Genomic DNA, 57671 nt, shown 5'->3' with positions numbered 1-57671 from the left:
ACCCCCGGCGCGATCGAGCGGGTCCAGCACGAGTTTGGCCTCGACAAGCCGCTGCCGGTGCAGTACGGCATCTACCTCTGGAACGTGCTCCACGGCGACTTCGGCGAGTCGCTCGACAGCCACCGCAAGGTCGTCGCGGAGTACCGCCCCCGCTTTCCCGCGACCGTCGAACTGACCCTCGGCGCCCTGACCGTGGCGCTGTGCGTGGGGATTCCGATCGGGGTGCTGTCCGCGGCCAAGCCCAACTCGATCTTCGACCGGCTCGGCATGGTGGTCGCCCTCGGCGGCGTCTCCATCCCGGTGTTCTGGCTGGCGCTCATGCTGATTTATGTCTTCAGCATCTACGTCCACGTGCTGCCGACCTCGGGACAGCTGGACGTCAACACGTCGCTGCAGTCGATCACGGGCATCGCCGTCCTCGACGGGCTGTTGACCGCCAACTGGGCGGCGTCGGGGGACGCGCTCAAGCACCTCATTCTGCCGAGCGTCACGGTCGGCTCGATTCCAACGGCGATCATCGCCCGGATGACCCGGGCGTCGATGCTCGACGCGCTGCACCAGGACTACATTCGCACCGCCCGCGCGAAGGGCCTCACCGGCGGCGCCGTCGTGCTCATGCACGGCCTGCGCAACGCGCTGCTGCCGGTGGTAACCGTGGTCGGGCTGCAGTTCGGCTCGTTTCTGACCGGCGCCGTGCTCACGGAAACACTCTTCTCGTGGCCCGGGGTCGGACGGTTCATGTACGACTCGATCCTGTTCCGCGACTACCCGGTGATCCTGGCCGGCATCCTGTTCTTCTCGCTCTTCTTCGTGCTGGTCAACCTGACGGTCGACGTGTTCTATGCGTTTCTCGACCCCCGTATCCGTTACGTCTAAACCGTCGTCCGCGGCCGAGGGCGCGTCGCCGGCCGATATCGCGGCCCGGCGCGCCGCGTCCCGCGGGACCGCCGGCAGAGGTCGCTCGGCCCTGCGGATGGCGATGCGCCGGTTCTGGCGCAACGGCAACGCGCGAATCGGTCTCGGCATGATCATCTTCTTTGCGCTCATCGCGATCTTCGCGTCACAGATCGCCCCGCAGGGGCCCGACGACGAAGATCTGCTGGCGCGCTTGAAGCCGCCGTCGGCCCAACATTGGATCGGCACCGATCAATTGGGACGGGACGTCTTCAGCCGAGTCATCCTCGGCGCGCGGATCTCGATGACGGTGGGGTTCGTGGCCGTCGCGGGGGCCCTGTCGATCGGCGCGCTGCTCGGCGTCACGGCGGGCTACGTGGGCGGCCGGACCGAGAGCGCGATCATGCGGGTGATGGACGTGATGCTGGCGTTTCCGTCGATCATCCTGGCGATCGGCATCGTGGCCCTGCGGGGACCCGGTCTGAACAACACGATCCTCGCCGTCAGCGTCGTCAACATCCCGTCGTTTGCGCGGGTGGCGCGGGCGTCGACGCTGTCGATCAAAGAACTCGAATACGTCACCGCGTCGCGCGCCAGCGGCGCCCGACAGTGGCGGGTGCTGCTGCGGGCGATCCTGCCGAACGCGGCCGCGCCGCTCGTCGTGCAGGCCACCCTGGGCGTCGGGTCGGCCATCCTCGAAGCCGCCGGGCTCGGCTTCCTGGGCCTCGGCGCGCAGCCGCCGTCGCCGGAATGGGGCGCGCAGCTCGCGGACAGCTACCGCTACCTGCTGACCGACTTCTGGGCGGCCCTCGCGCCGGGCGCCGCGATCGCGCTCGTCGTGCTCTCGTTCAACCTGGCGGGCGACGGCCTCCACGACGCGCTGGATCCGCGGCTGTCGGGGCGCGGATAGCCTCGAGCACGGCATCCGCGGCGGCCTCGCCCGACCGGATGCAGTCCGGGATCCCGATCCCCCGGTAGGCCGACCCGGCGAGCGCCAGGCCGGGCAAACCGGCGAGCCGCCGCTCGATCTCCGCGACCCGCGCCAGATGCCCCACGACATACTGCGGCATCGTGTCGCGATGCCGCAGCACCCGCACGAATTGCGGCGTCCCGGCTTCACCGAGCAGCGCCGTCATCTCGCCGCGAACGATCCGCACCAGACGATCGTCATCCAGCCCCACCATCTCGGGCGCCAGGGCCCCGCCGAGGAATACGCGGATGAGGACCGCACCGTCCGGCGCCCGGCCGGGAAACTTCGTGCTCGAAAACGACGCCGCCAGGATGGGCCGGCGCTCCGCCGGCGGCACCACGAAACCCACGCCGTCGGGCGGGTGCGGGATCTGGCCGCGCCGGTACGCGAGCGTGACGCTCGCCGAGGACGCATAGGGGATCCCGCCGAGTTGCGCGGCGAGCGCGCCGTCGAGCCCGGCGATCAGGCGCGACGCGGCCGGCGCGTTCACCGCGACGACGACGGCGTCGGCCTCGAGCGCCGGTCCGGTCTCGAGCGCGACCGCGTAACGGGACCCGTCCGGCGGCCGCGTCACGGTCCGGACGGCGGTGCGCAGCCGCAGCGCCCCCGCGGGGAGGCGTGCCGCCACGGCGTCCGGCAGCGTCTGCATGCCCGCCGACAGCGTGGCGAAGATGCCGAGGCGCCGCCCGGACCGGGTGCCGGGCGGGATCCCGGCGGGTGCGCCCGTTGTGCGCCCCACCCCGCTCCGCGCGGCCGCCTGCGCCAGGACCAAGCCGCGGATCACGCTCCCGTAGCGGCGCTCCACCTCGGCCAGGCGCGGCATCGTGGCCTCGAGGCTGAGCGCGGCCGCGTCACCTGTGTAGATTGTGCCGATCATCGGCTGCGCGACGCGCTCGAACGCCTCGCGGCCGAACCGGCGGGTGACGAACGATCCGACCGTCTCATCGGCGGGCGACCGCCCGCGCGGCAGCACGAGGTCCATCGCCATGCGCGCCTTACCCGGCCACGAGAACAGCGGCGAACGGAGCCACGGCCAAAGGCGCGTCGGCGCGACAAGCCGGAAGCCGTCCGGAATCGGAACGAGGCGGCCGCCGTGGACCACATAGGCCCGGGCCGCGCGGGGCGCCACCCCGATCAGGTCGTCCCCGAGGCCGACGCGCTCACACAGGCGCAGCGCTTCCGGCTTCTCCGTGAGGAACGAGTCCGGACCGAGTTCGACCAGGTAGCCGCCCTCGCGATCCGTCGCGATCACGCCGCCGGCGCGGGCACCCGCTTCGCAGACGACGAGATCGGCCGCCGGGACCGCTTCCGCGATCCGCAGCGCCGCGGCCAGCCCGGCGATGCCCGCGCCGACGACGACGACGCGGCGTGGGCGCCGCGCCGGCTCGGTGCCGCCGGCGCCCGGGATCTCTCCGAGTTTCTCCGCGTCCATCACCCGGCCCGGCTCGCGATAAGGTCGGCCAGCATCCCGATAAACTCCGGATGGTCCATCACGGTGGCCGCGCGATGGTAGCCGACGCCGAGGACGGCCGCGGTTGCACGGGCCTCGGTGTCCAGGTCGTACAGCACCTCGATGTGGTCCGTGACGAACCCGATCGGCACGAGCACCGCCGCCGCGTGCCGGCGCGCCGCAAGACCGCGCAGCGCCTCGTTCACGTCGGGTTCGAGCCAGGGCTCGCGAGGATCCCCGCTCCGGCTCTGGTAGGCGACCTGCCATTTCGCGCGCCCGAGCCGCGCCGCGACGAGACCGGCGGACGCCGTCACCTGCCCCGGATAGTCGCTGCGCGCGCCCATCGCCGCCGGGATGCTGTGCGCGGTGAAGACGAGCGCCGCCGTCTCACGCTCCGGGTCCGGCATCGCGCGCAGCACGGCGTCCGTCCGCTCGGCCTGCGCGCCGATGAAGCCTGGGTGCGTGTGCCACGGTCCGACATAATCGATCGCCGGCGCGCCTCGGCCCACCCGCGCGCGTGCCTCGGCCACGTTCTCATGATACTGCTCCCAGCTCGAGTAGCTCCGGTGCGGAGCCATGACGACCCCCACGGCCCGGCGGACGCCCGCGTCCCGCATCACGCCGAGCGTCTCATGCAGATACGGCGACCAGTTGCGCATGCCGATGAAAACCGGCAGAGGCCGGCCGCGCGCGGCGAGCACGCGTTCGAGCGCGGCGGCCTGCCGCCGCGTCAACTCGTTCAAGGGCGAGCGCCCGCCGAAGACGTCGTAGTGATGCGCGACCTCGTCGAGGCGCCCCGGCGGCACGCGGCGGCCCCGCAGAATGCCTTCGAGGAACGGCCTGACGTCCTCGGGCCGCTCCGGCGCCCCATAGGCGATCAGTAGCACCGCGTCGCAGCGGCCGGCGCCCGGCGCCGCGCGGCTCATCGCCGGCTGATTTCGTGGACCATGTCCACCATCGCGCGGACGCCTGCGTCCGCGACCTTGTGGCCCATCTTCGTCCGGTGCGAGGCTCCCCGATGCACTATCCGCGGCTCATCTCGTGGACCATGTCTACCATCGCGCGGACGTGCTGCCACGGCGTCTCGGGCAGCACCCCGTGGCCGAGATTGAACACGTGGCCGGGCCGGCCGGCGGCGCCTTCAAGCACGCCGGCGACGCCCCGTCTGATCTCGTCGGGTGTGCTCAGGAGCACCGCGGGATCGAGGTTGCCCTGCACGCCGACTTCGGAGCCGAGCCGCGCCCACGCGTCCGCAAGATCGACGCGCCAGTCGAGGCCGATGACCTGCCCGCCGGCGTCGCGCATCGCCTCCAGCAGCCCCGCGGTCCCGGTTCCGAAGTGGATCGCCGGGACATCCGCCGGCAGCGCCTCGAAGACGAGGCGCGAGTGCGGCAGGACGTAGCGGCGGTACGCGTCCGGCGCGAGGCACCCGACCCAGCTGTCGAACAGCTGCACCGCTTCCGCCCCGGCGGCGATCTGCCCGCGGAGATACCGCGCGGTCAGCGCGCTGAGCCGTTTCATCAACGCGGTCCACGTCTCAAAATCGCCGTACATGAGGCGCTTCGTCGCCAAGAAGTCCCGCGACGGGCCGCCCTCGATTAAATACGAAGCGACGGTGAATGGCGCGCCCGCGAACCCGATGAGCGGGACGCGGCCCGCGAGGGCCCGGCGCACGAGGCGCACGGTTTCGAACACGAACGGTATGGCGTCCTCCGGGTCGACGTCCGGCAGACGCGCCACGTCGTCCCGGGTGCGGAGCGGACGCGCGATGACCGGCCCTTCGCCCTTGGCATATTCGAGCCCCAGGCCGAGCGGCTCCACCACCAGCAGGATGTCGGCAAACAGAATCGCCGCGTCGACGCCGAGGCGCTCCACCGGTTGTACGGTAACCTCGGCGGCGGCCGCCGGCGCCTTCGCGAGTTCGAGCAGGCTCATCCGCTCGCGAATTCGCCGGTATTCGGGAAGGATGCGGCCGGCCTGCCGCATGACCCAGACGGGAGTGTACGGCACCGGCAGACGATGGCAGGCGCGCAGGAACGCGCCGGTCGGTGTAACGGGCACCAGACTATGCTACGGCGCCGCCGGTCCCTCGTCCAGCAGGCCCTTCAGCGTGGCAAACGCGTCGTTCACCACCGGGTAACCGGCGTACAACGCCACCTGCTTCAGCATCGCGATCAGCTCAGCCGGCAGGATCCCGATGTTGAGCGCGCCGCGCAGGTGGCTCTCCAACCCGCGGGGGCGGCCGAGCGCGGCAAGGATCGCGCAGGTAATGAGACTTCGCGTACGGAGATCCAGCGCCGGATCACCGTAGACGGCGCCGTACGCCTGCTCGACAATGGTGTCGGCGTACTTCGGGTCCAACGCGCGGAAGACGGCGATTCCGCCCTCCCGATCCGGCCACAAGGTCTTGCGAATCTTCATGCCCCGCTCGAACAGCGCGTGATCCTCCATTGCTCCCTCCTAGTAGCGCCGCCCGGCGCCCTCGCCGCCGAACAGCCGGCAGTGCGCCGGATCGAACTGGAGTCAGTTCGCGAGTGCGCGCGACCGCTCCTCGAACGTGCCGCGACAACGGCACGGGCTCCAGGACCGCCGCCGCGGAACGCGAAGGGCTCATCCGCACGCCACCGTCGCGGGGAGGTCGCATGAACGTCCGGGTGAACGGCGTCGATCTGTTCTACGAAACCGCCGGATCCGGACCGCCGTGCGTGCTGGTGCACGGAGGCCCCGGCGTCGGACATCCCGGCCGCCTCGTCCAATACGCGCCGCTCGGCGATCTCGTGCAGCTCATCGCCTACGACCACCGCGGTCACGGCCGGTCGGCAAAGGCGCCCGAGGCGACGTACACGCAGGAGCAGCTCGCGCGCGACCTCGACGGGTTGTGTCGCGCCCTCGCGATTGCGCACCCGATTCTGCTCGGCGCGTCGGCGGGCGGCTTCGTCTCGCTCATCTACGCGACGCAGCGACCGGCGGTGCCGCGGGCGCTGATTCTGGTCGGCACCTCCGCGAGCAACGCGTTCATGCCCCGGGCCACGGCGAACATGGAGCGCCTCGGCACGCCGGCGATGCGCGAAGCCTACAGGCGCCTTTGGGACGGCTCCATCGAGGATCCGGCGGAGTTTCAGCGCGCGTTCGAGGCGATTCAACCGATCTACTATCACGACCCGCGGCGCGCGCCGGCGTCCCTGGCCGGCGCCGATTTCGACCCGGTGACCCGCCGGGCCCTGATCCGGGACTACGAACGCTACGACGTGCGGGACAGTCTCGGCCGCATCCAGGCGCCTGCCTGGGTCGGCGTCGGCCGGCACGACTGGATCTGTCCCGTGCCGGAATCCGAGGAGATCGCGCGCCGGATCCCGGGCGCGGAGCTGCACATCTTCGAGCAGAGCGGCCACTCGCCGCAGGCGGAAGAAACGGCCGCGTTCATGGACAGCGTCCGCGCCTTCCTGCGCGGGCGGGTGCTGCGCGATCCATAAGTCCACCGCGACCGACGCGGCAAGGAGGAGACGATGGTCCGGAGACGAGTGGCGGACGAGTACCGCTACGAACATCTGACCTGGCCGGAGATCAACGACGCGGTGGCGATGAACAAAGTGATCGTTCTGCCGGTCGGGTCGACCGAACAACACGGCCACCACCTGCCCCTGGACGTCGACGCGAAGCTGAGCAGCGCGGTCGTCTACGAGGCCGCGCGCCGGTCGCCCCACGAGATGCTGGTGCTGCCGCCGGTCGCCTACGGCTACTGCCATCACGTCATGGACTTCCCGGGCACGATCAACATCGAGCCGAGCACCTTCGTGAAGTTTCTCCTCGACATCACCCGATCCGTGGCTTATCACGGGTTCAAGCGCATCGTGGTCGTCAACGGCCACGGCTCCAACCACCCGCTCGTGGAGGAGGTGGGCCGCCAGACGATCCTCCAGACGGATGCGCTGTGCCTCACGCTGTCCTGGTGGCAGCTGGTCGCGGAGCGCTGGAACCGCGAGTGGCGCGAGTCGGTGCTGCCGGGCGGCTGCGCACACGCCTGCGAGCTCGAGACGTCGATGTATCAGCACGTCGATCCGGACGGCGTGCGGGCGGAGCAGATCAAGACCGAGATGGCGGCGTTCATGTCGCTGCCGGGCGCGGGGCGCTGGCACGCGGTGGACCTCACGACCTCGTCGCCCGCGGCGATCGTAGAGTGGACCTCGACCTACACCGTCAGCGGCGTGATCGGCGAGGCGGCGCGGGCCACGGCGGAAAAGGGCCGGCACGTCTTCGAGCACGCGGTCGCGCAGATGGTCGACATGGTGCGGTGGTTCCGGACGCGACCCAGGCCCGAGCGGCAAGACCGCCACGCGGTGCCGCCCACGTTCGCGCTACCCTTCGGATGGTAAGCCCGGCGGGGCGACTCGCTTGCACACCGTGGTTTCCGACCTCGGCCGCGGCGGCGATTACCCCTCGAAATCGGCCGACGTCAACGCCTGCAGCTGAGCCTCGACCCGCAGCGCCAGCTCGCGCCCATCGCCTGCTTCGCGCAGCAGCCCGTCGATCGCGGCCCCGAGTGCCCGCAGCAGTTCGACCGGCTCGAGCGAGCGGACCAGCGCCTCCTCGAACGGGTTCGCGGCCTCCGCGGGCAGGTCATCGTATCCCCTGCCCTGCGCCGTCTCGAGCCCGAGGCGGCGGCACGCGAGGGTCAGCCCGATTTCGCGCATCTCGCCGATCCAGTGCTGTGCCTGCCACAACCGCCCGCGCGCGATGCAGAATCGGGCGCGGACGGCGTGGTGGACGCCGAGCCCGAGGAGGTGGCGGACGGGGAGCGGTTCGGTCCGCGGGTGCTCCACCGCGGTCCCGAAGAGCAGTTTGAATTTGGGTCCGCGCGACCCGAACTGCGCCGCCGGCGCGAACGACAGATCGACCTGCAGGGCGCCCGGGAATAGGAACACCCGGTAGGTCGCCGCGCCGGCCTGGAGATCGAAGAGGTGTACCGCGCCCCACTCGCGCTCCAGCCCCGCCGTCCAGTCGACCAGCACCTCGGCGACGGACACGCCGTCGGCGACGCCGAACCCGAGGTCGAGATCCGACCAGCGGTCACCGGGCCCGAACGCCGCGGAACCGATCATCGCGCCGGCCACGATCCGGCGGTCGGCGCGCGCGAGCGCGAGGATCCGGTCGCGCACCCGGTCACGTTCGTCGACCGTGAACATCTCAGAACCGCTTCGCCGGCGGCTAGGTCCTTGCGATTCCCAACGGCTGCGCCGGCCGCACCTGGTGGGGCATCCGCGGCTTGATTGGCCGGGCCCGCAGTTCCCGGATGATCTCGACAAGCTCCGCGGCGCCCGCGGCCAGCGCCTTTTCCCCCTTTTCCGCGGTCGCCTCCGTCGGGTCGCCCTTGATGCCGTTGGTCGAGTCGGCGCTCCAGTACTCCGTCATCCACAGGGGATTCTTAAAAGCCGGGTCCGGCTTGCGGCCCATGAGATCGCCCCAGAAATGCGGCGACTGCTGATAGGTGTTGTCCGCGGCGGCGCGGTCCATTCGGACCCGGGAACCGTCGACGGCCAGATAGACGGACGTCTCGGCTTCGCAGGCGTGTGACGTGGTCCGGGACGCACGCAGCGGATTGAAGGCGGCCCGCACGTCCTGCAGGTCCCACCACGAGGTATACGCGCAGTGCACGTCCGGCCGCTCCACCACCGTAATGCGCGCGGCCATCTCGACGAGCGGCCGGTTGCTGCCGTGGCCGTTTACCATCAGCATCTTCGTGAAGCCGTGGTGCGCGAGGCTGCGCGTGATGTCGGCGAGGTACTCGACGAACGTGTTCCAGCGGATCGTCAGCGTACCCGGAAAATCCATGTGATGCGGGCTGTATCCTACGCGGACACAGGGCAGCAGCGCGATCTCGTCCGGCGCGAGACGCGCGGCCCGCTCGCAGAACGCCGATGCGATGACGACATCGGTGTCGACGGGCAGGTGCGGCCCGTGGTCCTCGATGGTTCCAACCGGAATCAGCGCGACGCGGCCGGCGCGCACGGCGCCGTTGACCTCCTCCCAGGTCATGTGCTCGAACAGGTACGGCTGTCTTGGCATTCGACTCCCTCCTTGCGTGGTATCCGGCCCGTCAGAGCGTGCGGATGCGGGGATCGAGGACGTCCCGAAGCCCGTCGCCGAGAAGATTGAAGCCGAGGACGGTCACCGCGATCGCCAGGCCCGGCAGGACGGCCACCCAGGGGTCGATCAGCATGTACTGCCGGGCGTCGCTGAGCATGAGTCCCCACGACGGCGTCGGCGGCTGCGTGCCGAGGCCCAGAAAACTGAGCGCCGCCTCGGTGAGGATGGCGGTCGACAGCGAGACGGTCGTCTGCACGAGCAGCGGCGCGGAGACGTTCGGCACGATGTGGCGGAGCATGATTGCCGGCGTCGAGGCGCCGATCGCCCGGGCGGCTTCGACGTAGGGAAGGCGGACGACGGCAAGCGTCGGGCCGCGCGCAATGCGCGCGAACGTCGGCGCATAGACAATCCCGATGGCGAGCATCACGTTCGTGAGGCTGGGACCGAGCACGGCGGTGATGGCAATCGCCAGCACCAGGGCCGGCAGCGCGAACAGAATGTCCATCACGCGCATCGTGACGTTGTCGATCCAGCCGCCGTAAAATCCCGCGAGAACGCCGGCCGTTCCGCCGAGGGCCAGGGCCACCGCCACCGACAGCACGCCGACGTACAGCGATACGCGGGCGCCGAAGATGATCCGGCTGAGCTCGTCCCGTCCAAGCTGGTCCGTCCCGCCGGAAAAGCCGCCGCCGGGCCGCAGCAGCGGCGTCGCGATCTGTGCGGCGGGATCGTGAGCGGCGAGCAGCGGAGCCGCGAGCGCGACCAAGACGACGCAGGCCACGAGCAGGCCGCCGATGACCGCGGGCGGCGTGCGCCCGATCCGGCGAGACAGCCGGTCCCTGGCGCGAACGCTCGCCCGTTCGACCGGCAGAGCCGCGGCGCCCAGTTGGCTCACCGCGTTCGGCGACCGATCATTCGTAGCGAATTCTAGGATCCAGGGACGTGTAGGTCAGATCCACGGCGAGGTTGACGAGCACAAACGTCGCGGCGAAGAACATCACGGTGCCCTGCACCACCGGATAGTCGCGCTGGTAGACGCCGTTGAGCAGCGTCCAGCCGAGGCCGGGAAGCCCGAAGATCTGCTCGGTGATCACCACGCCTCCGAGCAGGTAGCCCATTTGCAGGCCCAGCACCGTGATGATCGGGATCAGCGCGTTGCGCAGCGCGTGCCGTAGCAACACGCCCCACGCCGGCACGCCTTTGGCCTGCGCCACCGTGACGTACTCCTGCCCCAACACCTCGAGCATGGAGGATCGCGTCATGCGGACCACCACCGCGGCGAGGCCCAGGGCGAGCGACAACACGGGCAGGAACATCTGCTGGAGATTGACCCACGGCTCGGCCCACGGCGGGACGTAGATCAGGGCCGGAAGCCAGTGGAAAAGGTACGAGGCGGTGATGATCAGCAGGATCGCGATCCAGAAGTTCGGCACGGAGAGCCCCAGGAGGCCGACGATCTGCACCGCCGTCTTCATCCGCACGCTGCGGGAGACGCTGGCCAGGATGCCCAGGGGAATCCCGACGAGCGCCACGCCGACGACCGAGAGCATCGCGAGCTCGACCGTGATCGGCAGCCGGGAGACCAGGAGCGGCGCAACCGGCTGCCCGGACCGGTATGACCAACCCAGGTCCCCGCGCACCATACTGCCGAGCCAGAACAGGTACTGGACCGGCAGCGGCCGATCTAAGCCGAACTGGTGCATCACCGCCGCCTGCTGCGCGGGGCTGAGCTGGCCCTCGGTACCCGCGAGGATATCGACGATCGTCCCCGGCAACAGGCGCACCAGCAGGAAGATCACGACGGACACGCCGAGCAGGGCGGCGACCGTCCAGAGCCCGCGCCGGATGAGATACCGCATGGAACCGGGTCTGCCCGGGGCGCGCCGGACCCGTCAGCCGGCGATCCAGGCCTTCTTCAGGAAGATCCGCCGCCCCGTGAACGACTGACGATACCCGGCGACCTTCGTGGACAGGGCTTCGAGGCTGTACTTGGCGTACCACCACCAGTTCGGCGATTCCTCGAGCAGCATCCGCTGGATTTCGACGTACAGGCTGCGGCGCTGGTCGTGGTTGGCGATCGCGCGCGCTTCGGCCAAGAGCGGCTCGATCTTCGGGTTGAAGTACCCGCCGTCGTTGGCGGCGCCCTTGGAGGCGAAGTACGGATAGAGATAGCCGTCGGGGCCCGGCCGGAACGTGTTGGCGGAGGCGAAGATCTGGCCGCCCTCCTTGCCCACGGTTTTGATCTCCTGGGCGTGCGACGCGACGAAGGCTCCCCATTCCATCTGCACGACGTTGACGTTGATGTTCAACCGCCGCAGCGCCTGCTGCACCACGAGGGTGCTGGCCACGAACTCCGGGTACTGCGGCGAGCATTTGATCTCCACCGCAAAGCCGCCGTTGGGATAACCGGCCTCCGCCAGCAGCTTCTTCGCGCCGTCGATGTCGGCCTTGCGGAACGGCAGCGTGGACGGATCGAGCGACCAGTCGCCGTACCCGGTCGGAACCGGACCGGACGGCACGCCGGCGCCGTACAGCGCCTTCTGGATGATCTCGTTCGTATCCACCGCCATCCGCATCGCGCGGCGCACGCGGGCGTCCCGCAGCGGCCCTTGGCTGACGTTGATGTAGTGCAGTGCCACCCAGGCGTTCGGCGCCTTCATCACCGTGATGCCGGGCGCGTGCTCGAGTTGTGCCACGCCCTGCGCGGTAAGCGCCGCGTACTCGACCTGGCCGGCCCGCAGGGCCGCGAGCCGCGCGTTCTCTTCCGTCAGAATCTTGAACGTCATGCTCTTAAGGTACGGATAGGGCTTGTCCCAATAGTCGTCGTTGCGGACGTAGGTCAGGTGATCCTGGGGCACGTACTCGACGAGCTTGAACGGGCCGGTGCCTATCGCCTTGATCTTGAGGTTCTCCCGCTCGGCGAGGCCCTTCGGCATGATGCCGGACGCGCGGAGCATCGCAAAGGCGCCCAGCAGGTCGGGATAGGGCGCGCTCAAGTCCGTGCGCACCGTCATCGGGTCGACGACCGTGACTTGGCTGATCGACGCGAGCGCGTCCCGCCACGGCGAGGCCGTCTTGGGATCGAGCACCCGGTCGATGCTGTACTTGACATCGTCCGCCGTCATCGGCTGCCCGTTGTGGAACTTGACGTTGGGTCGAAGATGGAAGACGTACGTCTTGCCGCCGTTCTGGATCTCCCACTTCTCCGCGAGGCAGGGGACGACGTTGGTCTTCTCGTCGTACATCGTGAGGCTCTCGTACACGTGCTCGTAACCCTGCAGCGCCGAGAAATTCGAATTGGTGTCGGGATCGAGGCTGACGGGATCCACTTCCTGGGCCGCGACGAGGGTCCCGCCGGGCTTCGGCGTCGCCGCGGCGGCGAACGCCTCCGGCAAATTGCCACGCACGAGATCGTATCCGGCCAGGCCTCCCCCGAGCGCAAGCCCGCCGGCCAGGATCTGGCGCCGGGTCATCCGTCCGTCAGACGTCGAGCGTGCCATACACCCACCCCCCTGGATCGATAACGCGCGTCAATCCCTGAGACTACGGCCCGCCGATGGCAGAGGTTCGTTCCATAGCATCGGGCGGTCTCCCTGTACCTCGCCGCCCGCGGCGGCCTACGAGTAGCGGAGGCGCGGGTCGAGAAAGTCCCGCAGCCCGTCGCCGAGCAGGTTCAGGCTCAGCACGCTGAGGACGATCGCCGCTCCCGGAAAGATGCTGATCCACCACGCCTGCCGGAGGTACACCTGGCCCTCGCTGATGATCCCGCCCCACGTCGGAATCTGCGGGGGGATCCCGACGCCGAGGAAACTCAGCGCCGCCTCGCCGAGCATCGCGTAGGCCGTGATGAAGGTCGCCTGGACGATCACCGGCGACGCCGTGTTGACGAGGATGTGCCGCAGCAGGATGCGCCAGAGCGACGCCCCGACCGCGCGGGCGGCCTCAACGTACTCCTGGGAGGCGACGACCAGCACCGACGCGCGGACGATTCGCGCGATGCGCGGCGTATAGACGAAGCCGAGCGCGATCACGACGTTCCGGGCGCTCGGGCCGAGCGACGCCATCAGCGCGATCGCGAGCAGGATGTCCGGAAACGCCATGAGCCCGTCCATGATCCGCATCAAGACGCGGTCCGCCCGGCGGTTGGTGCCGGCGACGAGGCCCGCCGCGATTCCGGCCGTCGTCGCGAGCAGCGTGACGAGCGCGCCCACGGCCAGCGACAGCCGCGCTCCGTAGAGCGTCCGGCTGAGGATATCCCGGCCGAACTCGTCCGTCCCAAACGGGTGCGCATGGCCCGGCGCCGCGAGGCGGGCCGGCACGTCGAGGGCGATTGGATCGTACGGCGCCAGCTGCGGCGCGAGCAGCGCCGCGCCGAATACGGTCAGCAGCAGGACCAATCCGACCGCCACGATGCGGCGGCGGCGCACCATTCGCGCGAGCAGCGTCGCGGCGCCTCGGCGCCCGCCCGCGCGCCGCGACGCCGGCACTCCGCCCGCCGCCGGAGGCGCGATTTGCCCCGCCGCCCTCAATACCGGACTCTCGGGTCGACCACGAAGTACATCATGTCAACCGCCAGGTTGACGAGCACGTAGATCGTCGCGACCAGCAGCACCACGCCCTGAATGACGGGGTAGTCGCGCCGCAGCACCGACGAGACCACGAGCTGCCCGATCCCCGGAAGGCTGAACACCGTCTCCGTGACGACCGCGCCGCCCATCAGCGCGGCGAAGGTCAGGCCGACCACGGTGAGGATCGGGACAAGCGCATTGCGCATCGCGTGGCGGAAGATCACCCGAGGTCGCGGCAGCCCCTTCGCGCTCGCGGTGCGGATGTAGTCGTTCCCGAGCACGTCGAGCAGACTGCTGCGCGTGAACCGAATAATCAGCGACGAATTCGGAAGGCCGAGCGCGAGCGCCGGCAACAACAGGTAGTGCAGGCTGAGCCCCAGGCCGGCGCCGGGCGGCCGGTACCCGGACGACGGCAGCCAGCCCAGGTCGACCGCGAAGAGCACGATGAGCGACAGCCCGAGCCAAAAGCTCGGCACGGCCGCCCCCAGCATCGCGAGCGCGAGGCTGGCCTGGTCGAGCCACGAGTTGCGGAAGACCGCGGACACGACGCCGACCGGGATGCCGATCGCGAGCGCGACGCCGAGCCCGAGCAGCGAAAGCATGGCGGTCGGACCCGCGTGCTCGGCGATGTCGGCCGTCACCGGGAGGTGCAGGAAGAACGACAGGCCGAGGTCGCCCCGCACCGCCCGGCCGATCCACAGCGCGAACTGCAGCGGCAGCGGCCGGTCGAGGCCGAGATCGTGCCGCAGCGCGGCCACCTGCTCATCGGTCGCGTCCTGCCCGAGCAGGATCCGCGCCGGATCCCCGGGCGTGACGTGAATCAGCATGAACACTACGACCGCGACGACCAGCAGCACCGGCAGCAGTGCCGCCAGCCGTCCGGTCAGGTACGACAGCACGCGCTACGCGGCCGGACCGTCCTGCGCGGACGGGTTCACTTCACCGCGGCGACGTTCCACGGGACGATCCAGTACGAGGCCCGGAACGTCTCGAGCGCCCGGCTGCGCAGCAAGAGGCCGTAGAACTCGCCGGGCCGGACGATCGGCGCCTCCTTGTACATGAGCGCCTGGAGCTTGGCCCACGTCTTCACGCGGGCCGCCGGATCGGCCTCGCTCGTGAACTCGCCGAGCAGCGCGTTCTTTGTCGAAGTATCGTACCACCCCGGGTACGCGGAGCTGAACACTGTGATCAGCGCCGGGTCGGGGACGAACCCGTGCGAGGTCGTAAACATGTCGTAGTCCGCGGGCTTGTTGCGGTGGTCGAGGACGCCGGCCCACTCCAGCACCTGCATGTCGACGTTGAACCCGGCGTGCTGCAGCTGCGATGTCGCCACCACCGTACTCTTGAACATGTAGTCGTACTGCTGGGTGGTGAGCCAGCGCACCGGCTGGCCGGCGTACCCGGCTTCTTTCATCAGGTCCTTGGCCCGCGCGACGTTGTGCACGTTGTACCATTCCGAGCCCGCGGTCGTGTACCACGGCGTGCCCTTCGGGTAGATGCTCGGGTACAGTGAATACAGATCCGGATTGCCGAAAGTCGCGGACATGATCGGCTGCATGTCGAGCGCGACCAGGACGGCCTCGCGGAGCTTTTCGTTCGCCATGATGCCCTGTTTCTTGTTGAAGAAGAACGTGAGAAACGACCCGGGACGGATGATCTCCGGGACGACGCGCTGGTCGTTCTTCAGGCTCGCGTAGGCGTCCTGGTTGATGCCGTCCGCGACGTCGTAGTCGCCGCTCTGCACCCCGGCGATCCGCGTCGCCACCTGCGAGACGGGGTAATACAGGACCTCGTCCGCCCACGCCTCGCGCTTGCCGGCGTAGCCGCTCAGCGGCTCGCTGCGCGCGGCGTAGTGGTCGAACCGCGCCAGCTTGACGTAGCGGTCCGGCGCCCACTCAACGAAACGATACGGGCCGGTGCCGATGAACTGCTTGATCGGGCTGGTGCCGGCCGCCTCGGCGATCTCGCGAGGCATGATCGCCGCGGCGCCGTTCGGCAGGGCCAGAAAAGCGAGCAGCGGCGCGTAGGGCCGCTTGAGCTTCATCACCACGCCGTCGCCGATCGGCTGGACGCTGTCGACGTACTGATAGACGGAAGGCCCGCGCGGGCTGACCCGGCCCCAGCGGTTGAGCGAGGACACGACGTCGGCCGGCGTCATGTCGCGGCCGTTGTGGAACGGCACGTTCTTGCGCAGCGTGAACGTGTACGTCAGGCCGTCCTTGCTGACGGTGTACCCGGACGCGAGCAGCGGCTGGATCCGCCAGTTGGCGTCGAAGATGAACAGTTCCTCGAAGACCGGGAGCGTAATCGTGGACGTCAGATCGGCCGTCGTCGCGACCGTGTCGAGCGTGAGCGGCTCGCCGATCTCGGCGATGCGAAGCGTGCCCCCGCGGCGCGGCGCCGCCGCCGCGGTCCCGACGGCCAGATCCCCGCCGAGCCATCCGCCCGCGGCCGCCGCGGCCGCCCCCCCGAACAGACCGCGCCGCGTGATTCGCGTCAGTGCGTCCGTCCTGTCCCCCTGGTTGCCCACAGCCGTCCTCCTCAGCCGAAGAGTCCCCTCGTCTTTACCGCGGCGGCGCCTTCTCCCTTCGCCCGGGTAAGACACGGACGTGGCCGCGATACCGGTCTGGCGTTGGAGGAGTGGGAAGTGCGGTTCCGCGAGCTGCTGATCGTCGAGGAGCGCCCGCGGCTCGCCTCCCCTCCGTACGCGGGCGCCGACTAGCGCACGCGGACGAACTTCTGCAGGCTGCGCAGCTCGCGGGGCGGCGTCAGCGATTTGCCGCGGATCGTGTACGACACTTCGCCGACGTAGACGTCCCCCCGCGAATCGACCGCCACCGCGTGCGGCGCGACGAACTCTCCCGGACCGCTGCCGGGCAGCGGCGCGCCGATGCGCGCCAGACGCCGGCCGGACGGCGCGAAGATCTGGAGGCGCGCGCCGAGGTTGTGGATGCCCTCGCTAACCCCGATGCTCGAGCACAGCTCGCCGACGTAGACGCGGTCCTCGTCGCCCTGCCGGTCGACGTACAGACCGCAGGGCCGGTAGAGGTTGTTCCACTGGCCGACGAAGCGGCCGCCCGAGTCGAAGATCTGCACGCGGAAGTTCTCGCGGTCGGCGACGTACACGCGCCCCGTTCGATCGACGCCGACATTGTGCGGGAGGTTGAATTGGCCGGGGTCCGTGCCCGGCTCACCCCACGACCCCAGGTGCCGGCCGTCTGCCGTGAACCGGTGCACCCGCGTGTTGCCGTAGCCGTCCGTGATGTAGAGCGAGCCGTCCGCGGCGAGCGCGACGTGCGTCGGCCGGTTGAACGGCGTGCCGCTCCACTTCGGGGCCGGTTGGTTCGGCGTCCCGATCGTGAGCAGCACCTTGCCGTCGAGGGTGCAGTGCCGGATCGTGTGGTCGCCGTCGTCGACCAGCCAGAGGGTGTCGTCGGGCGCCATCGTCGCGGCGTGGGGCCGGGTGAACATCCCCTCGCCCCACGAACGGAGAAACGTGCCGTCCCGGTCGAGCACGATCATCGGATGCGTGCCGCGGTTGAACACGTAGACGCGGTCCTGCCCGTCCACCGCGACGCCCGAGACTTCCAGATACGACCAACCGTCCGGCAGCTTCCCGAAACTGTCCTGGACGTCGTAGGTGTGCTCGTCGCTCCCAACGCGCATCGCGCCCTCCCCGCTTCGGCAGGTCATCGAGGTTGTTCGTGGACCCGAGCGACGTTCACCTGCAGAAATCCCGAGGGCGTGGCCCCGCGCGGAGCGGCGGCGGATCCCGCGCAGACCGCTTGAGCGTGTTGTTCGGCCGTGCGAAGGACATCTCCCGCGGCTATGCGAAGTCGGATCGCACCATGGCAGGCCGCCACTTTCTGCAGATCCCCGGTCCGACGAACGTGCCCGAGCGGATCCTCCGCGCGATGGACCGCGCCGTCGTCGATCACCGCGGGCCGGATCTCGCGGCGGTCGTGCACGAAGCGGTCGCCGGCCTCAAGCAGGTGTTCGGGACCCGGCGCGGCGAGATCGTGCTCTACCCCGCCTCGGGCACGGGCGCGTGGGAAGCATCGCTCGTCAACACGCTCAGCCCCGGCGACCACGTGCTCGCGTTCGTGAACGGACACTTCAGCCATTTGTACGCCGAATGCGCGCGACGCCTCGGCCTCACGGTCGACGCCGTCGACGTGCCGTGGGGCGACGGCGTGCCGCCCGAGCAGGTGGGCGAGCATCTCGTGCGGGACGCCGGCCACCGGTACCGGGCGGTCCTCGTCGTTCACAACGAGACGTCGACCGGGGTGACGAGTGATCTGGCGGCGATCCGCACGGCGATCGACGCGGCGCGGCATCCCGCCCTGTTCATGGTCGACGTCGTGAGCGCCCTCGGCAGCATCGACCTGCGGTTCGACGACTGGAAGATCGACGTCGCCCTGACCGGCACGCAGAAGGGTTTGATGCTTCCGCCCGGCATGGCGGTCCTCTGCGCGGGCCCGCGGGCGCTCGAGGCCGCGGAGCGCGCGGCGCTCCCGCGATACTTCTTCGACTGGCGGCCGGTGATCCGCGAGATGCAGCGGGGGTACTTCCCCTATACGCCGGCGACCCTGACCCTCTACGGGCTCCGCGAGGCGGTGCGGATGCTGCTCGAAGAGGGGTTGACCAACGTTCTCGATCGGCACCGCCGGCTGGCGGAGGGCGTACGGCGCGCCGTGTCTGCCTGGGAGCTCGAAAACCTCTGCGCGCGCCCCGAATGGCACTCCAACAGCCTCACCGCGGTGGTAGTGCCGCGGGGCGCGGATTCAGATGCCGTCGTGCGGACTGCGGCCGGACGGCTCAATCTCTCGCTCGGCGTCGGGCTCGGCCGCGTGAAAGGCAAAGTCTTCCGGATCGGGCACCTCGGTGCGCTGAACGAGCTGGAGGTCCTCGCGACGCTCGCGGGCACGGAGCTCGCCTGCACGATGGCCGGCATCCACGTGCCGCTCGGCGCCGGTGTGACGGCGTGCGAGCGGTTCTTCGCGGAGCAGTACGCGGCGGCCGTCCCCGCGCCGTCGCGCTAGCCGCGCGCCTACCGGCTCGAAAGCAGCCGGTCCACCGCCCGCCGGTCGGGCACGCTTCCCGATTCGCAGCGCAGCGCCGCCGCGGCCGCGCCGAACCGCAGGCAGGCCTCCGGACCGCGTCCCTCCGCCAACGCAAGCGCGAACGCCCCGTGGAAGACGTCACCCGCGCCGGTGGTGTCGCGGGCCGTCACCTCGAACGCCGGCAGGCGGCCGTCCGCATGGAGCACGCCGTCCGCTCCGAGCGTCACCGCACCCCAGAGGCCATCCGCGCGTAGAGACTCGAGCAGCGCGGGAGCGCCGCCGCGGCGCGCCGCCACGTCCTCATCGGCGATGATGTGGGTCGCGGTGCGGACGAGCGCCCACACCGCCGGGCTGTCCAGGTCGAAATCCACTACGACGGGGAGCCCGCGCGCGCGCGCGGCCGCGGCGAGAACGGCACCCGCGCGCGGGAGCCGGCTGTCCACGAGCACCGCCTGCGTCCGGTCGAGCGCGTCGATCGGGGCGAGGTACGGCTCGTCGGGGAGCCCCTCGCCGGGATAGGCGGTGATGAACCGCTCGCCGCCGGGCACGATCGCGATCGACGACACCGGGGTCCGGCCGCCGGGGAACACCTGCGTGTGCCGCAGGTCGACGCCGTACGACTTGAGGAATGCGGCGACGCGCGTTCCGGCCGGGTCCCCGCCCAGCGACCCCGCGAAGATCGCCGCACCGCCGAGACGCGCAACCGCCGCCGCGGCCACGGCGCCCTGCCCGCCGAGCTCCTCCGCGTATGCGCGCGCCGGCATGCGTCCGGTGGGCGGCCACGCGTCGACCCAGAACCGGTGGTCCAGCACGGCAAGGCCGAGCACCAGGACGCGCGCCACGCTGCGCTCAGTGTACCGGAGGACAGCCGGACCCGAGCGGGGTTACGACGGCGCGCGGACCCGCGCGCGCTCGGCCGCGAGGCGCCGGAAGTTGCCCTCGTCGATCATCCGGCGGTGGTCCGGCGAGATGCCGCTTTCGTCGAGGTCGGCGAGGGTGTCGCGGATGTAACGCGGGCCGCCCTCGGGATCGAACGGCGTGTCGCTGCCGAACAGCACACGCTCCGGCGGAAAGTACGCGAGCCCGCAGCGCATCCCGTGGGCCGACCCGAAGAGCGCGGTGTCGGCGTAGAACCGGCGGAAGTACCAGGCCGGCGGATGTGCCAGCCGCACCGGCAAGGTCTCGGCCTTCCCTTCTTCGCCGCGCGTGCCGAACTGCTCCCAGCCGCCGTTCATCCGGCCGGACATGTACGGCGCCATCGCGCCGAGGTGGTGGGCGATGATCACCGCGTCGGGATGGCGGTCGAAGAGGCCGGTGAAGACCAGGCGCGCCATCGCGATCGTCGTTTCGTACGGCCACCCGAAGATCTGCCACAGATCGTACAGCGACTGCGTTTCCGTCACGTAGTCGGGGAAGCTCGCCGCCCGCGCCGGATGCAGAAAGATCGGCATCCGCCGCCGCGCCGCTTCCTCGATCACCGCGAGCGTGGCCGGCTCGTCGAGCGGCCGGCCCGCGACGTTGGAGTAAATCTGCACGCCGAAGAACGCCGGCTCTCCGGCCAGCCGCTCCAGTTCCCGCATGCTCGCGTCGGGGTTGTTCAACGGCAGGCCGCCGAACGCGCCGGCGAACCGGTCGGGGTGCACGGCGACGAGTTCGGCCATCCCATCGTTGCCGAGCCGCGCCAGATCCGGCGTGGCGTCCGGCGGTCCCAGGCGGTCGATCGACGGCAGCGCGAGGGAAAGCACCTGCCGGTACTCGCCGAAGACGTCCATCACCCGGAACCGCACGTCGAGATCGTAGAGACACGGGATCCCTTTCATCCGCTTCGCCATGAAGAAGCCCGGGATCTCGTTGAGCCGTGCGAAGTAGCGCGTGGGCAGGACGTGCGTGGCGACGTCAATGCGCATGGGCATTGGGTACGCCGCGGTGGAGCACGCTCCTCCAGCGGCGCCGGGCCGCGGCCTGCGTCGTGCTCGTGTTCCGGGCGCGACCGCGGGCGAGGGCTCCCGCTCGGCCTGGGTCACGCCACGCCCGCCTAGGACTTCGCGTCGGGTCCGCCGCCCACGATCGCCTGTCCCCCCTGCACGACGAGCGCGACGCGCCGCAACGCGGCGATGTCCGCCGTCGGATCGCCCTCGACCGCCACCAGGTCCGCAAGCTTGCCCCGCGCGACCGTCCCGAGCCGGTCGCCGGCGCCGAGCGCCTCCGCCCCGTGCCGCGTCGCCGCGACCAGCGCGTCGGACGCGCTCATCCCGCACTCGACCATATAGGCGAGTTCCTCGGGCAGCGACTCAAACCGGCCGAGCCCGAAGAAGATGTCCGTGCCGGCCGCCATCGTAACCCCGGCGGCCATCGCGATCTGATAGCTCTCCACGTGCCGCTTCGCCCGCACCGGGATCGAGCGCATCATGGGAACGGCCTTGTACTCCTCCCAGCGGTCCATGATCAGCTTCGAAACGAGGAGCGTCGGCACCATCGTGATCCCGCGGCCGGCCATCGCGCGCGCCGTCTCCTCGTCCAGGTCACAGCCGTGCTCGATCGTATCCACACCGGCGCGGATCGCCATCTTGGTGGACTCGAGCAGCGAGGCGTGGCAGGCGACGCGGCGACCGAGCCGGTGCGCTTCGTCGACGATGGCGTTCAGCTCGTCCTGGGTAAACTCCACGACGTTCAGCGGGCCGTTGGTCGTGACTTTGATGCAGGCGGCGCCCGCCTTGACCTGCTCGCGCACCGCGCGGCGGCAGTCATCGGGGCCGTCGGCCTCGCGCGCGAACCCCGGCGGCGCGGGCGCCTCGGAGCCGTGCCCGCCGGTCATGCAGATGATCTGGCCGCAGGGATAGACGCGCGAGCCGGCGATCTCGCCCCTCGCCACCGCGTCCCGTACCGCGATCGCCGCTCCGGCCTGCGTGCCGACGTCGCGGAGACATGTGATCCCGGCGGCCTGCGTGGCCCGCACGTTGCGGGCGGCCGCGAGCGCGACCGAGGCCGCGGTGGGCGCCGCGCCGCGCGCGCCCCACCCCAGGTGCACGTGGAGATCGATCAGGCCCGGAAGCAGCGTACGGCCCGTGAGCTCGAGGGTCCGCGCGGATGCGCCGCCGGCGTCCGGTGCGTCGCCGTCGAGCACGTCGGCGATGCGATCGCCGTCGATCACCACCGTCCGGAGGCGCGGAGCGCTCCCCGTGCCGTCGAACACCCGCGCGCCGCGCAGAATCAGCCCGGCCATGCCCAGCCCCTCCCCGAGGTCAAATCTGCAGCCGGGGATCGAACGCGTCGCGCAGCCCGTCCCCGACCAGATTGAACGCCATCACCGCGAGAAAGACGCAGGCGCCGGGGAACAGCGACACCCACCACGCGACGCCCAGGTACTCGCGGCCGTCGGCGATGATGTTGCCCCAACTGGGCTGCGGCGGCTGCACGCCGAGCCCGAGGAAGCTCAATCCGGCCTCCGTCAGGATCGCCAGCCCGACCCGCAACGTCGCCGAGATCACGATCACCGGCACCACGTTCGGCAGCAGGTGGCGGACGATGATGCGGGCGTTCGACGCGCCGGTGGCGCGGACGGCCGTCACGAAGTCGCGCGACCGCAGCGCGAGCATCTCAACGCGGACCAGGCGCGCGGCCGGCGGCCAGGCGGTCAAGCCGATGATCCAGATCAGCCGGCCGACGCTGGGGCCGAAGAGCGCGAGAAACGCCACGGTCAGGAAGAACACCGGGATCGCGAGCACGACGTCGGTGACCCGCATCAGAACCGCGTCGGCCGCCCCGCCGAGATAGCCCGCGAGCGTCCCGACGAGCACACCGGCGACGATCGAGACGAGCATCGAGAGTACGCCGATCGCGAGCGACACGCGGGACGCGACGACGATGCGGCTCAGGATGTCGCGCCCCAGATCGTCGGTGCCGAGCAGGTAGCGCCCGTCCGGCGCGTGGAGGATGTCGAGGACGTGCGGCGCGGACGGCGGGTACGGCGCGAACCGCTGCCCGCCGGCGGCGACGAGCAGGAAGAACACCATGATCGCGGCGCCCATGATCGCGCGCGGGTTGCGGACGAACCGATGCCACGGGCCGCGGCGGCGGCCCGCCGCGACGGCGCGCGCGGGAGCCGGTGCGGCGGCGGGAGCGATCTGCGCGCTCATCCGTGCCGGATCCGCGGATCCAGGTACAGGTATCCCACGTCCGCGAGCAGGTTGCTGAGCACCACGAGCATCCCGGCGATCGCCGTCGTCGTCAGCACCGTGGGGTAGTCGCGCGACAGCGCGGCGCCCACCGCCAGCCGCCCGAGCCCCGGCAGGGCGAAGATCGACTCCACGATCACCGAGCCGCTGAGGAGAAACGGCAGCAGGAGCGCCGTGATCGTCACGACCGGCAGCAGCGAGTTGCGGGCCACGTGCTTGAGGAGCACGGTCCGCTCCGCGAGGCCCTTGCTGCGCGCCACCTTGACGTAGTCCTGACTCAGGGAATCCAGCAGCGACGACCGCGCGTAGCGGACCAGGACCGGCAGGATACCGAGCGCCTGCACGACGGTCGGCATGATCAGGAAACGCCAGATGACGAACGGCGAGTATCCGGCGGTGCCGGTCGGACGGATCCCGCTCGCGGGCAGGAGACCCAACTGCTCGGTGAAGACGAAGATCAGCACCAGCCCGAACCAGAACGTCGGCAGCGAGATCCCGAGGAGCGAAAACAGCGTCGCCGCGTGATCGACCACGCTGTAGGGCCGGGTCGCCGACAGAAACGCGATCGGCAGGGCGAGCGCCCCGGTCAGCGCGACCGACGCGAGCGTCAGGATGAGCGTCGTCGGCAGCGCGTCGGCGACCTGACGCATGGTGGGGCGCCGGTCGCTGAAGCTGCGCAGCCGGCCGGTGAACAGGTCGGCCATCATCGACACGTACTGCACCGGCAGGGGCCGGTCCAAACCCAATTCGTGGCGGAACTGGGCGATGTCGGCGGAGCCGCGCTGCTCCGGCGGAATCAAGAACTGCACCGGATCGCCGGGCGCCAGCACCAGCAGGGCGAAGGTGATCGCGGTGATGCCGAAGACCAGCGGAACGAGCGCGACGAGGCGGCGGACGAGATAGCCGGCCACGGACCGCGGCGGGGCGGACGCGCCCCCTACCGCTCCTTCCAGCGGGGCAGCGATTTGAAGAAGGCGCTGAGCGAGTCGATGTCTGCCGGCACCACAAAACGCCGGCGGATGCCCCAGAGAACGTCGGGGCGCACGGTGAGCACGCGCGGCGCGTCCCGGATGACCAGCTGCTGAATCTCCGCGTAGACCGCCTGCTGCCGGGCGCGGTCGCGGGTCAGGATCGCCTCGTCGAGCAGCTTGTCCATCTCCGGGTTGTTGTATCCGAGGGTCCGGGCGCCGATGCCGCTGCTCCGAAAGTTATTGTCCAGCTCGGCCTGCACCGGGATGAGCAGGTTGAACCACGCGAGCCCGGCCAGCTCGAAATTCCCGCCGGGCGTGTAGTAGCGGCTGAAGAAGTCGCCGAACTCGACCGCCTGAACCTGGATGTCGATGCCGACCGCGCGCAGATACTGCTGGATCAAGAGCGCCTGATTTTGATAGTCCCTGCCGGCAAGGAATCCGTACTTGACGGCGAAGCGCTGCCCGCCCTTCTGGAGGATGCCGTCCGATCCCGGAGTCCAGCCCGCCTCGGCCAGCAACTGCTTCGCCCTGGCCGGATCGTACGAGTAGCCCCTGATGTTCTTGTCGTACTGCCAGAGGCTCGGATGGATGGGGCTCTGCGCGACGGTACCGAGCCCCTGGTACAGCGCGCGCAGCATCTCCGGACGGTTGATGGCGTACGCCATGGCCTGGCGGACGCGCACGTCCTGGAAGATCGCCACCCGGAAGTTCGGCGCAAACCAATAGTAGGTATCGCCGGGAACGCGCAGGACCGTGATCCGCGGATCGCGCTGGAATGTCCGGTAGGCTTCGGGAATGACGCGCCCCGCGTCGATGTTGCCGGCGCGCAACTCCGCGGCGACGGTGGCGTCATCGGGAACGGCTTTCAGCACGAGCCTCGGCAGGGTCGGCGCGCCGCCCCAATAATCCCGGAACGCTTCGAACGTAATGCTCTCCCGCTCCCGCCAGTCCGTAAGCCTGTACGGTCCGGCGCCGATCGGCCGGCGCGTGAACGGCGCTTCTTGTATCCGGTCCACGTCGAGCCCGGCGAGCGCGTGGGCCGGAAGAATGGCTACCGTGCCGATCTGCTCGTAGAAGAACGGATACGGCCGGTTGAGGATGAACCGGACCGTCTTCGGATTCACGACCGTGATGCCGGTCACGTGGGGCGTCTTGGCCGCCTTGTACTCCTGGGCGCCCGCGATCTCGAGCAGCGCCGGCGGCGTGGTCGGATATTTCGGGTGCAGGTACAGCTCGTACGTGAACTTGACGTCCTGCGCCGTGACCGGCGTGCCGTCCTGGAACCGGGCATCCCGCAGCGTGACGAGATACGTCTTGCCGTCGGGCGAGACCGGATACCGCGCCGCCAGCCGGCCGCCGACGTTGCCCCGTGCATCCACCGCCGTCAGCGAGTCATTGATCAACTGGCCGACCTCCGCCGCGACCGCCTGGCTGACGCCGAGGAGACGGGACGGCAGGTTGGAGATCGCGACGACGGCCTGGGCCGGCGCGTCGCCGCGGGCGGGGGCGCCCGCCAACCCCGCCGCCAGGCCGAGGACGAGCAGCGCCGCGGCCGTGCGTGTCTTCATCGGTCCCCTAATGCACCGCCCAGCGCGGCACCGAGCCGAAGAACGCGCGCAGCGAGTCAATCCCGCCCGGCAGCGCAAAGCGCTTCCGCACGCCCCAGATGACGTCCGGCCGGATGGTCATGACGCGCGGCGCATCCTGAATGATGATCTGTTGAATCTGGGAGTAGATCGCCCTCTGCCGGGCGCGGTCGCGTGTCAGGATGGCGTCGTCGAGCAGTTTGTCGAGCTGCGGATTGCTGTACCCGAGCAGCTTCGACACGCTGCCCGTGCTCTTGAAGTTGTCCTCGAGCTCGCTCTGCGGCGGGAACAACAGGTTGAACCAGGCGATCCCGACCACTTCGATGCTGCCGCCCGGGGCGAAGTAGCGGCCGAAGAAGTCGCCCCGCTCGTGCGCCTCCACGTCCACGTCCATTCCGATCGCGCGCAGGTACTGCTGCACCAGCAGCGCCTGGTTCTGGTACTCCTTGCCGGCGAGGAAGCCGTACTTGAACTTGAACCGCTGGCCGCCTTTCTGGAGGACGCCGTCCGGGCCGGGGGTCCACCCCGCCTCCGCCAGCAGCTGCTTCGCCTTCGCCGGATCGTACGTATAGCCCTTGATCGTCTTGTCGAACTGCCAGAGGCTCGGATGGATCGGACTCTGCGGGATCGAGCCGAGGCCCTGGTAGAGCGCGCGCAGCATCTCCCGGCGGTTGATCGCGAACGCCATCGCCTGCCGCACGTGCACGTCCTGGAACATCGGCATCCGGACGTTCTCCGCGAACCAGTAGTACGTGTCGCCCGGCACGCGCACGGTGTTGACCTGCGGGTCCCGCTGAAAGCTCCGGTACGCGTCGGGCAGGATCCGGCCGGCGTCGATGTTGCCGGCGCGCAGCTCCGCGAGCACGGTGGCGTCTTCGGGAATCAATTTCAGGATCACGCGCGGCAGGCTCGGCGCACCGCCGTAGTAGCTCGGCGACGCATCGAAGGTAATGCTCTCCCGCTCCCGCCAGTCCGTGAGACGATACGGCCCTGCCCCGATGGGCTTCCTGGTGAACGGCGACTCCTGCAGACGCGCGACGTCCAACCCGGCGAGCGCCTTGGCCGGGAGGATCGGGGCGTTACCGATCTGCTCGTAGAAGAACGGGTACGGCCGGTTCAGAATAAAGCGGACCGTCTTCGGGTTGACGACGGTGATGCCGGTCACGGACGCGCCCTTCCCGGCTTTGTACTCCGGCGCGCCCGCGATCTCGAGCAGCGCGGGCGGCGTCGTCGGGTACCTCGGATGCAGGTACAGCTCGTAGCTGAACTTGACGTCCTGCGCGGTGATCGGCGTACCGTCCGAAAACTTGGCGTCGCGCAGCGTGACGAGGTAGGTTTTCCCGTCCGGCGAGACGGGGTATTTCGAGGCGAGCCGGCCCACCACGTTGCCGGCCGCGTCGACGGTCGTCAGCGAATCGTTGATGAGCAGACTCACGTAGGCGGTGACCGCCTCGCTGCTGCCGAGGATGCGGATCGGGAGCCCCCACATCGCCACCACTGCCTGGGCGGGTCCCTGACCGCGCGCGGGCACGCCGCCCACGCCCGCCACAAGCAGTACCGCCAGTACGATCGCACCGGCCCGCATCCTCATTCCAAGACGCCTCCCTATGGCTGGGACTTCTTGCGCGGCCGAACTTCGAGCCGCAGAAGCGATTCGAGACCTCGGATCATCGCGGTCGCGTCCTGGGCGCCGTACCCAAACGCCCGCGCGAGCTGCATCAGCTCGACGGCGCCGTTCGCGGCCGGGAGCGGCACCGTCATCTCGCGCGCCAGCGCCGTCGCTTGGCGGATATCCTTGTAGGCGAGATCGAGACGGAAACCGACCCGCTCGAACTCCCCGGCGAACACCTTCGGCACCATCCCCTGGAGCGCCGGGCTGTTCGACGTCGAGGACGCCAGCATCGTGAAGAACTGCTCGACGTCGAGGCCGGCCGCGGCGGCGAAGGCGAACCCCTCCGCGATGCCGGCGCTGGCGATGATGCCGATCATATTCTGAATGAGCTTCGCGGTGTGCCCCGCGCCGACCGGCCCGAAATGATAGATGTTGGACCCCATCGCGTCGAAGACCGGGCGCACGTCGGCGAGCGTCGCGGCGTCGCCGCCGACCATGATCGTCAACGTGCCGTCCTGCGCGCCTTTCGGACCGCCGGTGACCGGTGCGTCCAGAAACCGTCCGCCGGCCCCGGTCACGCGGGCCGCGATGCGCCGGGTGTGCGGCGGGAAACTCGTCCCCATGTCGATGACGGTGTGTCCGGCGCCCGGCGAGCCGGCGCTTCCGAAGAGCAGCGCCTCCACGTCGTCCGCGGTGGGCAGCATCGTGATGATGATCTGCGACCGCCCGATCGCCTCCGCGGCGTTCGGCGCCTCGACCGCGCCCTTCGCGACGACGCGGTCGATCGGCCCGCGCGAGCGGTGCGCGACGACGGCGACCCGGTGGCCAGCGGCGAGCAGGTGACCGACCATCGGCTCACCCATGATGCCCGCACCGAAGAACGCGATCGTGGCCATCCCCACGCTCCTTTGCGCCGCCGGGGCGCACCCGCCCGCATCTGCAAACTATGTGCGGCGTCTCTCTGATTCAGTTTGGGCCGGAGGACTCCTGTCCGCCCGGCGAGAACGCGAGTCGCCATGCCCCGCTCGCGTCCGCGCGCATCCACCGACCATATTCTCGTCGCCGTCCGCGACCTCACCGAGGCCGCCCGAAGGTTCGAGACGACGTACGGGCTGCGCGCGCTCGAGGGCGGGCGCCACCCGGGCGTCGGCACCGCGAACATGATCATCCCGCTCGGGTCCACGTATCTCGAGCTGATCGCGGTCGTCGATAACGCGGAAGGCGAGCGGTCTCGGATGACCCGCCGGATCACCCGCGCGGTGGAGGACGGCCGGACGTTCGCGACCTGGGCGGTGCGCACCGACAACCTCGACGCGCTGCGGGAGCATCTGCTCGGCGCGGGCCTGGAACTCGCCCCGCCCGTCGCCGGCGCGCGTCAGCGTCCCGACGGGGTCACTCTGCGGTGGCGGAGCCAGATGCTGGTCGAGCCCGGCGAGCCGAGCGTGCTGCCGTTCGTGATCGAATGGCAGGTGCCGCCGGGACAGCATCCGGCCGAAGCGAAGGTCGAGCACCCGTCCAAGGCGCGCGGTATCCGCACCGTACGGCTCGGGGATCCCAATCCTGACGCGGCGGGCGCGCGGTTCCGGGAGCTGCTCGGCGAGGATCTCAACGTCGCGTTCGAGCGCGCGGCCGCGAGCGGCGTCGCCGCGGTCGAACTGGACACGCCCGGCGGCGCGCTGACGGTCGTCTAGCGGGCGCCGCCGCGTACGATCCGGCTACGGCTTGAAGAGGCCCCGCCCGACGGCCGCCACTTTGCCGTCGGCACCGGTCACTTCGACGTCCGCGACCGCGAGCGATCGGCCGACCCGAACGGGCTTGGCACTTGCCAGAAGATCGCCGGATTTCACGGGGCGCAGGTAATCGATCCGCAGGTCGACCGTCACGACGTCGTGACCGACGGCGGCGATGATCGCGAAGGTCCCCGCGATGTCGATCAGGGATGCGATCGCCCCGCCGTGCACGTACTGCGCGAGCTCGTCGTCGCCGGCGATCAGCTCACCCCGAAACGGCATCCGGACGACCACCCCGTCGGCGGCGGCGCGGACCATCTCCAGACGCAGCAGCCGGGCGTACGGCGACTGGCGCAGCACCTCCGGAAGCGTCGCGAGCGGAAAGATCGACACTACACCCCTCCCTTGAGCGTCCCGACCGCCTCGACCGCGCGCGCCCGCAGCGCCAGCCGGTCGACTTTGCCGGTGCTGCCGAGCGGCGCCTGCTGCACGAAGAACACCTCACGCGGATGCGCGTACGCCGGACCCCGCGACAGGAAGAACTGCTTCAGCTCGCCCGCGGTCGCGGACCGCCCCTCGTGCAGCACCACAAACGCCACGGGCGCTTCGCCCTTGACGGCGTGCGGCACCGGCACCACGAACGCCTCGCGGACGGCCGGGTGCAGCAGCAGCAGGTCCTCGACTTCCTTCGGATAGACGTTCTCGCCGCCGACGTTGATCATGTCGTCGACGCGGCCGAGGATATAGTAGTAGCCCTGCTCGTCGGACCGGACGAGGTCGCCGGTGTGCAGCCACCCCGCGGGATCGAATTTGGCCGAGGTCAGATCCGGCGCCTTGTAGTACCCGCGGGCGAGGCCGGGATTCCGGACCCAGAGCTCACCGGACTGCCCCGCCCCCGCGTCGCGCCCGTCCCGGCCGACGACCCGGACCTCGCAGCCGGGCAACGGCAGTCCGCAGCTGCCGACCTTCCGCGGACCGAACCGCGGGCTTTCGAAGACGACGGGGCCGCCCTCGGTGAGGCCGTAGCCTTCGCTGATGCTCGCGCCGAACGTGTCCTCGAACTCCCGCAGCAGGTCGGGCGGCACCATCGCCGAGCCGCACGCGGCCCAGCGCAGCGACGTCACGTCGTACTCCGCGAGCAGGCGTTTCTGGTTGAGAACGAGCCGGAACATCGCCGGGGTGCCGGTGATGTAGGTGCACCGGTACCGCGCGATGGCCTTGATCACCTCGGCCGGGTCGAAGCCCGGGAGAATCACGAGCGCCCCGCCCGCCATCAGGATCGGCTTCACCGCCGCGGCCATCGCGTTCTTGTGGTAGAGCGGCACGGCCACGAGCGCGCGGTCGCTCTCGTCGAGCATCATCACGCGCCGCACCATGTCGCCGTTCCAAAACTGGCCGGCATGGGTCAGCAAGACGCCCTTCGGGCGGCCGGTGGAGCCCGAGGTGTACGGCTGCATGCAGACGTCGCCGGGCGCGGCCGCGGCGCTCTCGACCGTCTCCGGGGCGTCCCCGAGCAGGCGGTCGTACGACAGCGCGCCCGCCGGCAGATCGCCGGTCGACACGAGCGCACGGAGGCGCGGCACGTCGGCGCGCAGGCGCGCCGCGACATCTCGCAGCGTCCCCGACGCGACGAGCACTTCCGCGTCGCAGTGCTCGACGCAGTACCGCAGCGTGTCATAGCCGGCCCGGATGTTGAGCGGCACGGGCACCGCGCCGGCGCGCATGCCGCCGAAGATCGCTTCCACAAACGGCCACTCGTTCGGAAACAGGAGCGCCACGCGCGCCCCGGGCCGCACGTCGAGGCCGCGCAGCATTCCCGCGACACGGTTCATGCGGGTGTCCAGTTGCCGGTAGGTCAGCGTGACGTCGCCCTGGATGACGGCCGGGCGGTCGGGGAACACCCGCACCGGCACGCGCGCCAGATCGCCAAAGTTGCCCCGGTAGGCCGTATTCATCTTGGGCCCACGAGAGGCCGTCCCGGGGCCTCCGGCGCCGGCCGGGGACGCCGCGCCGCTATTCGAGCGGATGGATGATCACCTTCCCGATCACCTCGCGGTCTTCGAGCAGCCGCTCGCCTTCCGCGGTCTGCGCGAGCGGCAGCACGCGGCCGATCACCGGCCGGATCCGCCCGGCCTGAACCGCCGCGAGCAGCGCGAGAAGGTCCTCGCGCGTCCAGCCGTCGGAGCCGAGAATCGTGAGCTCTCTCACCCACACGTAGCGCAGGTCGGTGACCGCCTCGAAACCGGTGGTCGCGCCGCAGGTGAGGAGCCGGCCGCCCTTGCGGAGCGCGCGCAGGCTCCTCGACCAGGTCTCCCGGCCGGTGTAGTCGACGACGACGTCGACGCCACGCTTCTCCGTGAGCCGCCAGACCTCGCGGTCGAACTCCACGTCGCGGTAGTTGATCAGGTGGTCGGCGCCGAGATCGCGCAGTGTGCCCAGCTTGTCTTCACGGGAGGCCGCGGCGTACACGGTACAGCCCGCCATCTTCGCGATCTGCACGCACGCCGTGCCGACGCCGCCCGCGGCGCCGAGGATCAGGATCCGCTCGCCGGCGCGCACGGCGCCGCGTGTGAGCATCATCCGCCAGGCGGTGCCGTAGGCGATCGGCAGCGCCGCCGCCTCGTCGAAGGAAAGGCCGTCGGGCAGCGGGATCAGGTTCGCCGCGGGCACGAGGGCGTACTCCGCGAGCCCGCCGGGGACGTCTTCACCGATCGCGCCCCCCGGGACCGCCGGATCGACCAGGACGCGCTGCCCGACGACGATGCCCGGCGCCGCGCCCGCAGACTCGACCGGTGCCGCCGGGCCCAGCGCTTCCACCACGCCGGCGATGTCGCCGCCGGAGGTGAACGGCAGCGGCGTGTGCTTGCCCGGCATGCCCCGCCGGACGAAGATATCGAGATGGTTGAGTCCGCAGGCGTGGACGCGCACGATCGCCTGGCCCACCCCGGCGCCGGGCGCCGGCGCAGCCTGCTCGAGCTGAAGCCTATCGCGTCCGCCGTGCTCACGGATCACGATCGCGCGCATCCGTACCTCCCTAGAGCCGGTGCCGCGGATCCAGGTAGTCCCGGACCGCGTCTCCGAGGAAATTGAACGCCAGCACTGTTGTGAAAATTGCCACGCCGGGAAAACCGGCGATCCACCACGCCTGGGGTAGTTCGCGCCCGGTGCTCACCATCGCCCCCCACTCCGGTGTCGGCGGCACCGCGCCGAGCCCGAGGAAGCTCAGGCCCGCCGCCGTGATGATGGCCGCCCCCAGGTCCACCGTCGCCAACACGATGATGCTTGCGCGGATGTTGGGCACTATCGCGCGCAACAAGATCCGCAACGGCCGCTGCCCGATCGCCACCGCGGCATCCACATATTCCATTCGGCGGATGTTCAACACCTCGCCGCGGGCGAGCCGCGCGTACGTCGGCCACCACACCAGCACCATCGCAAGCCCGGCGTGAAGCACGCCCGGCCCCAGGGCGACCGCGATCGCCATCGCGAGAATGATCGACGGAAACGCCATGATGACCTCGGTCGCGCGCATGATCAGTTCGTCGGCGCCCCCGCCGGCATAGCCGGCGACGGTGCCGATCGCCATGCCCGCGACGGCGGCCACCGAGACTACGCCGACGCCGATCAGCAGCGTCACTCGACCGCCGTACAACACGCGGGTGTAGATGTCGCGACCGAGGTCGTCTGTGCCGAAGAGATGCCGCGCGCTCGGCGGCTGCAGGGTCTCGTCCACGCGCTGCTCGTCGTAGCCGTAAGGGGACAGGAGCGGCGCCGCGGCCGCGACCGCCGCCCACGCCGCCAGCACGATCAACCCCACGATAACCCCGGTCCTCCGCCAGGCGCGCCGCGATCGGACAGCACGCACCATCTCCACAACCGCCGCGGGCTCGGCGGCACGCACCGCAGCGTCGAGGCTACTCGTAGCGGATCCTCGGGTTGAGGTAGGCGTAGAGCACGTCGACGAGGAGGTTGAGAAGTACGTAGAACACGCCGATCACAAGCGCGATGCCCATCACGGCGGGAAAGTCGAGGTTGCTCGCGGACATGAACGCATAGCGGCCGAGGCCCGGCCACGAGAAGATCGCTTCGGTTAGAACGGTGCCCGACATCAGCTGCGCGTACAAGAGCCCCATCACGGTGATGATCGGAATCAGGGCGTTGCGCACGGCGTGCCGCCACACCACGCGCGCGTCGGCGAGTCCCTTCGCGCGGGCGGTGCGCACGAAGTCCCGGGCCAGCACGTCGACGACCGTGGCGCGGGTGATGCGCGCAATAAACCCCATGCCGGCCGTCGCGAGCACCACGGCCGGCAACACGAGATGGGCGAGCGCGTTCCGGAACACCAGCCAATTGCCCCGCACCAGGCTGTCGATCACGTACATGCCCGTGATCGGCGGGCCCGGATCCAACCCAGGGTCGAGCTGGCCAGGCGGCGGCGCCCACCCGAGCACGAAGTAGAAGACAAAAAGCAGCAGGATCGCATACCAGAAGATCGGCAGCGCGACCCCAACGGCCATGACCGAGCGCACGACCAGGTCGACCGGCGTATCGCTGCGGACCGCCGCGGTGACGCCGAGGAGGCCGCCGATGACGATCGCGCCCAGCATGCCGGCCGTTGCGAGTTCGACCGTTGCCGGCAACGACAGGGTCAGCTCCGTCCTGACCGGCTGTCCGGTCGCGATCGAGGTGCCGAGATCACCGCGAGCGAGACGGCCGAGGTAGACTGCGTACTGCACGGGCGCAGGCCGGTCGAGGCCCCACTTGTGCCGGAACGCCGCCACGAGCTGCGGATCCTGCGCGGCATGGTCGCCGAGACTCGTCAGCACAAGATCCGCGGGCAGCGCGTGCGAGATCAGGAACGTGAGCAGGGTGATGCCGATCAGGGTCGGCAAACTGAGACCGAGCCGCCGGATGATGTACCGAGCCATGGAGCGATCCGCCGATCAGCCGTCGACGGCCGGAGCCCTGGCCGGCGACTTCATCGGATAACGTACAGGTGGTTATCTCCCTCGGTCAGGACCTCGTGGCCGTGTTCGGTAATGAGGACGGTGTCGCTGACGCCCAGGCCGTGCTTCGGATAGTCGAAGACGGTCGGGAGGATGTGGAAGATCATGCCCGGCTGCAGCGGCTCCACCTCGCCCTCTCGCAGCTGGAATGTCTGCGCCTCGCTCCAGTCCGGAGGGAACGCGGCGCCGAGAGAGTAGCCGGCCTTGTGGCGGAACAGGTCACCGCACCCTCCGTCAACCATGACCTTGCGAACGGCGCGGTCCACCTCCTGCGCGGGATTGCCGGGCTGCATGTGCTCGAGACCGGCCTCGATGGCCCGCCGGCACAAGTCGACGCGGTCGATGACCTCCTTGGGCGGGTCGCCGACGAAGGCGGTGCGCATCATTGCCGCGTGGTACCGCTTCACCGACGCGCCGATCTCATGGTAGACGACGTCCCCGGTCCTGATCGTGACGCCCTCCGGCGCCGCGTGCGCCATGGACCCGTGGACGCCGGTGAGGATCATCGGCGGCTCCGCGACCACCTCGCTGCCATGCCGCAACAGGTAATCGTACGCGGTGGCCATCACATCGTTCTCGGTGAGCCCGGGGCGGATCGAGCGAATCGCGGCCTGCATCCCACCCGACAGGATCTTGGCCGCCTGCCGAGTATAGGCCTGCTCCGCGGGAGACTTGATGAGCCGGAGGCGCTCAATGATCCCGGTCCCGTCGACCCAGTTGGTGTGCGGGAGCCGTCGCTGCAGGCCTTCGAATTCGGTGAACGTGAAATACCACGCCCCTTTGTCGAAGGAGACGGTGGCACGATCGAGCCGGTACTTGCCGAAGATACGCGCCGTCGCGTCGAGATAGTCCTCCGAATCGTCCCAGTATTCGGCGCGCCCGGTCCAGGAGGTTCCGTCGATCACATTCTTCTCGACATACCGCGCCAGGTGGATCGGATCGCCTTCCACCGGCACGAGCAGGACCATGTAGTAGAAGTAGCCCAGCGTGCGGAACCCGGTCAGCCAGTAGTTGTTCTCTGGAATCGACACGAACATGGCATCGATCCCGCGCCGCCGAGCCGCGGCCTGCACGCGGGCCACCCTGGCCCGGTATTCCTCGGTGGTGAACGGTCTGTCGACCGGCGATACCGCGCTCATGCGTGACCTCCCGGCGATGCCGTTACAATTCTACGACGCGTCCCAAACCGAGGGCTTCGGCGCGCGCGAGCAGCCGCTGTCCGGTCACCAGGTCCTGAACGGGCACGCCGATCGTCTTGCAGAACGTGATCTCGTCGTCGCGCTCCCGTCCAGGACGGGAGCTGAGCACGAGCTCGCCGAGCTCCGCCACGTCGGCGGCGCCGATCACCCCCTGCGCGAGCGGGACGGCGAGTTCGCCGCACGCGCAGGTCTCCTTCATGTCGACGACGACTTTCGCGCAGCGTCGGATCGTCTCGACGTCCACCTCGCCGCTCTCCGGCACGCAACCGCCCGCGGCGATCACGCAGGCGCCCTGACGCAGGTCGCGGCCGTCGAACAACGGGGTCGATGTCGTGGTGGCCGTGATCACGATATCGGCATCCGCGACGGCCTCGCGAGGACTCGACGCCAGGTGCCAGTCTCGGGGAATCCGGCCGCCCTTCGCGCGCATCGTCTCGATGAACTGCAGCGCCTTCGACCGCGTCCGGCTGAACAGCCATACCGTCTCGATGTCGCGGATCTCGCACATCGCCTCGATCTGATTTAGGGCGACGTGGCCGGCGCCGAACATCGCGCCCACCCGGGCGCTCCGCTTCGCCAGGAGGTCGATCGCGAGGCCGGTCGCGGCGCCCGTCCGCAGGTCGGTCACGGCTCCGCCTTCAAGCAGCGCCCGCGGTTCACCGGTTCGCCCGTCGGCCACCAGCACGAGTCCCCGGGTCACGTATCGCGTGGTGACCTCATCGGTAAATGCGGAGAGCATCTTGATGCCGAACCCGCCGCCGTCTTTGATGACGCCGGGCAGAAAACCGATCACACCGTGGGGCGCGTCGGTGTAGATCCAACGATGCAGCCCCCGCTCGACGAGTCCCCCTGAGTACAGGCGAAACGCGTCGCGCTGCCAGTCGATCGCGTCGCGCATCGACCAGCACCGCAAAATGTCCGCCTCCGACAGTACCCTGAGCGTCATGCCGTGACCCTCCGCACAGCCTTCACACTACGCCGGGGACGTTCCTGTCGCGGGCAGGGCCGCCACGAGCCGCTCGGCCACGCGCTGCGCGTCGCGGACGATGGCGGCCTCGTCGGCGAGACACAGCCGCCGGTCTTCCACCACCACCACACCGTCCACGAGCACCGTCCGCACGTCCGAGCCGTGCGCGCACCACGTCAGGAGGGCCGCGAAATTGTCATGGCGGCCGCGGATCAGGGGACGCAGATGCGCGCCGCCGAGGTCGAGCAGGACAGCGTCCGCCCGCTTGCCGGCCTCGATCGCGCCGAGATCTGGCGCCTCGCCGATCGCGCGGGCGCCACCGCGTGTGGCCATCTCCAGCACATCCCAACTCATCAGCGCGTGCGCGTCGAGCCTGTGGATGCGCTGCAGCATGCAGGCGCCGCGCATCGCCTCGAACATGTCGAGATGAAAATTCGACAGCATGCCGTCGGTTCCGAGACCTACGTTGACGCCGCGGGCCCGCAGCTCCGGGACCGGCGCCACGCCGGTCCCCAGTTTCATGTTGCTGGTCGGGTTGTGGGCGACGCTCGTCCCGGTCTCGGCCAACGCCTCGATCTCGTCCGCTGTCAGCCAGTTGCAGTGCGCCAGGACCGTCCGCGGGCCGAGCACGCCCGTTCGCCGCAGGTAGATCGCGGCCGGCTCGCCGCGCTCCCGATCGGGCCAGCCCGCGTCATCACGCGATTCCGACATGTGACCGTGGATGCCGGTATGCAGGCGCTGAGCGTCCTGGCTCATCCGTCGAAGCGTCGCCTCGGTCACGCCGTTGATGGCGTCGAAGCCGAGCCAGTACTGCACGCGTGCGTCCGCGGGCCGAGGCAGATTCGTGATCGACTCAACGAAATCGGCGTAGACGTCGCAGGCGCCGTTTCCAGCGAACTGCGCGTCCGCCGCCAGCGGCGCGATCCTGGCCCGGATCCCGATCTCCTCGGCAGCCGCAAAGGCGCCCGCCGGCTTGCAGGTCATGTCCATAACCGTCGTCGTGCCCCGTTTGAGGGACTCCGCGAACGCCAGCAGGCCGCCGGTTCGCGAATCGGCCTCCGTCATGCCGCGGCAGAGGCCGTCCGGGTACAGCGCGTGCCAGTCGAAGAGCGACAGACCATCTCCAAGCGCTCGCCCCGGCCGGGTGTGCACGTGACAGTTGATCAGACCCGGCATCAGCACGCAGCCGTCGCCGCGGATGAGCCGATCCGCGCCGGGATCGCGCGTCCCGGCCGTCACGGAGGCGAATCTGCCGCGCTCGATAACCACCGTGCCGTCGGCCACCACATCACGCGCGTCGTTCATCGTCACGATCGTAGCGCCCACGATCGCCACGCTCTGGGTCATCGTCTGCCTCCGCGGAAATCGCCGCACCGCGAAAACCCGGCCGGTGGAAAGACGGATCCCGAGGCGCTCGGCGAGCGCCTCGGGCCGCGATTACTCGACGATCGGCGCCGCGGTTACTTGCGCCGCAGCGTGTCGAGCTGCAGGAAGAAAAACGGGTGGAAGTGGTAGCCGGTCAGGTCTGCGCGGGCCGGCACAACGGAGTACGGCTGGACAAGAAAGGCGTACGGTGAGCCGGGGGCCGCGATCCGCTTGTTGTAGTCTTCGTAGAGGCTCTCGCGCTTCGCCACGTCGCTCGTCGCCGCGGCCTCTTCGCCGTCCTTTTTCCCCTGCGCGTCGACCCAGTTGAACCGCTTCGCGACGAAGCCGCTTGCGAAATAGGTGAAGTTGTCCGGATCGAAGTAGTCCGGGTACCACGTGTTCAGGATGGTGGCGGGCTTGCCCGTCCTCGCTGTGGTAAGGAGAATCCCGGCCTGCACGGGCTTCGGGTCTAGGATGATGCCGACTCGCTGCAGATCCGCGCGCAGCTTCTGCGCAATCTGATCGGCGGTCGCCGTGCCGTACGCAAATCCGAGGCCCCAAACAAAGTCTACGTGGACGGTGCCGATCCCGGCCTCTTTCAGCAGCGCCCGCGCCTTGTTCAGGTCCTGCTTGTACAGCAGCTGCTTGTTGAGCGATTCAGGAAACCCCAGCAACCCGGGCATCATGATGCTGCCGAGCTGCCGCGCCGTCCCGTGGAGTACCCCGTTGATCAGCCCGTCGTAGTCGATCGCGTACTTCACGGCCTCGCGGACCTTCGGGTTGTCCCACGGCTTGACCGCCGTCTTCATGCCGAGATATGTCGTCCACGCCGAGGGGTCCTGGAAGAACTGCAATCCCGGCTTCCCGCGGATCGCGTTGATCTGGTTGATGCTCAGGTCCAGCGCGATGTCGGCGTCGCCCCGCTGCACCATGAACGATTGGGTCGCCGGCTCCTTCACGTGCTTGATGATAACGGTCCGGAAAAATGGCGCCGGCCCGTAGTAGTTGTCGTTCCGGGCCATGACGATCTGCGACTCCCGCGTGTACGAGACCAGCTTGAACGGACCCGTGCCGGCGGATTCCTTGAAGAAAATCTGCTCGGCCTTGTCGAGCTTGTCCGCCCCGGGCGTCTCGACGCCGCCGGCCGCGCGCACGACCTTCGCTTCGACGATCGAGAACACGCCCGCCGTCAGCGTCGCGAGAAACGCGGCGTTCGGGTCGGTCAGAGTGATCCGGACCGTCTTGGGATCGACGACGTCCACGCTCTTCAATGGATCGGCCAGGAACGAGCCGTAGCCCTTCAGGTTCTTGGCCCGCAGCAGCGAGAACCGCACGTCCTCGGCCGTGACGGGCGCGCCGTCACCGAACTTAGCGTCGCGCAGCTTAAACGTCATAACTGTCGCGTTGGGGTTGAAAGTCCACGAGGCGGCGAGGTCCGGCTGGATCTTGCCGAGATCCGGCGCTTCCTGCTTGACCAGCCGGCTGTAGATCGGAAACTGCATAAACACGCCGCTGATATCGTAGCTCTTGTTCGGATCGGGCGTGTGGATATCCGAGATGTCCTTCGCGATAACCAGCGTGTCGGACGCCGAGGCCGCCCCCGCCCTGTCGCCCAGTCCCATGGTCATCACGCCGCCTGCAAGGAGCAGAACGATCCACGCCGCACTCAACCGCCTGGCCATCACCCGTCCCCCCCAACATTGGAAATCAGCCGGTGCCGCGAAGTTCATTGCCGCGTCACCGTGTAAACTCGCTACACGTTCGTGGTACTCGGAGTGAGTCCTGCGGTCCATCACAGCTCGCGACGATTCGCGTTATGGGAATCTACCGAGCCTCGACACGCGTCAGATCGCCCGCAGCGCGGGCGGCTCACCTGACAACGGCTCGCAACCGGTTTCGGTGATGAGTATCTCTTCCTCGACGCGCATGCCGCCCCGTTCCCCGAAGTACACGCCCGGCTCGAGGCATAGGGTCATGCCCGGCTCGAGCGCGCCCGTTTCCGTCTCGACGTCGGGCCATTCCTGCGAGCTTTCGAGGCCGATGCCGTGGCCGGCGCGCACGCCGAACGCCCCGCCGTAGCCCGCGCCCGCGATCGCGCCGGCGACCGCCTCGTGCAGCCGCCGCACCGGGATCCCAGGCCGCGCCGCGGCGACCGCGGCCGCGAACGCACGGCGCAGCAGGTCGTACAACCGCTGCTGTGCCTGGCTGGGCGGTCCCACCACGAACGACCGCGTGAGGTCGGTCCGGTATCCCCGGTAGACGACGCCGAGATCCGCGGTTACGATGTCGCCGCGCTCGAGCGCGCGCGTGCCGGTGAACGCTACGGGGATGCCGCCGTTGGGTCCCGAGACGACGACCGCGGGCCAGCCGAAGGCCTCCGCCCCGGCGGTGCGCATCGCAAACTCCGCCTCCGCGGCGAGATCGATCTCGCGCCGCCCCGCCGCGGGCCCGGCCGCGATCGCGGTAAACCCGGCGTCCGTGATGCGGCACGCCTCGCGCAGCAGCGCGATTTCCGCGGCACTCTTGCGCCGCCGGAGCACGTCGATCCCGGGCGCGAGCGGGCGTATCTCGATCCCGGGGGCCGCCGCACGCTGCGCCTCGGTGAACGCCACGGGCAGCGTCTCCGCGGGGCCGGCGTGAAGACGCCGGACCCCGGCTGCGGCTACGGCGCGGCAAACCTCCGCGCCGGTCCCGTCCGCCGCGGGAACGTCCACACCGCGCGCCGCACGCCGGGCCCGAGCAACGTCCCAGTTGAACGGCACCCACAGCCGCGCCCTCGGTCCGGACGGCAGTAGCAACAGATACGCCGCGCCGAAGACCGGAGCGTACCCGCTCACATAGAGCAGATCGGCCGCGTGGCCGCTCAACCCGTAGACCAGGACGGCTTCGTCCGCGGCCAGCCGGCCCGTCAGCGCGTCGCGACGGGCCGCGATCTCCGCAACCGGCGCGTCTTCGCGCGCCGCGTCCGTCACAGAGCCCTCGCCGCGCGGGTGGCCTCGAGCAGCGCGTCGTGCACGCGCCGCGGCGCGAACGCATCGCCGATCAGCAGCCGCTCGCCCGGCCAGCCGTCCAGCGCATGGTAGAGGACATCGTCGGCGCAGCCGCCGTTTGCCACCACGACCGCGTCGGCCGGCAGCCGGCGCGTCTCGCCGGTGAGCACGTGCCGGACGTCCAGGCCGCCGGACGTCACGGCGCGGGCCTCCGTCAGCGGCGTGAGCGTTACGCCGCCCCGCAGCAACCGCTCGAGGATCACGGGCTTCTGCGTGTCGTCGACGCCTTCGCCCACGAGGAAGTGCCGCGTGACCACCTCGACGGCGCAGCCGCGGCCGGCCAGAAAATCCGCCGTGGTCGGTCCCGCCATGTGTGGATCGTCGGCGACGACAACCACCCGCCCGCTGAGCGTGACCCGCTCGAGCAGGACATCCTCGGCGCTCACGACGGCCGTGCCGCCGCCCGCTTCCAGCGGCGCCAGGCGCGGCCGGGAGCCCGTGGCGACGATGACCGCATCCGGGGCCAGCGAGCGAACCAGTTCCGGCGTCGCCGCCGTGCGAAGCCGCACGTCGACGCCCGCCTGCCGCACCTGACGGGCGAGCCACGCCGCGATGCCCGCGAACTCTCCCCGTCCCGGGGCGCGCGAGGCCGCCCGCACCTGTCCGCCGAGCTCCGCGTCGCGCTCGAGGAGGACGACGTCGTGCCCCCGCAGCGCCGCGACCCTCGCCGCTTCCAGCCCGGCGGGGCCTCCGCCCGCGACGACGACGCGACGGCGACGCGCCGCCGGCCGGATCTCCGCAAGTTCCGCCTCACGGCCGATCACCGGGTTCTGCACGCACTCGATCGGCAGGCCCATGTAGAGGCGCCCGATACAGCCCTCGTTCGCGCCGACGCAGAGCCGGATATCCGCCACGCGGCCGTCCTGCGCCTTCCGCGGCATCTCGGGATCGGCGATGATCGCGCGGGTCATCCCGACGAGGTCCGCGAGGCCGCGGCGGAGCGCGTCTTCCGCCTCCGCCGGATGGACCACCCGGCCCGCGTAGATCACCGGCACCCGCACCGCCTGCTTGTACGGCGCGACAAGATCGAGGTACGCTCCGTGCGGGAAGTACGACGACGGCACGTGCCGCGGCCGGCCTCGCATCCCTTTGGTCGTGCCGGCCGTGACGGAGAAGAAGTCCAGCGCGCCGAGCCCGTCCAGCATCCGCGCGACCGCGAGCCGCTCCTCGCGGCCGAGCTCACCGTCGACGAAGTCCTCGGCGCTCACGCGCGCGCCGACAAGGAAGTCCCGGCCGACCGCCTCGCGCACCGCCGAGACAATCTCGCGCGCGAGCCGCGCGCGGTTCTCGAGCGAGCCGCCGTACCGGTCGGTCCGCCGGTTGACCGCCGGCGACAGAAACTCGTCCGGCAGCATATCGCCGAAGAACGCCAGTTCCACCCCGTCGAAGCCGCCGTCCCGCGTCCGGACCGCGGCCGCGGCATACGCGTCGACGAGCTCGCGGATCTCCGCGACCGAGAGCGCGTGCGGCACCTCCCACGTCCGTTCGTTGGGCGTCTCGGAGGGCGCCACCGCCGCCCGCCGCGAGGCCAGCACGCTCATCCGGCGCCCGCGGTGCACCAGCTGGCAGGTGACAAGCGCGCCCCAGCGGTGGATCTCCGCGGCCATGTGCGAAAAATACGGCACGATCGAATCGTCGAAGATCTGCACGTTGCCGGGCCCGCCGGGCGAACTCGGGTGCACGCTCGTCGTGCCGAACGCCTGCACGAGGCCGGCGCCGCCCTTCGCCTTTTCCACGTGGTAGCGAACGTAGCGATCCGTGGGATAGCCGCCCGAGCCGAAGGAGGCGTCGTGCGACGTGCTGACGATCCGGTTCTTGACTTCGGCCGAGCCAATGCGGAGCGGTGAGAAAAGCAGTGGAAACTGCGGCGGCATCGCCGGCGACACTTCCACAGGCCGGCGCGGCCGCCCTCCCCCGTGGCGGAGGACGGGTCTCTGCCTGGTCGAATGAACCGCGGGCGCACTCGATGAGCGAACACATCCCGGCCACCGGCCGTCTCGAGGATCTCCGGTTTCTCCGCGGTCGCGGCCGGTACGTTGCCGACATCCGGCTTCCGGGAATGCTGCATCTCGCGCTTGTCCGCAGCCCGCACGCACACGCCCGCGTCGTTGCCGTCCACCGGGATCGTGCGGCGGCGCTCCCCGATGTGGTCGCCGTGTTGGCCGCCCGCGACCTCGGCGCGGCGAATCGTCCGTTGATGCCGATGGTGACATCGCCGGCGCCCCGCTGTCCCGCGGCCCAGTCCCCGCTTGCGCCCGATCGCGTCCGCTACGCCGGCGAGGCCGTCGCCGCGGTCCTCGCCGAGACGCCATACGCGGCCGCGGACGCGGCGGCCGCCGTGGACGTCGACTACGATCCGCTCCCGGTCGCCGCGGATCCGAGGCGGGTCGCCGAAGGCGGCGCGGCGCCGCTGCACGACCGCTGCCCGGACGGCGTCGTCGGAACGTGGCGTACGACCGTCGGCGCGCCGGACGACGCGTTTGCGGCGGCGGCCGTGACGGTCGAACTCGACGTCGAGATGCCGCGCAGCTCGGCGCAGCCGATCGAGCCGCGCGGCGTCGTCGCGCGGTACGATCCCGCGGACGAACTGCTGACCGTGTGGACCTCGACGCAGGTGCCCCACGTCATCCGCCTGGGCCTGGCGCTCGCGCTGGATCGCCCCGAGGCGTCCATCCGCGTGGTGGCGCCGGACGTCGGCGGCGCCTTCGGCAGCAAGCTGTGTCTCGCGCCGGAGGAGGTCTTGTGCGCCCGGCTGGCGTTGAGCACCGGCCGGCCGATCCGGTGGAACGAATCCCGCCGCGAGCACCTGATGCTGAGCGGGCACAGCCGCGGACAACGGCACCGGATCGCGCTCGCGCTCGCCGCGGACGGCACCATTCTCGGTTTGCGGGACCGCGTGCTGCACGACAACGGCGCCTACACCCCGTACGGTCTGCGCCTGCCGCTCGTCACGCTGGCGAGCCTCGCCGGTCCCTACCGCATTCCGGCGCTGGATCTGCACGCGACGTCGGTGTTCACGAACAAGCCGCCGGCGATCCCGTACCGGGGCGCGGGACAGCCCGAAGCCGTGTTCGCGCTCGAACGCGCCCTGGACCGCGGGGCCCGCGCGGTCGGTCTCGAACCGTCGGAGCTGCGTCGCCGCAACCTGCTGCGGCCGGACGAGTTTCCGTACCGGACCGGCGTCGCGCTGGGCGGCGCGGACGTGGTGTACGACGCGGGGAGCTGCGCGCCGTGCCTCGACCGGATCCTCGAACGCCTGGATCTACCCGCCTTCCGGCGGAGGCAGGCGGCGGAGCGCGCGGCCGGTCGGTACCTCGGCGCCGGGATCGCGTGCTACATGGAGTCCACCGGCGCAGGCACGTTCGAGACGGCGCTCGTGCGGATCGACGGCGCCGGCGGCATCACCGTCGCCTCGGGCATCTGCTCGCAGGGACAAGGACTCGAGACGCTGCTCGCCGGGATCTGCGCGGCGGAGCTCGGCGTGCCGGCCGGGCGAATCCGCGTGCGGCTCGGGGACACGGCGGCGATTCCGTACGGAGTCGGCACGTGGGGCAGCCGGGCCGCGGTCGTCGCCGGGTCCGCCGTCGCGGAAGCGGCGAGGCGAGTCAAAGAGCGGACGGCGCAGGCGGCCGCCCGCGTGCTCGAAGCGAGGGCCGCGGACATCCGGCTGGCCGGCGGGCGCGCGTTCGTGGCCGGCGCGCCGGAGCGCGGCATCGGCCTGGACGAACTGGCCCGCGCCAGCGCATCCGGGCGCAGGCCCCTGCTCGTCCCCGACGGCCCGGGACTCGAGGCCGGCGCGCATTTCGCGCCCGGAGGCGCGACGTACGCGAGCGGCGTCCACGCCGCGATCGTCACCGTCGATCCCGAGACCGGCGAGGTGCGCATTCTCCGCTATCTGGTCGCGCACGACTGCGGCCGCGTGCTGCAGCCGGCGGCCGTGGAGGGGCAGATCGCGGGCGGCACCGTGCAGGGCATCGGCGGCGCGCTCCGCGAGGCGCTGCGCTACGACGACGCGGGCCAGCCGCTCACCGGCTCGCTCGCGGACTACGCTCTCCCGCGAGCCTCCGGCGCGCCCTCGATCGAGATTGACCATCTCGAGACCCCGAGCGCGCTCAATCCGCTCGGGGCCCGCGGCGCCGGTGAAGGCGGAACGATCCCGGCGTACGCGGTACTCGCCGGCGCCGTCGAAGACGCGCTCCGGCCCTTCGACGTCGCGATCGACGCCGTGCCGATCACGCCCGCGGTGATCCTGCGGCTCGTCGCCGCGTCTCGCGTCACGCCCCGGCGTGCGCGGCCCTGAGCCGCGGGTAGACGCCGTCCAGAAACCGCCGGATCTGCGCCGGCGCGTCCCACGCCGCGAAGCGGAGAATCGGCAGCCGGCACCCCGCGTCGATGTACGCCTGGATTCGCGCGACGACCTCCTCGGCCGGCCCCGCCGCGAGCCAGATCCGGAGAAAGTCCTCCCGCATCGGGCCGTAGTACTTGGTGAGGAAGCCGACGCCGTCGTCCCAGGCGCGGCGAGGATCGTCGTTGATGTTGATCATCATATGGTAGGACGTGGGGAATGTGTCCGGATCCTTGCCGGCCTCCCGCAGGTGCCGCGAGAGCAGCCGCCACCGCGCCGCGAAGACCGCCGGCGTCGGCCCGCCGTCCGTCATCCACCCGTCGGCGAACGCCGCGACCCGCCGGCACTGCCGGTCGGCCAGGTCGGGCTTGTCGAGGTTCGGCTCGTTCGCGACCCAGACCGGCAGCGGCCGCTGGATCGGGCGCGGCTCGAGGGTGAGGCTGTCGAACCGGTAGTGGGCGCCCTCGTGCGTAACCGGCGCCTCGTTGAGAAGGCGGCGCACGACTTCGATGCCTTCTTCGAAACGGCTCACGCGCTCCTTGGGGCGAAAGCCGAGGACCTGCACCTCGTTCTGCGCCTCGCCCATGCCTTCGCCGCCGCTCGCGCCCATGCACGCGCAGAGCAGCGCGCGGCCGCGGCTCAGCACGTCCAACGTCGCCCATTGAATCGCAAAAATGATCGGGTTGCGATAGACGAAGCTCGCCATGCACGCCGTCCCGAGGCGGACGCGGCGCGTCCTCGCCGCGATCGCGGCGAGCGTCGCGATCGCCTCGAGCCGGGGTTTGGCAATCAAGCTGTCGCCGACCCAGACGGAGTCGAACGCTTCACTCCGGTCCGCGATCTCGCTCAACTGCAGGATCTCGTCCACGGAAATGGCTCCGAACAACACGCCGCGATTCGGCAGGCTCAATCCAAGCTTCACTCCAAGACCTCCCTCGCGTAACGTCGACGAAAGGTAATCGCATCCCCTTCCCAAAATCATCGTCCGGCCGGCGAGATACCTGCATCACCAAAATCAGGGAATGAGGTGAGCGGACCGATGAAGTTCGCGTTGACGCTGCCGAACCGCGGCGTGCTCATGGGCCTCACGACCCCGGAGCAGATGCTGCAGATGGCCGAGGCCGCCGAGCGCTCCGGCCGGTACAGCGACGTCTGGGTCGGCGACAGCCTGCTCGGCAAGCCGCGCATGGAGTCGATCACGCTGCTGGCCGGCATCGCCGCGCGCACGAAGCGCGTGCGGCTCGCGCCCGCCTGCATGGCGAGCTTCCCGCTGCGTGATCCCGTGCTGCTCGCGTACCAGTGGGCGAGCCTCGATCTGCTGGCGGGCGGCCGCACCCTCCTCATCGCGTGCACCGGCATCGTGCCCCAGGCCGGCGGCGCGGTGGAAGCCGCGCACTATGGAGTCGACGGCAAGGCCCGGGTCGAGCGCATGGTCGAGTGGATCACGATCCTCAAGCGCCTCTGGACCGAGGATGAGGTCACCTTCGAGGGCAAGCACTACCGCCTGCAGGACATCACGATCGAGCCGAAGCCGGCGGCCAAGCCGCGGCCGCCGATCTGGATCGCCAACAACGCCACGGGAACGCGCGACCGGATCGAACGCACGCACCTTCGCGTGGCCCGGCACGCCGACGGCTGGCAGACGTCGCTGTCCGACGCCGACGACGTGCGGTGGAGGCTCAACGACGTCCGCCAGAAGGCGCGCGACGTCGGCCGGAACCCGGACGAGCTCGAAACGAGTCTCTACCACAACATCAACGTGAACGAGGATCGGGCCGCGGCGCTCGCCGAGTCAAAGAAGTTCCTCGACGCGTACTACATGGTGGGCTTCAAGCCGGATCGCGTCGAAAGCTGGACCGCCGCGGGGTCGCCGAAGCAGTGCATCGAGCACCTCAACGTCTACGCGCGAATGGGCATCGACACGATCGGGCTGCGCTGCACCGGCTGGGACCAGATGGGGCAGCTGCGCCGGGTGATCGAAGAGGTGCTCCCGTACGTGGAGGGCGGCGGCCGCTGACGACGCCGGCGCTGCCCGGCCGGCGGGCTAGCGCAGCCACACCGTCTTTTCGGAGGCCGGCGTCCGCCGCCGGCTCGGCACCTCCACCGGGTAGCCGGCGTAGATGATGCCGATCACCCGGCGGTTGTCGGGCAGATCGAAGAGGCGCCGCAGCGCGGGATCGTCGCGGATCGCGCCCGTCCGGAAGTAGGTCCCCAATCCCTCGGCCCAGGCGCCGAGCATGAACGCGTACGCGGCCCCGTACGTCGCCCAGATGTCCTCTTCACGCGTCTCCGGGTCGTCCGGCATGGCCGACGTCACCGCGATGATGAGGGGCGTGTCCACCGTGTCGCGGTAGACTTTGTCGAGCGCCGGCTGCACCTCGGGGGCGTCGGGGTTGGGCATCGCTCGGCGTCGGGCGTCGCGCCGGATCTCGGCGAAGCGCCGCTTCGATTCGCCTTCGAGGACGTAGAACTGCCACGGCTCGGTCACCCGGTGGTTGGGTGCCCAAACCGCCGCGTCCAGGAGGCGCCCCACCAGTTCGTGCGGCACCGGATCGGGCTTCAGCTTGGGCACGCTGCGGCGGGTCCGGATGACGTCCAGCACCGCCGCGGCGCGGTTCGTGTCAGGCATCGGTGGCCTCCTCGAGCGACATCGCCGGGTTGCGTTCGCCGGCCCGCACGGCGACCGCCAGCCGATTTTCCAGCGGCGCGAGCGGACAGCTCCAGCGCGGATCGTACGCGCATGATGGATTGTAAGCGAAATTGAAATCCAAGACCAGGCGGCCGCCCTCGAGGCCGAGATCCGCGCCCTTGACCGTGTCCAGCAGGTAGCGACCGGCCCCGTACGTCTCGACGCCGCTCGTCCGGTCGCAAAACGGCAGGAACAGGCCCCCGCCGTACCCCTCCAGCCAGTAGAGTCCGAGCGCCCAGGCCGATCCGCGGAGCCGGAACCGCGCCGCGGCAAACCGCGTGAACCGGTAGGCCGTCCCGTCGCTTGCAGCCACGCGGTGCGACGCCGGCGGCACATCCACGACGTCCGCGAGCACACGCGCCGCCGGGTCGTACGGATAGTACGAACCGGTGTAGCGTGCCCGCAGGCGCTCCGGCACGGGCGACTGCGGGTGGTGCCGGAACAGCGCCTCTCGCGCCGCGCGCCACGCCGTCCACGCGGACGCCGGATCCCCCGACGCCCGGATCGACTGGTACAGCGCGAAGACGCGCTCCCTCCAGTCGAGGAGCCGCAGGCGGTCCGCCGCGCCATTCTCGGACGCCGGCGCGCGCCGCTCCCGCTCGATCTCAGGCGCTCCCCGCCGGCAGGTTTCCATGGACCGAGAGCCGGGTAAATTCCGGACGCGCGCCGGTGGTTGTGACGTCGGGGCCGGAGGTGTATCGCAGATGACGCATCCACTCCTGAACTGCGACGTCGATGAGGCGTCCGCCGCCGAGGTGGTCCACCCGCACGGCGAGATTGATCTCTCCACCGTCCCGATCCTTCACGACGCGCTGGCCGAAGCGGTGTCCCACGGACGCCACGTCATCGTCGACCTCAGCGACGTCAGCTTCATCGACAGCACGGGCTTCCGGGAGTTTCTCATCCACCGCCGCATCTGCCGCGAAAACAACCGGCTCATGGTGCTGGTCAATCCCCGCGACCGCGTCGAGCGGGTCATCGACATGCTCAACTTCTTCCGGATGATTCCGGTCTATTCGACAATGGACGCCGCGCAGACGTCGCTCAAGGGCGTGCCACTACCCGACCGCTAGAACCGGACGCCGCTTCCAATCCCCGCGCCGCCGCGCGCCGGAAGCACGTCACCAGGTGGTCGTCGACGAGCCCGGCCGCCTGCATGAACGCGTAGCAGATCGTCGGCCCCACGAAGGTAAAACCCCGCCGCCGCAGGTCCTTGCTGAGCGCGCGCGATTCGGCTGTCTCGGCCGGGACGTCTTTCGGCGTCCGGCGCGTCCGGCGGATCGTCCTGCCGTCGACGAACCGCCACACGTAGGCGTCGAAGCTTCCGAACTCGTCCCGCACGGCGAGCAGGGCCCGCGCGTTGGCGACCGCGGAGGCGATTTTCAACCGGTTTCGCACCAAACCCGGGTCCCGCAGCAGCCTGCTCCGCCGCGCTGCGTCGAACCGCGCCACCGCCTCAGGATCGAACCGCGCGAAGGCCGCGCGATAGGCCGCCCGCTTGCGGAGAATCGTCAGCCACGACAGCCCGGCCTGCGCGCCCTCGAGCACCAGCAGCTCGAAGAGCGCGCGGTCGCCGTGAGTGGGGGTGCCCCATTCCTTGTCGTGATACGCGATCAGCCGCGGGTCCCCGGCGGCCCACGAGCAGCGCCGATGCTCCGCCGCGGACTTCACGAACGGACCGGTTGCGGCCGGCCCTCGCCGGCGACGACCGACATCACCCGCAGGAAGTTGTCCCGATAGATCTTGCGCAGGTCGGCCTCCGTGGCGCCGCGCTTCAGCAGCTCGGCGGTGAGGCCCGGCAAATCCTCGGAGTTCTCCATGCCGGGAAAAACGAAGCGCGCGGTCCCCGGAAACAGAGCCCCGTCCGCCTCGGCGATGCCCTGCGCGGCGTGGATCTCCCGCTCGTGCCGGTAGAAGTCGGCGCCGATCGCGACGTGGTCGATCCCGGCGATTTCGATCAGGTGGTCGATGTGGTCGACCCACCGGGCGATCGTCGGCTCGGCGGCGTCGATGAAGCCGGGAACGGCCACGGCGCCGACGAGGCCGCCGGTTTTCGCGATCGCCCGAACCGTCTCGTCGGTCAGGTTCCGGGGGTGGTCGCGGAGCGCCCGCACGTTCGCGTGGCTCGCGATCACGGGCCGTGTCGAGGCGGCCAGCACGTCCGCGGTCGTGCGGTCGGATCCGTGCGAGACGTCGACGACGATGCCGAGGCGGTTCATCTCTTTGATCGCGCGCTGCCCGAGGCGCGTCAGGCCGCCGGGCGAGTCGTGCTCCCAATCCCCGACCCCGAAGGCCGTACGCCGCGCCCACGTCACGGACAGCATCCGCAGACCCAACCGGTGCAGCAGCCGCAGGACCGCGAGATCGTTGCCGAGCGGCTCCGCCCCCTCGAGCCCGATCAGGACCGCGACCTTCCCCTGGGCGGCGATCCGGCCAAGATCGCCGGCGGTCAGCGCGACTTCGATGCTGTCACGGTTCTGCTCGATCTCGGTAAAGAGGCCGTCGAGCAGCCACAGCGCGTGCCGCAGCGACCCTTCGGGCACGTACACCGACGGCGTGAAGATCGCGGCGACAACCGCGCTCACCCCGCCGGCGCGAAAGCGCGGCAGCCAGAACGTCCTGAGCGAGTCGTACACGCCGTCGAAGCGCCGCTTGGCGATCGCGATGGGAAAATCGTCGTGCAGGTTGACGACGCCGATGCGGCGCGTGAGCTCCGCGTCGGCCGCGGTAAAGTACGGCGTGCCGGCCCGCCCGTCCATGCGTCCCCTTTCACCGGAAAGCCGCGGCGGCCCTTTTGCGGGGCGCAAACGACCGTCGCCGCGTCCAGTTGCTACACTCGAACGGTGGCACAACAGGGTAGCCTTCGTGTGTCGGTGACGCCGGCGTCCGGCCTTGTCGACGGTCCGATCGGCGTCGTAGTCTCCGGCTGCCGATCCGGCCGGGCGGTGACGCTGCGGGCGCGGATGCGCGACGGGCTCGGCCGGCGGTGGGAGTCGCACGCCGTGTTCGAGGCCGATTTGGACGGCACGATCGACGTCGCGGTCACGCGTCCGCTCGACGGCACGTATGACACCGCCGATGCGCGCGGGCTCTTCTGGTCGATGCGGGTCGTGGAAGGCGAGGCCGGCGGACCGTGGAGCGCTGTCTCGCCGCTCGAGACGGAGTTCACGGCCGAAGCCGGCGCGGAGCCGGCCGCGGCCGCGCGGGCGACCCGCCTGTTCGTGGGGCCCGGCGTCTCCCGCACCGAGGTCCGCGACGACGGCCTCTTCGCGACGCTGTTCCGCCCGGCCGGCGGCACGCCCCGTCCCGCGGTGATCGTCGTGCCCGGATCCGGGGGCGGCGTGCCCGAGGCGAACGCGTCGCTGCTGGCGTCGCATGGGTTCGTCGGACTCGCGCTCGCGTATTTCCGCGCCGGCCATCTTCCGGAAGCGCTGGCGGACATTCCGCTGGAGTACTTCGAGACGGCGATCCGGTGGCTCCGCCGGCACGAGGCGGTGGCCGGGCAGCCGCTCGGTGCGATGGGCGGGTCGCGCGGCGGAGAACTGGTGCTCTTGCTCGGGGCGATGTTCGGGCAGATTCGCGCCGTCGTGGGCAACGTCCCGAGCGGCGTCGTCCACGCGGGCATCTCCGGGGGCAGCCTGACCGAACGGTACCGGCGGCCGGCATGGACGTGGAAGGGGAAAACGGTCCTGCCGTTTCTCTCCTCGCGCGATGCGGCTCAAATGGAGGAACCGGCGCCGTCTGATGAACCGCTTGCCCTCACGCCGCGGTTCCTGCGCGCGCTCGCGGACCGGGGGGCCGCGGAAGCCGCCGAAATTCCGGTCGAGCGCATCAACGGGCCGGTGCTTCTGATCTCCGGGCAGGACGATCAGATGTGGCCGTCACCGGTCTTGGCGGACATCGCGATGAAGCGGCTCGCGCGCCACCATCACCCGTTCCCGTACACCCACCTCTCGTATCCGGGCGCCGGCCACATCATCGGCCCGCCCGGCCTGCCGGCGACGGTTACCGCGTCGCTCCACCCGCTGGCCGGCCGCGCGCTGGCGTACGGCGGCAATCCGAAGGACAACGCCGCCGCGGCCGCGGACTCGTGGCCCAAGGTCCTCGCGTTCTTCCGAGACGCGCTGGGGTCCGGCCGGAAGCCGGGCTAATCTCGCTGGATCCCGGGCCGGACCACCGGCCACGGATACGGCATCGGTCCGACCGGGACTTCGATGAGGGCCGGGGCGTCGTCGCGCAGCGCGGTCTCCAACTGCTTGCGAAGTCCCTCGGGTCCGTCGGCCCTCAGCCCCCGGAGACCAAAGGCGTCCGCGAGCTTCATGAAGTCCGGGTTGTGGAGATCGGAGGCGATCAGATGTCCGCCGTAGATCTGCTCCTGCATCCGCCGCACGTTGCCGAAGGCGCCGTCGTTGAAGACGATCGCGATGGCGTTGATGCGGTGCTTCACGGCCGTCGCGAGTTCCCCCACCTGGTACATGAAGCCTCCATCGCCACAGATCGCGACGACCCGCTGCTTCGGCGCGCCCACCTGCGCGCCGAGCGCCGTCCCGTACTCGTATCCGAGCGTGCCCTGATACCCCGGTGTGATCAGCGTCCGCGGCCGGTAGATCGGGAACGTCCCGAATTGAATCCAGTACCCGAGCTGGGTAACGCCGCTCACCACGATCCCGTCCTCGGGCAGGGCGTCGCGGATCGCATGCGCGTATGACCGCTGCGGCTCGAGCGCGCCGAGCGCCGCTTCAACCCTGCTCCTGACGGCTTCGCATTCCGCTCTGCGTGATTCGCGCGGCCGATTGTGCCGCGGAATGCGGACCAGCAGCTCCTGAAGAACGAGGTCGGCGTCCCCGACGACGCCGACCGCGGCCGGCGCGTTCCGGCCGATCTCCTCCGGATCGATATCGATCTGAATGACCGTTTGGTCGGTCCGCGGCCGCCACTTCGATTGCGACGGTTGTAGAAACCGGCTGCCCACCACCAGCACCGCGTCGGCGGACGGGAGCAGCTCGGGTCCCGCTACCATCGTTTGCGCGAGGTAGTTCCGGTCCGAGACGGCGCCGCGGCCGCTGCTCGACATGATGACCGGCGCTTCGAGCATGCCGGCGACCCGCTCCAGGGATGTCCAGGCGTCGGATCGCAGCACGCCCCCGCCGGCAAAGATGAGCGGCCGTACGGCGTGCCCCAGCTTCTCCGCGGCCGCTTCGATCGCGTCGGGATCGCCGGCCCGCGGCGCGGGCGCCACACGGTCCGAGAGCGTCACCTCGCCCGAGTTGAGCAGCACGTCCTGCGGCATTTCGACGACGACGGGACGCGGGTGTCCGGTTGACAGCTGCCGGAACGCCTCGCGCATCATGCCGGGCACGTCCTCCGGACGGCCGGCCTGACCGCCCCATTTCGCGAACGAACGGGCCGCGCCGAGTTGGTCCGGGATTTCGTGCAGCATGCCGCTGCCCCGCCCGATGGACCTGAACGGGATCTGTCCCGCGATGCAGAGCACCGGCGCGGAGCAGGCGTACGCCGTGGAGAGACCGGACGCGGCGTTCAGGAGGCCGGGGCCCGGAACCACGAGACACGTCCCTACCCGCCCCGTCGTCCGCGCATAACCGTCGGCCATGTACGAGGCGGCCTGCTCGTGGCGGGTGTGGTAGACGCGGATCGCGTCGCGCGCTTCCCAGAGCGCGTCGAAGGCGCCGTCGAGCTGCACGCCCGGCAGTCCAAACACGATCTCGACGCCTTGAATCGCGAGCGACCGGACGAGCGCCTGGCCGCCGGTCATTTTCGCGGCGGCGGCCCGTCCCCGGTTGGCCGCCACCCCGACGGGGGCGCGCGCCTCGCGGACGTTGTCTGCGTCACTATTTGCGGTCATGCGATGCCTCCGTCCAGCGTCGCTCGGCAGTCCACGGCAGCCGCTCCTGCTCCCCGCGGCCCCACCACGACGGGGTTCACGTCCAGCTCGACGAGCCGCTCGCCCAGGTCCTCGGCGAGCATACTCACGCGGCTGACAATCTCGGCGACCCGCTCGACGTCGAGCGCGGGCCGTCCGCGCACGCCGGCGAGGAGCGGCCACATGCGCAGGCCTCGAAGGAGGTCCAGCGCACGACCGGCCGTGACCGGAGCCGGCGCCATCTGGACGTCGTGCAGGACTTCGACCAGCACCCCGCCCCATCCCACGAGGACGACCGGCCCAAATTGTTCGTCCCGCGTCGCCCCCACGATGACCTCCGCTTCCCCGGCAATCATCTCCTGCACGACGCAGCCCTCGCAGACCGCGCCGGAGAGACGCCGCACCGCACGCGCGATCCGGTCCCATGCGCGGGCCAGCGCGTCCGGATCCGCGAGGTCGAGTTCGACGACGCCGGCATCGGTCTTGTGCACGAGCCCCCGGCAAACCGCCTTCAGCGCGACCGGGTACCCAATGGACTGCGCGGCCTGCGCGGCCTGTTCGATCGTGGCCGCTGCGCGCTCGCGCGCGACCGGAACACCGTACGCCTCCAGCGCCGCCCGCACCTGAGGAGCCGTGAGCGGGCCGGCCGGCAGCCGCTGCAGCGCCTCGAGCCGGTCCGGCGCGATCGGGACGCGCCCGCCCGAGGCACGACCGCTCGAGGCATGATCGCCGGAGAAAATCGGACCGCGTGGCGCCCGACGGCGATGCGCGCTCCACAACGTGGCGACGCGGAGCGCATCGTCCAACCGGTCGTAGGAATGGCAGCCGAGTTCTCGCAGCACGCGGCGCGGGCCGTCGGCCGCCGATCCCGGCGTCACCGCGAACAGCACCGGCTTGCCGCTTCGCACAGCCGCCCGAGCGAGCGCCCGGGTCGTCTCCTCGTAAAACGGCACGGTCGTCAGCGCGACGAGCACCGCCCCGACTTCGGGGTCCCCCGCGAGTACGGACATCGCGCGATCGGCACCGGCGATCGGATCCCCATCGCGCCGCCCGCCGAGATCGACCGGATTGTCGGCCTGCGGCGGCAGCAGAATTTCGAGGAGCGCCTCCCTGGTGTCGGGCCGTAGGGCCGCGAGCTCGAGCCCGGCGCCGGTCACGCGGTCCACAGCCACGGCGGCGCCGCCGCCGGACGGCGACAGCACCCCGATGCGGCTGCCGTCTCCCGTCGCGTATCGCCGGCGCAGGACGTCCGCCGCCAGGATCATCCCGTCGGGATCGTCGGTCAGGAGCGCGCCCCGCTCCCGACAGGCCGCCTCAAACGCCGCGTAGGAACCGGCGAGGCTCGCCGTGTGCGACCGCGCGGCCCGCACGCCGGCGGCGCTGCGCCCGGCCTTCACCACGATGAGGGGCTTGCCGCGCCTCTGCGCATCGTCGGCGAGGCTCAGGAACCGCCGCGCGTCCCGGAAACCCTCCACGTAGAGCCCGACCGCGTCGGTCCCGGGGTCGTCCAGCATGTACTCGAGCACGTCGCAGATCTCGACGTCGGCCTGATTGCCGAGCGAGACGCAGGCGCTGAAACCGATGCCGGCGTCGTGCGCGCGGTTGTAGATCGACACCATGAGGGCTCCGCTCTGGCTGATGAGACCGACGCGGCCCGGAAGCAGCGACTCCACGTCCAGGACGAGCGACGAGGTGAGGGCGAGCCGGTGAGGCGGGTTGATCAGGCCCATGCAGTTGGGCCCGATGAGGCGCAGCCCGGAACGGCGCACGATCTCGACGAGCGCGTCCTGCCGCGCGCTCCCCTCGGGGCCCGCCTCCGCGAACCCCGTCGTCATCACCACGCAGCAGCGCGCGCCGGCGTCGGCGCATTCCGCCACCGCGGGCACCACGGCCTGGGGCGGCACGGCCAGAATCGCCACGTCGACCGGGCCCGGGGCATCGCCGATCCGCGGGTAACAGCGCCGGCCGAGCACCGCCGTCCGGCTCGGATTGATCGGCAGGATCTCGCCCGCGAACCCATGCTTGACGAGGTAGTGCATGATGCGGCCGCCGAACTTCGCGACGTTCTCTGACGCGCCGAACACGGCCACCGACGAGGGGTGCAGAATGTCGCGCACCGCCGCCCGGGGCGCCGCCGTGGTCACCGGAGGCGCCTCACACGAAGGCCGGCGTCCCGAGCATTTCGCGGCCCACGATCAGCCGCTGGATGCCGCTCGTGCCGTCGATGACCGTCAGCATCCTCGCGTCCCGCGAGCGCCGCTCGACGCCCGCGGCCTCCGAGAGCCCATGCGCGCCCATGCACTCCATCGCCGTCCCGCAAATCCGCACCGCGGCCTCCGTTGCGAAGAGCTTCGCCATCGACGCTTCTTTCGGGCACCGCCGCTTCTGGTCGAGCAGCCACAACGCCCGGAGGCACAAGAGGCGCGCCGCGTCGAGCTCGGACGCGGCGTCCGCCAGCGCCGTCTGGATCGCCTGGAACTTGGCGATCGGCCGTCCGAACGCGACCCGGTCCCGCGCGTACGCAACCGCGTCGGCAAGCGCGGCCTCGGCGAGCCCAACAGCCTGCAGGCCCACGAGCGCCCGCGACGCCTCGATCGCCCGATAGAACGCCTCGGTGCCGCCGCCCGGCGAGCCCAGCAGGTTTTCGCGCGGCACCTTGACGTCCTCGAAGCGCAGTTCGGCGTACGACAGGTTGCGCAGGCCGACGCTGTCCAGCTCTTCGCTCACCCACGGTGACTCGGCGCGCTCCAACACCAAACGGTTCGTGCCGGGCGCTCCGCCCGATGGCTCGGCGACGACGAGGAGCGTGATGAGATCGCTGACGCCGCCGAGCTTGATCCACTTTTTCCGGCCCGTCACTCGGAAGTAGGGGCCGTCCGCCACCGCCGTGGTGCGCAGCGCGCGCACGTCCGAGCCCGCCTGCGGCTCGGTGATCGCGGCCGTCGAGATCCAGTCGCCGGCGAGAAGACGCGGCAGCCACCGCGCCTTCTGCTCCGCCGTGCCGAGCGCGGAGATCGTGCGCGGCGGGACGACCTCTCCCAGGACGACCGGACCGTGCGCCAGGGCTTCGAGGAGCAGGCCGTAGTCCACGTAGCTCATCCCGGCGCCGCCGTCGGCTTCCGGCAGCGTGCCGCCGAGATATCCCAGCGGCGCGAGCGCCTTGTAGATCCGGCGGAGCTGATCCGCGGTCAGCTTGGCGCCGCGCGGCGCGGCGGCGGCCACGGGCTCGACGGCGCGCGCGAGCACCTGCGCCGTCCGTGCCTGCAGGTCGCGCTGGCGCGGCGAGAGTGCGAAGTCCACGCCCTATCGGCCCTCAAACGCGGGGGCCCGCTTTTCCTTGAACGCCGCGATGCCTTCGCGCGCGTCGTGCGACGCTAGGATGCGCCGAGCCCAGCGTTCCTCGAGCGCCGCGGCCTCGGGAAGCCCGTCGCGCGCCTGCGCGCGCACGCCCTCCTTGATCGCCCGCATCGCCAGCGGCGCGCCGGAGGAGAGACGCTCCGCGATCCGCGCGGCTTCGGCGTCAAGCGCGTCGTCCGGCACGACGCGGCTGACGAGGCCCAACTCGAAGGCGCGCGCGCCCGAGATGTCCTCGCCGAGCAGCAGGACGTCCAGAGCGCGGTTGCGGCCGATGTAGTGGACGAGCCGCACCATCCCGAGGCTCCAGGTCGGAATCATGCCGAGGTAGACGTCGCCGGCGCGGAACGTCGCTCCCGCGGCGGCCACACGGATGTCGCACGCCCACGCGAACCCCGTGCCCCCGCCGATGCACCAGCCCTTGACGGCCGCGACCACCGGCTTCGGAAACGTCTCGATGCGCTCGACGGCGCGGCGGCCCGCTTCGCGGAACTTCCGGCCGGCCTCCGGGGTGTGGTCCGCCTCGTCGCGCAGATCGGCCCCGGCGCAGAAAGCCCGCGACCCCGAGCCGGTCAGGATCACGGCGCGCGTCTCCTCGCGTTCTTCGAGGAGATCGAGCGCCGCCTCGAGTTCGCGCAGCATCTGCCCGGTGACGAGGTTGAGCGGCGGACGGTTCAGCGCGATCGTCTACACCCGCCCGCGGTGGGTGAGG

51 protein-coding genes (1 of these 51 running past the window's edge) are annotated in these 57671 nt (G+C 70.4%); 10 read left to right on the top strand and 41 right to left on the bottom strand.

The window, feature by feature from the left end:
• Nucleotides 1–876 carry the 3' portion of an ABC transporter permease gene (locus VFL28_05595; GenBank protein ID HET7264123.1) on the top strand. It extends 129 nt beyond the left edge of the window, so the window shows 876 of its 1005 coding nt (coding positions 130–1005); its start codon lies beyond the left edge, outside the window; its stop codon occupies nt 874–876.
• Between the two features lie 97 nt (nt 877–973).
• On the top strand, nt 974–1804 hold the full coding sequence (locus VFL28_05590; protein ID HET7264122.1) for an ABC transporter permease: 831 nt from the start codon (nt 974–976) through the stop codon (nt 1802–1804).
• Here VFL28_05590 and hemG read toward each other — a convergent pair.
• The 4 genes from hemG to VFL28_05570 form a co-directional block, all read right to left on the bottom strand.
• A complete protein-coding gene (hemG, locus tag VFL28_05585) occupies nt 1743–3296 on the bottom strand; it encodes a protoporphyrinogen oxidase (GenBank protein HET7264121.1) in 1554 nt (517 codons plus the stop codon). The genes VFL28_05590 and hemG overlap by 62 nt on opposite strands.
• Complete coding sequence (gene hemH / locus VFL28_05580; protein HET7264120.1) at nt 3296–4240, bottom strand: ferrochelatase; 945 nt, start codon at nt 4238–4240, stop codon at nt 3296–3298. Before hemH ends, hemG begins: the two co-directional genes overlap by 1 nt.
• A gap of 97 nt (nt 4241–4337) precedes the next feature.
• A complete protein-coding gene (gene hemE / locus VFL28_05575; GenBank protein HET7264119.1) occupies nt 4338–5375 on the bottom strand; it encodes a uroporphyrinogen decarboxylase in 1038 nt (345 codons plus the stop codon).
• A 9-nt stretch (nt 5376–5384) separates the two neighbouring features.
• Entirely contained in the window at nt 5385–5765 is a 381-nt protein-coding gene (locus VFL28_05570) for a carboxymuconolactone decarboxylase family protein (protein HET7264118.1), read from the bottom strand.
• A gap of 191 nt (nt 5766–5956) precedes the next feature.
• Here VFL28_05570 and VFL28_05565 point away from each other — a divergent pair, with 191 nt between their 5' ends.
• Together VFL28_05565 and VFL28_05560 are read left to right on the top strand one after the other, a co-directional pair.
• A complete protein-coding gene (locus VFL28_05565; protein HET7264117.1) occupies nt 5957–6787 on the top strand; it encodes an alpha/beta hydrolase in 831 nt (276 codons plus the stop codon).
• A 33-nt stretch (nt 6788–6820) separates the two neighbouring features.
• Nucleotides 6821–7687, top strand: coding sequence for a creatininase family protein (locus VFL28_05560; protein ID HET7264116.1), 867 nt, complete (start codon nt 6821–6823; stop codon nt 7685–7687).
• Between the two features lie 57 nt (nt 7688–7744).
• Here the strand turns inward: VFL28_05560 and VFL28_05555 are convergent, their stop codons facing one another.
• The 9 genes from VFL28_05555 to VFL28_05515 form a co-directional block, all read right to left on the bottom strand.
• On the bottom strand, nt 7745–8497 hold the full coding sequence (locus tag VFL28_05555) for a nucleotidyltransferase domain-containing protein (protein ID HET7264115.1): 753 nt from the start codon (nt 8495–8497) through the stop codon (nt 7745–7747).
• A 22-nt stretch (nt 8498–8519) separates the two neighbouring features.
• Nucleotides 8520–9377 (bottom strand): creatininase family protein, encoded by an 858-nt coding sequence (locus VFL28_05550; protein ID HET7264114.1) that lies wholly within the window; start codon nt 9375–9377, stop codon nt 8520–8522.
• Between the two features lie 31 nt (nt 9378–9408).
• Nucleotides 9409–10293, bottom strand: coding sequence for an ABC transporter permease (locus VFL28_05545; protein HET7264113.1), 885 nt, complete (start codon nt 10291–10293; stop codon nt 9409–9411).
• Between the two features lie 16 nt (nt 10294–10309).
• Entirely contained in the window at nt 10310–11257 is a 948-nt protein-coding gene (locus tag VFL28_05540) for an ABC transporter permease (GenBank protein ID HET7264112.1), read from the bottom strand.
• A 33-nt stretch (nt 11258–11290) separates the two neighbouring features.
• A complete protein-coding gene (locus tag VFL28_05535; protein ID HET7264111.1) occupies nt 11291–12898 on the bottom strand; it encodes an ABC transporter substrate-binding protein in 1608 nt (535 codons plus the stop codon).
• A gap of 117 nt (nt 12899–13015) precedes the next feature.
• Nucleotides 13016–13828: an ABC transporter permease gene (locus VFL28_05530; protein ID HET7264110.1), complete on the bottom strand. Its 813-nt coding sequence runs from the start codon at nt 13826–13828 to the stop codon at nt 13016–13018.
• A 95-nt stretch (nt 13829–13923) separates the two neighbouring features.
• Nucleotides 13924–14865 (bottom strand): ABC transporter permease, encoded by a 942-nt coding sequence (locus VFL28_05525; protein ID HET7264109.1) that lies wholly within the window; start codon nt 14863–14865, stop codon nt 13924–13926.
• A 35-nt stretch (nt 14866–14900) separates the two neighbouring features.
• A complete protein-coding gene (locus VFL28_05520; GenBank protein HET7264108.1) occupies nt 14901–16496 on the bottom strand; it encodes an ABC transporter substrate-binding protein in 1596 nt (531 codons plus the stop codon).
• A gap of 188 nt (nt 16497–16684) precedes the next feature.
• Nucleotides 16685–17632: a peptidyl-alpha-hydroxyglycine alpha-amidating lyase family protein gene (locus tag VFL28_05515; protein ID HET7264107.1), complete on the bottom strand. Its 948-nt coding sequence runs from the start codon at nt 17630–17632 to the stop codon at nt 16685–16687.
• Nucleotides 17633–17814: 182 nt separating this feature from the next.
• On the opposite strand from VFL28_05515, the gene VFL28_05510 reads away from it, so the two are divergent.
• Nucleotides 17815–19008: an aminotransferase class V-fold PLP-dependent enzyme gene (locus VFL28_05510; GenBank protein HET7264106.1), complete on the top strand. Its 1194-nt coding sequence runs from the start codon at nt 17815–17817 to the stop codon at nt 19006–19008.
• 8 nt (nt 19009–19016) lie between these two features.
• Here VFL28_05510 and VFL28_05505 read toward each other — a convergent pair whose 3' ends face one another.
• The 8 genes from VFL28_05505 to VFL28_05470 all read right to left on the bottom strand — a co-directional run bounded on the left by VFL28_05505 (nt 19017) and on the right by VFL28_05470 (nt 28269).
• Nucleotides 19017–19871 carry a PfkB family carbohydrate kinase gene (locus tag VFL28_05505; GenBank protein HET7264105.1) on the bottom strand — a complete coding sequence of 285 codons (855 nt, stop codon included), beginning with the start codon at nt 19869–19871 and terminating at the stop codon, nt 19017–19019.
• A 42-nt stretch (nt 19872–19913) separates the two neighbouring features.
• Nucleotides 19914–20942, bottom strand: coding sequence for an amidohydrolase family protein (locus VFL28_05500; protein HET7264104.1), 1029 nt, complete (start codon nt 20940–20942; stop codon nt 19914–19916).
• A 122-nt stretch (nt 20943–21064) separates the two neighbouring features.
• Entirely contained in the window at nt 21065–22252 is a 1188-nt protein-coding gene (locus tag VFL28_05495; GenBank protein HET7264103.1) for an amidohydrolase family protein, read from the bottom strand.
• 19 nt (nt 22253–22271) lie between these two features.
• Nucleotides 22272–23165, bottom strand: a complete 894-nt coding sequence (locus VFL28_05490; GenBank protein HET7264102.1) for an ABC transporter permease — start codon at nt 23163–23165, stop codon at nt 22272–22274.
• The gene (locus VFL28_05485; protein ID HET7264101.1) at nt 23162–24115 is read right to left on the bottom strand and encodes an ABC transporter permease; all 954 of its coding nucleotides are present in this window, start codon (nt 24113–24115) and stop codon (nt 23162–23164) included. Before VFL28_05485 ends, VFL28_05490 begins: the two co-directional genes overlap by 4 nt.
• Nucleotides 24116–24141: 26 nt before the next feature.
• Nucleotides 24142–25743 (bottom strand): ABC transporter substrate-binding protein, encoded by a 1602-nt coding sequence (locus VFL28_05480; protein ID HET7264100.1) that lies wholly within the window; start codon nt 25741–25743, stop codon nt 24142–24144.
• A 7-nt stretch (nt 25744–25750) separates the two neighbouring features.
• On the bottom strand, nt 25751–27352 hold the full coding sequence (locus VFL28_05475) for an ABC transporter substrate-binding protein (protein HET7264099.1): 1602 nt from the start codon (nt 27350–27352) through the stop codon (nt 25751–25753).
• A 14-nt stretch (nt 27353–27366) separates the two neighbouring features.
• Nucleotides 27367–28269 (bottom strand): NAD(P)-dependent oxidoreductase, encoded by a 903-nt coding sequence (locus VFL28_05470; protein HET7264098.1) that lies wholly within the window; start codon nt 28267–28269, stop codon nt 27367–27369.
• Between the two features lie 120 nt (nt 28270–28389).
• Here VFL28_05470 and VFL28_05465 point away from each other — a divergent pair, with 120 nt between their 5' ends.
• Nucleotides 28390–29064, top strand: coding sequence for a VOC family protein (locus tag VFL28_05465; GenBank protein HET7264097.1), 675 nt, complete (start codon nt 28390–28392; stop codon nt 29062–29064).
• A 24-nt stretch (nt 29065–29088) separates the two neighbouring features.
• Here the strand turns inward: VFL28_05465 and VFL28_05460 are convergent, their stop codons facing one another.
• The 11 genes from VFL28_05460 to VFL28_05410 form a co-directional block, all read right to left on the bottom strand.
• The gene (locus VFL28_05460) at nt 29089–29496 is read right to left on the bottom strand and encodes a PaaI family thioesterase (protein ID HET7264096.1); all 408 of its coding nucleotides are present in this window, start codon (nt 29494–29496) and stop codon (nt 29089–29091) included.
• Complete coding sequence (locus VFL28_05455; protein HET7264095.1) at nt 29496–31058, bottom strand: class I adenylate-forming enzyme family protein; 1563 nt, start codon at nt 31056–31058, stop codon at nt 29496–29498. The genes VFL28_05460 and VFL28_05455 overlap by 1 nt, the downstream gene beginning before the upstream one ends.
• A 58-nt stretch (nt 31059–31116) precedes the next feature.
• Complete coding sequence (locus VFL28_05450; GenBank protein ID HET7264094.1) at nt 31117–32127, bottom strand: zinc-binding dehydrogenase; 1011 nt, start codon at nt 32125–32127, stop codon at nt 31117–31119.
• Nucleotides 32128–32137: 10 nt separating this feature from the next.
• On the bottom strand, nt 32138–32971 hold the full coding sequence (locus VFL28_05445) for an ABC transporter permease (GenBank protein ID HET7264093.1): 834 nt from the start codon (nt 32969–32971) through the stop codon (nt 32138–32140).
• Nucleotides 32972–33017: 46 nt separating this feature from the next.
• Nucleotides 33018–34031 carry an ABC transporter permease gene (locus tag VFL28_05440; protein HET7264092.1) on the bottom strand — a complete coding sequence of 338 codons (1014 nt, stop codon included), beginning with the start codon at nt 34029–34031 and terminating at the stop codon, nt 33018–33020.
• 50 nt (nt 34032–34081) lie between these two features.
• A complete protein-coding gene (locus tag VFL28_05435; protein HET7264091.1) occupies nt 34082–35248 on the bottom strand; it encodes a Xaa-Pro peptidase family protein in 1167 nt (388 codons plus the stop codon).
• A gap of 22 nt (nt 35249–35270) precedes the next feature.
• On the bottom strand, nt 35271–36254 hold the full coding sequence (locus VFL28_05430; protein HET7264090.1) for a hypothetical protein: 984 nt from the start codon (nt 36252–36254) through the stop codon (nt 35271–35273).
• 27 nt (nt 36255–36281) lie between these two features.
• Nucleotides 36282–37622 (bottom strand): amidohydrolase family protein, encoded by a 1341-nt coding sequence (locus VFL28_05425; protein ID HET7264089.1) that lies wholly within the window; start codon nt 37620–37622, stop codon nt 36282–36284.
• A gap of 113 nt (nt 37623–37735) precedes the next feature.
• Complete coding sequence (locus tag VFL28_05420; protein ID HET7264088.1) at nt 37736–39322, bottom strand: ABC transporter substrate-binding protein; 1587 nt, start codon at nt 39320–39322, stop codon at nt 37736–37738.
• A gap of 162 nt (nt 39323–39484) precedes the next feature.
• A complete protein-coding gene (locus tag VFL28_05415; GenBank protein HET7264087.1) occupies nt 39485–40612 on the bottom strand; it encodes a Xaa-Pro peptidase family protein in 1128 nt (375 codons plus the stop codon).
• Nucleotides 40609–42582 (bottom strand): FAD-dependent oxidoreductase, encoded by a 1974-nt coding sequence (locus VFL28_05410; protein HET7264086.1) that lies wholly within the window; start codon nt 42580–42582, stop codon nt 40609–40611. Before VFL28_05410 ends, VFL28_05415 begins: the two co-directional genes overlap by 4 nt.
• Before the next feature lie 74 nt (nt 42583–42656).
• Between VFL28_05410 and VFL28_05405 the strand changes: the two genes are divergently transcribed.
• Nucleotides 42657–44990 carry a xanthine dehydrogenase family protein molybdopterin-binding subunit gene (locus tag VFL28_05405; GenBank protein HET7264085.1) on the top strand — a complete coding sequence of 778 codons (2334 nt, stop codon included), beginning with the start codon at nt 42657–42659 and terminating at the stop codon, nt 44988–44990.
• Here the strand turns inward: VFL28_05405 and VFL28_05400 are convergent.
• Nucleotides 44965–45957, bottom strand: a complete 993-nt coding sequence (locus VFL28_05400) for an LLM class flavin-dependent oxidoreductase (GenBank protein HET7264084.1) — start codon at nt 45955–45957, stop codon at nt 44965–44967. The genes VFL28_05405 and VFL28_05400 overlap by 26 nt on opposite strands.
• A gap of 117 nt (nt 45958–46074) precedes the next feature.
• Between VFL28_05400 and VFL28_05395 the strand changes: the two genes are divergently transcribed.
• On the top strand, nt 46075–47052 hold the full coding sequence (locus VFL28_05395; GenBank protein ID HET7264083.1) for an LLM class flavin-dependent oxidoreductase: 978 nt from the start codon (nt 46075–46077) through the stop codon (nt 47050–47052).
• A gap of 27 nt (nt 47053–47079) precedes the next feature.
• On the opposite strand, the gene VFL28_05390 is transcribed toward VFL28_05395, so the two are convergent.
• Both VFL28_05390 and VFL28_05385 read right to left on the bottom strand, forming a co-directional pair.
• The gene (locus VFL28_05390; GenBank protein HET7264082.1) at nt 47080–47664 is read right to left on the bottom strand and encodes a nitroreductase; all 585 of its coding nucleotides are present in this window, start codon (nt 47662–47664) and stop codon (nt 47080–47082) included.
• Nucleotides 47657–48358 carry a DUF1684 domain-containing protein gene (locus VFL28_05385; protein HET7264081.1) on the bottom strand — a complete coding sequence of 234 codons (702 nt, stop codon included), beginning with the start codon at nt 48356–48358 and terminating at the stop codon, nt 47657–47659. The genes VFL28_05390 and VFL28_05385 overlap by 8 nt, the downstream gene beginning before the upstream one ends.
• Before the next feature lie 70 nt (nt 48359–48428).
• Between VFL28_05385 and VFL28_05380 the strand changes: the two genes are divergently transcribed.
• Nucleotides 48429–48797, top strand: coding sequence for an STAS domain-containing protein (locus VFL28_05380; GenBank protein ID HET7264080.1), 369 nt, complete (start codon nt 48429–48431; stop codon nt 48795–48797).
• On the opposite strand, the gene VFL28_05375 is transcribed toward VFL28_05380, so the two are convergent.
• Together VFL28_05375 and VFL28_05370 are read right to left on the bottom strand one after the other, a co-directional pair.
• Complete coding sequence (locus tag VFL28_05375) at nt 48769–49395, bottom strand: DNA-3-methyladenine glycosylase I (protein HET7264079.1); 627 nt, start codon at nt 49393–49395, stop codon at nt 48769–48771. The two genes, VFL28_05380 and VFL28_05375, sit on opposite strands and share 29 nt — an antisense overlap.
• Nucleotides 49392–50483 (bottom strand): dipeptidase, encoded by a 1092-nt coding sequence (locus tag VFL28_05370; protein HET7264078.1) that lies wholly within the window; start codon nt 50481–50483, stop codon nt 49392–49394. The genes VFL28_05375 and VFL28_05370 overlap by 4 nt, the downstream gene beginning before the upstream one ends.
• A 108-nt stretch (nt 50484–50591) precedes the next feature.
• Here VFL28_05370 and VFL28_05365 point away from each other — a divergent pair, with 108 nt between their 5' ends.
• Nucleotides 50592–51875 carry an acyl-CoA thioesterase/bile acid-CoA:amino acid N-acyltransferase family protein gene (locus VFL28_05365; protein ID HET7264077.1) on the top strand — a complete coding sequence of 428 codons (1284 nt, stop codon included), beginning with the start codon at nt 50592–50594 and terminating at the stop codon, nt 51873–51875.
• Here VFL28_05365 and VFL28_05360 read toward each other — a convergent pair.
• Genes VFL28_05360 through VFL28_05345 form a run of 4 tightly spaced genes read right to left on the bottom strand, consistent with a single transcriptional unit; the run spans nt 51872 to nt 57637 of the window.
• Nucleotides 51872–53587, bottom strand: a complete 1716-nt coding sequence (locus VFL28_05360) for a thiamine pyrophosphate-dependent enzyme (GenBank protein ID HET7264076.1) — start codon at nt 53585–53587, stop codon at nt 51872–51874. The genes VFL28_05365 and VFL28_05360 overlap by 4 nt on opposite strands.
• Nucleotides 53584–55749 carry an acetate--CoA ligase family protein gene (locus VFL28_05355; GenBank protein ID HET7264075.1) on the bottom strand — a complete coding sequence of 722 codons (2166 nt, stop codon included), beginning with the start codon at nt 55747–55749 and terminating at the stop codon, nt 53584–53586. Before VFL28_05355 ends, VFL28_05360 begins: the two co-directional genes overlap by 4 nt.
• A 10-nt stretch (nt 55750–55759) precedes the next feature.
• Nucleotides 55760–56905 (bottom strand): acyl-CoA dehydrogenase family protein, encoded by a 1146-nt coding sequence (locus tag VFL28_05350; protein HET7264074.1) that lies wholly within the window; start codon nt 56903–56905, stop codon nt 55760–55762.
• Nucleotides 56906–56908: 3 nt separating this feature from the next.
• A complete protein-coding gene (locus VFL28_05345; GenBank protein HET7264073.1) occupies nt 56909–57637 on the bottom strand; it encodes an enoyl-CoA hydratase/isomerase family protein in 729 nt (242 codons plus the stop codon).
• Between the last annotated feature and the right edge of the window lie 34 nt (nt 57638–57671).

The organism is bacterium, assembly GCA_035691305.1.
Lineage (GTDB): Bacteria > Sysuimicrobiota > Sysuimicrobiia > Sysuimicrobiales > Segetimicrobiaceae > DASSJF01.
The sequence above is the reverse complement of the archived record's forward strand: the minus strand, read 5'-3'. Positions and strand labels throughout refer to the sequence as shown.

What these genes read in the sequence shown, in the direction of transcription:
- VFL28_05590 (HET7264122.1), top strand. Translation starts at nt 974, where the DNA reads ATGGCGATGCGCCGGTTCTGGCGCAACGGCAACGCGCGAATCGGTCTC.
- hemG (HET7264121.1), bottom strand. Translation starts at nt 3,296, where the DNA reads ATGGACGCGGAGAAACTCGGAGAGATCCCGGGCGCCGGCGGCACCGAG.
- hemH (HET7264120.1), bottom strand. Translation starts at nt 4,240, where the DNA reads ATGAGCCGCGCGGCGCCGGGCGCCGGCCGCTGCGACGCGGTGCTACTG.
- VFL28_05570 (HET7264118.1), bottom strand. Translation starts at nt 5,765, where the DNA reads ATGGAGGATCACGCGCTGTTCGAGCGGGGCATGAAGATTCGCAAGACC.
- VFL28_05565 (HET7264117.1), top strand. Translation starts at nt 5,957, where the DNA reads ATGAACGTCCGGGTGAACGGCGTCGATCTGTTCTACGAAACCGCCGGA.
- VFL28_05560 (HET7264116.1), top strand. Translation starts at nt 6,821, where the DNA reads ATGGTCCGGAGACGAGTGGCGGACGAGTACCGCTACGAACATCTGACC.
- VFL28_05555 (HET7264115.1), bottom strand. Translation starts at nt 8,497, where the DNA reads ATGTTCACGGTCGACGAACGTGACCGGGTGCGCGACCGGATCCTCGCG.
- VFL28_05550 (HET7264114.1), bottom strand. Translation starts at nt 9,377, where the DNA reads ATGCCAAGACAGCCGTACCTGTTCGAGCACATGACCTGGGAGGAGGTC.
- VFL28_05540 (HET7264112.1), bottom strand. Translation starts at nt 11,257, where the DNA reads ATGCGGTATCTCATCCGGCGCGGGCTCTGGACGGTCGCCGCCCTGCTC.
- VFL28_05535 (HET7264111.1), bottom strand. Translation starts at nt 12,898, where the DNA reads ATGGCACGCTCGACGTCTGACGGACGGATGACCCGGCGCCAGATCCTG.
- VFL28_05530 (HET7264110.1), bottom strand. Translation starts at nt 13,828, where the DNA reads ATGGTGCGCCGCCGCCGCATCGTGGCGGTCGGATTGGTCCTGCTGCTG.
- VFL28_05515 (HET7264107.1), bottom strand. Translation starts at nt 17,632, where the DNA reads ATGCGCGTTGGGAGCGACGAGCACACCTACGACGTCCAGGACAGTTTC.
- VFL28_05510 (HET7264106.1), top strand. Translation starts at nt 17,815, where the DNA reads ATGGCAGGCCGCCACTTTCTGCAGATCCCCGGTCCGACGAACGTGCCC.
- VFL28_05500 (HET7264104.1), bottom strand. Translation starts at nt 20,942, where the DNA reads ATGCCCATGCGCATTGACGTCGCCACGCACGTCCTGCCCACGCGCTAC.
- VFL28_05495 (HET7264103.1), bottom strand. Translation starts at nt 22,252, where the DNA reads ATGGCCGGGCTGATTCTGCGCGGCGCGCGGGTGTTCGACGGCACGGGG.
- VFL28_05490 (HET7264102.1), bottom strand. Translation starts at nt 23,165, where the DNA reads ATGAGCGCGCAGATCGCTCCCGCCGCCGCACCGGCTCCCGCGCGCGCC.
- VFL28_05480 (HET7264100.1), bottom strand. Translation starts at nt 25,743, where the DNA reads ATGAAGACACGCACGGCCGCGGCGCTGCTCGTCCTCGGCCTGGCGGCG.
- VFL28_05475 (HET7264099.1), bottom strand. Translation starts at nt 27,352, where the DNA reads ATGAGGATGCGGGCCGGTGCGATCGTACTGGCGGTACTGCTTGTGGCG.
- VFL28_05470 (HET7264098.1), bottom strand. Translation starts at nt 28,269, where the DNA reads ATGGCCACGATCGCGTTCTTCGGTGCGGGCATCATGGGTGAGCCGATG.
- VFL28_05465 (HET7264097.1), top strand. Translation starts at nt 28,390, where the DNA reads ATGCCCCGCTCGCGTCCGCGCGCATCCACCGACCATATTCTCGTCGCC.
- VFL28_05455 (HET7264095.1), bottom strand. Translation starts at nt 31,058, where the DNA reads ATGAATACGGCCTACCGGGGCAACTTTGGCGATCTGGCGCGCGTGCCG.
- VFL28_05450 (HET7264094.1), bottom strand. Translation starts at nt 32,127, where the DNA reads ATGCGCGCGATCGTGATCCGTGAGCACGGCGGACGCGATAGGCTTCAG.
- VFL28_05445 (HET7264093.1), bottom strand. Translation starts at nt 32,971, where the DNA reads ATGGTGCGTGCTGTCCGATCGCGGCGCGCCTGGCGGAGGACCGGGGTT.
- VFL28_05440 (HET7264092.1), bottom strand. Translation starts at nt 34,031, where the DNA reads ATGGCTCGGTACATCATCCGGCGGCTCGGTCTCAGTTTGCCGACCCTG.
- VFL28_05435 (HET7264091.1), bottom strand. Translation starts at nt 35,248, where the DNA reads ATGAGCGCGGTATCGCCGGTCGACAGACCGTTCACCACCGAGGAATAC.
- VFL28_05430 (HET7264090.1), bottom strand. Translation starts at nt 36,254, where the DNA reads ATGACGCTCAGGGTACTGTCGGAGGCGGACATTTTGCGGTGCTGGTCG.
- VFL28_05425 (HET7264089.1), bottom strand. Translation starts at nt 37,622, where the DNA reads ATGACCCAGAGCGTGGCGATCGTGGGCGCTACGATCGTGACGATGAAC.
- VFL28_05420 (HET7264088.1), bottom strand. Translation starts at nt 39,322, where the DNA reads ATGGCCAGGCGGTTGAGTGCGGCGTGGATCGTTCTGCTCCTTGCAGGC.
- VFL28_05405 (HET7264085.1), top strand. Translation starts at nt 42,657, where the DNA reads ATGAGCGAACACATCCCGGCCACCGGCCGTCTCGAGGATCTCCGGTTT.
- VFL28_05395 (HET7264083.1), top strand. Translation starts at nt 46,075, where the DNA reads ATGAAGTTCGCGTTGACGCTGCCGAACCGCGGCGTGCTCATGGGCCTC.
- VFL28_05390 (HET7264082.1), bottom strand. Translation starts at nt 47,664, where the DNA reads ATGCCTGACACGAACCGCGCCGCGGCGGTGCTGGACGTCATCCGGACC.
- VFL28_05385 (HET7264081.1), bottom strand. Translation starts at nt 48,358, where the DNA reads ATGGAAACCTGCCGGCGGGGAGCGCCTGAGATCGAGCGGGAGCGGCGC.
- VFL28_05380 (HET7264080.1), top strand. Translation starts at nt 48,429, where the DNA reads ATGACGCATCCACTCCTGAACTGCGACGTCGATGAGGCGTCCGCCGCC.
- VFL28_05370 (HET7264078.1), bottom strand. Translation starts at nt 50,483, where the DNA reads ATGGACGGGCGGGCCGGCACGCCGTACTTTACCGCGGCCGACGCGGAG.
- VFL28_05360 (HET7264076.1), bottom strand. Translation starts at nt 53,587, where the DNA reads ATGACCGCAAATAGTGACGCAGACAACGTCCGCGAGGCGCGCGCCCCC.